Genomic DNA, 57,671 nt, shown 5'->3' with positions numbered 1-57,671 from the left:
TCGGCGCAGAAGCAGAAGCAGTACAACACCGACGTGGCCAATGCCAACGCGCGCCTCTCCGCCCAGCTGCAGTACATCTTCGCCACCTCGCGGATCGCCCATTACATGAAGGCGATCATGCGCGACAAGGTGGGCAGCTTCGCCTCGCGGACCAGCGTGGAGCGCTACCTCAACGACTGGCTCTCCCAGTACGTGCTGCTCGACGACAACGCCAGCCAGGAGGCCAAGGCCCAGTTCCCGCTGCGCGAGGCCCGGGTGGAGGTGGCCGAGGTGCCCGGTAAGCCCGGCGTCTACAAGGCGGTCACCTTCCTGCGGCCGCACTACCAGCTCGACGAGCTGACCGCCTCCCTGCGCCTGGTGGCCGAGCTGCCCCAGTCGACCCGGAGCTGATCTGCCGATCGAGGTGAACCGTGCAAGGCAAGGCCGCAAGGATGATCGTGCCGGCACTCTGGACCCGCCTGCTCGATGACGAGCCGCAGCGGGACGTGGAAGCCGATGACCGGCAGTGGAGCACCCTCGAGGAGTACAAGGCGACGATCGTTCGCGACCTGGAGACCCTGGTCAACACGCGCCAGGAGCTGCTCGCGTCGCGCCTGGCGGCCTACCCGACGCTGCGCGGCTCGCTGCTGGAGTACGGCCTGCCCGACTTCCTCGGGCGCGGCCTGCACAGCAGCGAGGACCGCCAGCTCATCCAGCGTCAGCTGGAGCGGACCATCGAGGGCAACGACGGCCGTTTTCGCAACGTGCGCGTCCGCCTGTTCGACCAGGACCGGCCGGATCGCCTGCTGCGCTTTCGCGTCGATGCCCTGCTGGTGCTGGCCGATGCCGCCCAGCCGGTGGCCTTCGATGCGGTGCTGCAGGCCGAAACCCAGCGCTACAAGGTACAGAACCTGACCTGATGCTCGACGAACTGCTGCCCTACTACGAGAAGGAACTGTCGCACCTGCGCTTTCTGGGCCGGGAGTTCGCCCGTGAGTACCCGAAAGTCGCCGCGCGCCTGCAGCTCGAGGAGGACGGCTGTGCCGATCCCCATACCGAGCGCCTGATCGAGGCCTCCGCCTTCCTGTCGGCGCGGGTCCACAAGAAGCTCGACGACGACCTGCCGGAGATCGTCGAGGCCTTCCTGGAGGTGCTCTACCCCCACTACCTGCGGCCCACCCCGTCGCTGTCGATCGTCCAGTTCGACCCCGGTGAGCGCGCCACCCTGGATTCGCGCTACCGGGTGCCGCGCCACAGCGAGCTCTTCTCCCGCCCGGTGGGCGGCACCGCCTGCCGCTTCCGAACCTGCTATGACGTCACGGTGTGGCCGCTGCGCGTCCAGCAGGCGAGCTTCTCGCTGCTGGAGCGCTCCGCCTTCAACGGCCGCGATCGTGACGGCGTCGCCCGCCTCGACCTCGAGCTGGAGACCCTGGCCGACCAGGCCATCGGTCCCCTGGGCATCGACGGTCTGCGCCTCTTCCTGGACGGCGAAGGGGCGCTGATGCACCCCCTCTACGAGCTGCTCTTCAACAACTTGGCGCGGCTCAGCCTCAGCTTCGAGGAGGGCGGGCGCCGGCGGGAGCTCAACCTGCCCCTGGATGCCCTGCGCCCGGTGGGCTTCGCGCCGGAGGAGGGGCTGGTCGACTACGACGAGCGCTCCTTCCTGGGCTACCGCCTGCTGCACGAGTATTTCGTCTTCCCCGAGAAGTTCATGTTCTTCGACCTCGAGGGACTCGCGCGGCGCCTGGCCGGGGTGACGGGCCGCCGCTTCCGGCTGCACTTCCTGTTCGCCGACTACGCCCAGGGCGAGCGGCTGTCGCGGCTGGCCCAGAACCTGGGGCGCCACCACTTCCGCCTGGGCTGCACCCCGGTGATCAACCTGTTCCGCCAGCAGGCCGAGCCCATCCGGCTGACCCATACCCAGCACGAGTACCCGGTGGTGGCCGACGTGCGCCATCCCCACGGGGTCGAGATCCTCTCCATCGACCGGGTGACGCGGGTCCGCAAGGGCGCGGAGCGCGACGAGGTGACCCTCTGCCACCCCTTCTTCGCCCCCCGCCGCCGGGAGGGAGGCGAGGCGCCCGACTACTGGACCGCCCGCCGCCTGCCCTCCGAGCGGCGCCGCGACCGGGGCACCGAGATGCGGCTGCGCCTGGTGGACCGCGAGCTGACCCGGGTCGAGGCCGAGAGCGACGTGCTGAGCCTCAAGCTCACCTGCAGCAACCGCGACCTGCCCCAGCAGCTGAGCTTCGGCCACCCCCAGGGGGACTTCACCCTGCCCCGGGAGCAGGTCGTCAAGGCGATCCGCTGCCTGCGCAAGCCGACCCCCGCGCTGCGTCCCCCACTCGGCAAGGGGGCGATCTGGCGGCTGGTCTCGCACCTGTCGCTGAACCACCTGTCGCTGGTCGCCCGCGGTCGCGAGGCGCTGCTGGAGATGCTGACGCTCTACAACTACCGCGATACCGAGGCGACGCGCCGCCAGATCCACGGCATCACCGCCATCGACAGCGCCCCGACCATGACCCGCATCGGCCACCCCCGGCCGGCCTTCGTGCGCGGGCTGGGGATCACCCTGGAGCTCGACGAGCAGCAGTTCACCGGCAGCGGCATCTACCTGTTCGGCACTGTGCTGGACCATTTCTTCGGCCAGTACTGCTCGATCAACAGCTTCACCCAGCTGACATTGCGCAGCCGTCAACGCGAGAAGGAGGTGGTGACATGGCCGCCCAGAACCGGCTCTCAGCCCCTGGTCTGATCGACCGCGCCCGGGCCGAGCCCTACCGGTTCGGCTTCTTCCAGCTGGTGCGCCTGCTGAGGCTCCACTACAGCCACCAGGGGCGCCTCGACCCCGAGTCGCGGCCCCACGAGGACCCGCTGCGCTTCCGCACGCGGCTGTCGCTGGCCTTCCCGGCCAGCGAGGTCGCCGATCTGCGCTTCGAGAGCCCGCGCCGGCTGTCGCCGCTGGAGCAGCCGCTCACCGAGGTCCAGGTCACCTTCATGGGGCTGGTGGGGCCCTCCGGCGTGCTGCCGCGGCCCTATACCGAGACGCTGATCGAGCGCCACATCCAGCTGCGCGATGGCGCCGCCCATGCCTTCCTGGACCTCTTCTCCCATCGCATGACGGCGCTCTTCTACCAGGCCTGGCAGAAGTACCGCTTCTTCATCGAGTACGAGCGCAAGGGCGAGGCGGACCTCGAGCGCCAGCTCCACGCCCTCGTCGGGCTGAGCGAACGCGGCAGCCGGCTGCTGACCCACCGGCCTGCCGAGCAGCAGCCCGAGGCCAGCCTGCCCCGGGAGCTGCTCGGCTACTTCGCCGGCCTGCTGGCCCAGCGCCCGCGCAACGCCCAGAACCTGCAGACGCTGGTGGGCGTCACCTTCGGCGTGCCCTGCACGGTGCGCCCCTTCCGGGGGCGCTGGCTGGCGATCCCGGTGCGGGAGCGCTCGCGGCTGGGCGCCGGCAACGCGCGGCTGGGGGAGTCGGCCGTGGCGGGCAGCCGGGTCTGGGACTACCAGTCCTGCGTCGCCATCGTCCTGGGCCCGCTCTCCCGGGCGGCGTTCGAGCGCTTCCAGCCCGGCCGCCCGGACCATGCCCGGCTGGTCGCGCTGACCCGCTTCTATCTGGGGGCCGAGCTGGACTTCGAGCTCGAACTCGAACTCGAGGCGGCCCAGGTGCCGGCGGCCAGGCTCGGCGGCGACGACGGCGTCTCGCTGGGACGCCAGGGCTGGCTGGGCCGCCGCGCCCACGCCCGCAACGCTCGCGCCACCTTTCGAATTCCCTTCAATGGAGCCACCACGTGAGCCTCAAGACGCTGTTTGCCAAGCTCAATGACGTCAGCCGCAGTGCCATGGAGGAGGCGGCCGGGCTCTGTCTCGCCCAGCGCCAGTACGAGGTCGATATCGAGCACCTGCTGCTCAAGCTGCTCGATGCCGATGACAACGACGTGCTGCGCCTCGCCCGCCACTACGAGCTGGCCCTGGATCGCCTGGCCGACCAGCTCGACCGGGCGCTTCAGACCTTCAGGACCGGCTGCTCCCGCACCCCGGCGCTCTCGCCCCACATCACCCGGCTGATCGAGCGCGCCTGGGTGATCGCCTCCATCGAGCAGCAGGTCACCCGCATCCGCAGCGGCCACCTGCTGCTGGCGCTACTCGGCGACCAGGAGCTGCGCCGTGCGGTGGTGGAGAGCGCCCCGGAGCTCGAGCGGCTGCCGGTGGACGACCTGCGCCTGCACTTCGACGCCCTGCTGGCGGGGAGCCCCGAACAGGCGGGCGGCCAGGGCGAGGCAGCTGCCGCCGACGAGGGCCCGGCGCGGCGGCGCGGCGGCAAGACCCCGGCGCTGGACCAGTACACCCTCGACCTCACCGCCAGCGCTCGGGCGCAGCGCATCGACCCCGTGCTGGGGCGCGACGGCGAGGTGCGCCAGATGATCGACATCCTGACCCGCCGCCGCCAGAACAACCCCATCCTCACCGGCGAGGCCGGGGTCGGGAAGACCGCGGTGGTGGAGGCCCTGGCGCTGAAGATCGCCGCCGGCCAGGTGCCCGAGGCCCTGGCCGGGGTCGAGCTGCGCACCCTCGACCTGGGGCTGCTGCAGGCCGGGGCGGGCGTGAAGGGGGAGTTCGAGCAGCGCCTCAAGAACGTCATCGAGGAGGTCAGGGCCAGCCTGCATCCGATCATCCTGTTCATCGACGAGGCCCACACCCTGATCGGCAGCGGCGGCCAGGCCGGCCAGAGCGACGCCGCCAACCTGCTCAAGCCCGCCCTGGCCCGGGGCGAGCTGCGCACCATCGCCGCCACCACCTGGGCCGAGTACAAGAAGTACTTCGAGAAGGACGCCGCCCTGGCGCGCCGCTTCCAGGTGATCAAGGTCGAGGAGCCCAGCGAGGCGGTCGCCATCGACATGCTGCGCGGCCTGGCCGGGCGCATGCGCGACCACCACGGCGTCGAGGTCCTCGACGACGCCGTGGTGCAGGCGGTGCGCCTCTCCCACCGCTACATCAGCGGGCGCCAGCTGCCGGACAAGGCGGTCAGCGTGCTCGACACCGCCTGTGCCCGGGTCGCCTTGGGCCAGGCGGTGGCCCCGGCCGAGCTGGAGGACGCCCGCCAGCGGGCCCGCGACCTCAAGACCGAGCGGGACGCCCTGCGGCGCGAGCAGGCCCGCGGCGAGAGCGGCCACGAGGCCCGCCTGGCCGAGCTCGACGCCGCGTTGGCGGAGCTGGCCGGGCGCATCGAGCTCCTGGAGGCGGAGTGGCAGCGCCAGCGCGAGGCCCTGGCGGCGATCCGGAACGCCGAACAGGTGCTGGCCGAGGCCAGCGATGACGAGAGCCGCCAGGCCGCCCGCGCGGACCTGGTGGCGGCGCGCCAGGCGCTGCGCGAGCTGGCCGGCGAGCGCCCCCTGGTGCATGCCTGCGTCGACGGCAACGCCATCGGTGCCGTGGTCGCCGCCTGGACCGGCATTCCCCTGGGCAAGATGCAGCGCGACGAGATCGACACCGTGCGCCGCCTGCCGGCGCTGCTCGGCGAGCGGGTGATCGGCCAGGACCACGCCCTGGTCGAGATCGGCAAGCGCATCAGCCTCTCCCGGGCCAGGCTCGAGGACCCCGACAAGCCGGTGGGGGTCTTCCTGCTGCTCGGCCCCAGCGGCGTGGGCAAGACCGAGACCGCCCTGGCCCTGGCCGACACCCTCTACGGCGGCGAGCGCAATCTGGTCACCATCAACATGTCGGAGTACCAGGAGGCGCACACCGTCTCCTCGCTCAAGGGCTCGCCGCCCGGCTACGTCGGCTACGGCGAGGGGGGCGTGCTGACCGAGGCGGTGCGCCGCAAGCCCTACAGCGTGGTGCTGCTCGACGAGGTGGAGAAGGCCCACCCGGACGTGCTGGAGCTCTTCTTCCAGGTCTTCGACAAGGGGGTCCTGGAGGATGGCGAGGGGCGCGAGATCGACTTTCGCCACTGCGTGATCCTGCTCACCTCCAACGTCGGCACCGACTGGATCATGGAGCGCTGCCTGGCGGCCGAGACCGACGAGACGGCCGACGCTGCCCCCCGTCCGGACCCCGAGGCCCTGGTCGAGGAGATGCGCGACGCCCTCAACGCCGTCTTCAAGCCGGCCTTCCTGGGACGCCTCAAGGTGGTGCCCTTCTACCCGGTTCAGGGCGAGGTGCTCGAACGCATCGTCGCGCTCAAGCTGGCGCGCCTGCAGCGGCGCTTCGAGGCCAACCACGGCGCCCGCCTCACCTTCGATGCCCCCCTGGCCGCCCATATCGCCGCGCGCTGCACCCAGACCGACAGTGGCGCCCGCAGCATCGATCACCTGCTCACCGGCGCCCTGATGCCGCAGCTCGCCGAGCGGGTGCTGGCCTGCATGGCCGAGGAGGCGCCCATCGAGAGCATTGCGGTGGGCGTGGATGAGCAGGGCGACTTCACCTATCGCCTGGCCTGACGGACACCCCGAGGAGCGCACATGAACAGACGCAGGGTAGGGAATGCCGGATTTCGGGCCACCGCGCTGGGCGGGCTGGCCCTGCTGCTGGCGGTGGCCAGCCTGCTGGGGGGCTGCGGGGTTGGCGGGCGCCTCGGCAACCAGCTCGACGGCACCGTCGGCGACATCCTCTTCCACCGGGACGAGCGGGTCACCGTGGCGCTGGACGGCGACGAGGTCCTCAACCCGGATCCCGAGGGCAGTCCGCTCTCCGTGGTGGTGCGCATCTACCAGCTCGACTCGCTGACGGCCTTCTCGACCGCGGCGGCGACGGAGCTGTGGCACGACGCCGGGGCGGCCCTGGGCGAGGCGCTGCTCGACGAGCGGGAGGTCATCGTCCTGCCGGGCGCTCAGGCCAGGGACAGCGCACCCATGGTCCGGGGCGCCGCCTATGTGGGTGTGGTGGCCTTCTTCCGCCAGATGCCGGACGAGCGCTGGCGCCTGGTGTTCGACGCCGACGCCATGCGCAAGGACGGCATCCTCACCTCCCCGCGGGGTGTGAGGCTGAGCCTGGTGGAGAACCGCATCGAACCCGAGGGGCGCAGCGCCAGGCTGCTGGCCTCGGCCAACGACGGCTGAGGCCGCGCCGCGCACCCGTCCGGGGCGCCTGGCGAACGACGCGGGCGAACCGCAGTGAACATCAAGGAAGCGAGCCGTGAGCAGACATAACCGCGTGATGTGGTCGCAGGGCATGTTCCTCCAACCGCAGCACTTCCAGTACCAGGACGAATTTCACCAGCACCAGCTCGGTGAGGCCAGCCAGCGTTCCGGCCCCTTCCACTGGGGGGTGCAGGCGCTGGAGGTGGACGAGGACGCCCTGGCCCAGGGGCGGCTGCAGCTGAGCCGCCTCAAGGTGGTCTTTCCCGACGGCACCCTGGTCGATGCGCCCCAGCACGACCCCCTGCCGCCGGCCCGGGACCTCGGCGAGCTGGAGGGACTGGCCGAGTGCAAGATCCACGTCGCCCTGCGCCTGGCCCAGCCCCATGCCGCCAACGTGGTGGACGACGAGCAGCGGCGCGGCCAGCAGCGGCGCTTCCGCCAGCGCTTCGACAGCCTGCCGGACCTGCTCGACGGCGAGACCGAGAACGAGCTCTCGCTGCTCGAGCTGAACGTGCGCCTGCTGGTGGAGGGCGACGACCTGGATGGCTCCAGCCACTGCCCGCTGGTGCGCCTGAAGCGCAACGCCGCCGGGGGCTTCACGGTGGACGGCGACTTCGTGCCGCCCTGCCTGCACCTGAGCGCCAGCCACACCCTGCTGGTGCTGGCCCAGCGCCTGCTGGGCGTGCTGCAGGCCAAGCACGAGGCGCTCTCCAGCCGCCGCCGGGAGCGCGCCGACCAGGTGGCCGAGTTCGGCTCCAGCGACGTGACCCTGTTCTGGCTGCTCTACACGGTCAACCGGGCCTACCCTCACCTGGCCCACCTGCTCCAGCACCCGCGGCTGCATCCCGAGCGCCTGCACGCCTGCCTGGCCGACCTGGTGGGCAGCCTGATGACCTTCTCGATGACCCACCGGCTGGAGGACTTGCCGGAATACCGTCACCAGGACCCGGCCGCCGCCCTGTTCCGGCTCGATGCCATGGCCCGGGAGCTGCTCGACACCGTGGTGCCCAACCAGTACATCCCCATCGCCCTGGAGCAGACCAAGCCCTCCTACTACGTGGGCCGCCTGCACGACCCGCGCCTGGCCAAGGCCGACTTCTACGTCTGCGTGCATGCCGACATGCCCGGTGCCCAGCTGGTCGAGCTGGTGCCCCGGGCCTTCAAGGTCGGCTCCCCCGATGACATCGAGGTGGTGGTCAACAGCGCCATGCCCGGCGGCTCCCTGGTCCACGCCACCCGGCTCCCCGTGGCCATCCCGGTGCGCCTGGACAACCACTACTTCGCCCTCGAGCCCCAGGGGCGCATGTACGAGCGGATGATGGCCGCCGAGGCCATCGCTTTCTACGTCCCCGGCGGCTTCACCAACCTCAAGATCGAACTGATGGCGGTGCTGAAATGAACCAGTACGCGGCGACTCCCCAGCACGACGCGACCCAGGCGGGCCAGGTGCGCCTGCGCACCCTGGCCCAGGACTTCTTCTCTCTGGTGCTGATGATCCGCCGGGGCGGCGAGGCCCGTAGCGTCGACGCCTTTCTCGAGCGGGTCGAGGCCTACTTTCGCGAGCTGGAGGGCCGGGTACTGGCCGCCGGCTACGCCCAGGAGCAGTTCCGCGATGCCCAGTACGCGCTCTGCGCCTTCCTCGACGAGAGCGTGCTGGCCGCCGGGGAGAGCAACATTCGTCGCCATATCGAGCTGCACCCGCTGCAGTACAAGTACTTCGGGGTGCACCTGGCGGGAGAGGGCTTCTTCGAGCGGCTCGAGGTCCTGCGTGGCGACGTCCGGGGCAACCTGGACGTGCTGGAGGTCTATCACCTCTGCCTGGCCCTGGGCTTCGAGGGCAAGTATCGGCTGGAGCACCGCGACCAGCTGCGCTACATCGCCAACACCCTGGGCCAGGACATCGCCCGCCACCGCAAGGCCCCCGACGAGCTGGCCCCCGGCTGGCAGCTGCCGGACCAGGTCGGCCAGCTGCTGCGCCACGAGGTCCCGGTCTGGGTCTACCTGGTGCTGATCGCGTTGCTCTGCGGCCTGGTCTACCTGCTCCTCGATGGGCTGCTGGGCGCTCGGGTCGACGCCCTGGTCGAGCGCCTGTCGTCCCTGTTCGACGCATCCTGAGGGCGGGCGAATCATGAGGCGACTCCTGGGATTCCTGAAGAGCTTCTGGCTGCTCTCCTTCGCGCTCTGGCTGGCCGGCGTGCTGCTCTGTGTCTGGTGGATACCGCGCCTGGGGGGTGGCCCCCAGCGGCTGGCCCTCGCCGTGGCCCTGCTCAGCGCGCTGTGGCTGCTGGCCATCGTGCTGCGCAAGTACCGGCGGGTGCGCGCCGAGCGCGAGCTGGAGAGCCTGGTGCAGCTGGAGGTCGACCGCGAGGCGGCCAGCGCCGCCTCCCGGGCCGGCGACTACGAGGTCCTGCGCGAGCGGCTGAAGTCCGCCCTGGGCATGCTCAAGGCGCGCCGCGGCCGCAGCGGCACCCTGAGCGAGCTGCCCTGGTACCTGGTGCTGGGGCACGCCTCCTCCGGCAAGACCTCGCTGCTGACCCGCTCCGGGCTCAGCACCAGCGTGGCCGGACTGGGGGCGGAGGCCGGCACCCAGTACTGCGACTGGTACTTCGGCGACGAGGCGGTGATGATCGACACCGCCGGGCGCTACGTCGCCGAGGAGCAGCCGGCCCGGGAGTTTGCCGACTTCCTGCGGCTGCTGGCCCGGCGGCGCCGGCGTACGGCCATCAACGGCCTGGTGGTGGTGGTCGACCTGCCCGCGCTGCTCAAGGCGCCCCGGGAGGAGAACCACGCCCTGGCCCGGCAGCTGATCGAGCGCATCGACGCCTACCAGACCGCCCTGGGCGCCACGCCGCCCGTCTACCTCTGCTTCAGCAAGGCCGACCTGGTGCCGGGCTTCGTCGAGGCCTTCGGCGCGCTGGAGGGCGAGCGGCGCCATCGCCCCTGGGGGATCACCTTCCCGGCGGCCGAGGTGCGCGACAGCGGCCTGGGGCGCGCCTTCCGCCAGCGCTTCGCCCCCCTGGTCGAGGCGCTGCGCGCCCACGTGGAGCGCCGGCTGGTCGAGGAGGGGAGCGTCGCCGACCTCGCCCTGCTGCGCTTCCCGGACTACGTGGCCGAGATGGAGGGGCGCCTGGCGGACTTCCTCGAGCCCTTCGACCTGCGCCACCACCCCGACACCGCCCCGCTCGCCCGGGGACTCTACTTCACCAGCGCCCTGCAGCGCGGCGACGGGCTGCCGGCGATCCTCGACGAGCAGGTGCGCGATACCTTCGCCCTTGCCGACACCCCGTCCTCCACCGGGGAAGGCGCCGCGGTGCGCGGCGAGCGCAGCTATTTCATCCAGGGGCTGTTCCGGGACGTGCTGATTCCCGATCGCAACCTGGTCCAGCACCACGCCCGCCATGGCCCGCGCCATGCCCTCAAGCCCTGGCTGGTCACCGCTGCCGGCGTGGCCGGGCTCGGCACCCTGGGCGTGCTGGGCCACGCCTACTGGCACAACCACCAGACCCTGCTCGCCGTCGACCAGCGCCTGACGGCGATGAGCCGGGCCGACGACGGCGAGCGGCTCGCGCTGCTGCAGGGCGAGGTGGCGCGCCTCAAACGCCAGGGGCGCGACGGCGTGCCCCTCTGGGAGGACGCCGGTCTCGAGGTCGGCCGCGCGCTGCGCCCCGGCCTCGAGGCGACCTGGTTCACCGCGCTGGAGCAGCAGGTGCTGGCGCCCGTGGCGGAGCATCTCGGGGAGCGCCTGGCCGAGGTCGGCGAACTGGCGGCCTCGCTGGGGCTGGAGACCGGCGTCGAGGAGATGGCGGAGGTCGCGGCGAGCGGCGTCGAGCCGCTTGGCTCCTCCCGCCTCGAGGGGGTCGCCGGCCAGGGCCGCGAGCGGCTCTCCGCCAGCGGCGAGCGCCTGCAGGACCGGCTCACCGCGCGGCCGACCCTGGGCAGCGTGCCGCGCTCCCCCGGCGACCTGGCCGGGCGGCTGCGCGGCGAGGCCGACCATCGGGTGGCCGGCAGCGCCCGGGACGCCTACTGGGGCGCGCGCAGTGACGCCCGGGACGCCCTGCGGCAGGGCGCCCGGGATGCCTGGCGCGATGGCCTGGGCGGCGGCGAAGGGGAGAGCGCGGTGCAGGCGAGCATGGCCGCCATCGAGGAGGGCCCGGCCCTCTCCGAGGCCGCCCTCAACCGCCTCGAGCCGAGCCAGGTGGCGGCGCTGATCGAGGCCTACGACGCCTTGAAGCTCTACCTGGTGCTGACCGACCCCGAGGCCCATCCAGAGGCCGCCTTCGTGCGCGAGGCGCTGCCGCGGGCCTGGCGGCAGCTGGCCGAGGCCGACGCCCGGGTGCCCGGCGACGAGGCGCTGATCCGTGACGGCGCCACCCTCTATGCCGACTACCTCGAGGCGGGGCGCGCCCCGGCCCTGCGCCGCGACGAGCGGCGAGTGGCCCAGGCCCGCGCCGACCTCAAGGCCTTCCTGGTGGAGATCACGCCGGCGGATCGCGAGTACCTGCGGCTGCGCCTGGCGGCGGAGGCGCGGTTCCCGGCCCTGACCCTGGCGGACATGCTGCCCGAGGCGAGCCGTTCGCTGATGTATGCCGGCGAGGCGGTGCCCGCCATCTTCACCCGGCGCGTCTGGGAGGAGTTCGTGCTGCCCGAGCTGACCCGGACCCTGGCCTCCGAGCCCCAGGTGGAGCGCGACTGGGTGCTGGAGGGCGAGTCCGAGCTGGACGAGCAGCAGGGCCGCGCGCAGTTCGCCAGGGAGGTGCTGGCCCGCTACAAGCTCGAGTACATCTTCGCCTGGGAGCGCTTCCTGGCCGATGTCGGCGTGCGCCGCTTCGAGGGGCTGGCGGCGTCCCGGGAGCACCTGACCCAGCTCAGCGACTACCAGCGCTCGCCGATCAAGGTGCTGCTGCAGGAGGTCGACGCCAACACCCGCTGGGATCACCCGGAGGCGGACCAGCGCCAGGCCGGGTCAGATGAGCGCGATGCCGCCGAGGCGGACGACGAGCGCGGCTGGTGGCAGCGCACCCGGGCCTGGCTGAGCGGCGGTGCCGGCGAGCAGGCGCTGGCCCTCACCGACCTGCCCCCGATCCATGACGGCATCCTGGCCGACCACTTCGAGCCGGTAGGCCAGCTGTTCGGCGCCGAGCTCGGGGCCGAGGGCGACGCCTCCCAGATGGACCGCTACCTGCTCCTGCTGCGTCAGCTCAAGGTGCGCCTCGACCGCCTGGAGAGCGGCGACGTGGGGCGGCGCACCAAGCAGCTGATGGAAGAGGTCGTGGAGGGGCGCCCCAACGAGATCACCGCGCTGCACAGCTACGTGGCCGCCAACATCGATACCTCCCGGGACGAGCTGGTGCAGTCCCTGCAGCGGCTGTTCCGCGACCCGGTGGAGTTCGCCGTGGCCAGCCTGGACGGCCCCATCGCCGCCCAGCTGGCGGCCGCCTGGGGCGACCAGGTCGCTGTCCCCTGGCAGCGCATGGTGGGCGGGCGCTTCCCGGTCAGTGACTCCAGCAACGAGGCCTCGGTGCGCGACCTGCGCCGCTTCGTCGACCCCGAGACCGGCCTGCTGACCGACTTCGCGCAGCAGGAGGTGGGCAGCCTGGAGGAGGCCAGCAACGGCAGCGGCGAGCCGCTGGTGGACCCGCGCATCACCGCCACCATCGCCCAGGGCACCAGCGTCGGGCGGGTGCTGGAGAGCCTGGCCGACGAGCAGAACGGCTTCGAGATCATGATCGAGCCCTCCTCCCGACTGACCTCGATCCGCCTGGTGCTGGACGGCCAGGAGGAGGTGTATCGCATGGGGCCGCAGTCCTGGCAGCGCTTCGTCTGGCCCGGCGAGGAGCGCCAGGCCGGCGCACGCCTCGACGTGGTCACCCACGGCGGCCAGCGGATCACGGTGTTCGACTATCCCTCTCGCTGGGGGCTGCTGCGCCTGGTGGAGTCCGCCAGCGTCACCGACCTGGACGGCGTGCGCCAGCGCCTCACCTGGCACACCGCGGCCGGGCCGGTCAGCCTCGTGGCGCGCAACTTCGGCGGGGTCAAGCTGACCGACCTCGAGCGGGTGCGGCGCCTGCAGGTCCCCACGGTAGGAGCCCCCTGAGCATGATCGGATATTTCGGCAAGGTGCCGGGGAGCGCCGACTTCGTGGCGCACAACGCGGCCTACCAGGACGTGCGCGAGCTGGATGGCTGGCTGCAGGAGGCCCTGGCCTGGCTGGCCGAGGGCGTCGCCGACTGGCAGGCGCACTTCGACGCCCTGCCGACCTGCTTCTTCCATTTCCGGGCCAGCAACGGCCAGTGGCTGCTGGGTGGCATGCAGAGCTCCCGCGATGCCAGCGGGCGCCGCTACCCGCTGCTGATCTTCCAGCGCCTGGCGGTGGCACCGGGCGCCGAGGGGCGCGTCGGGGTGCACACCCTGAGCGAGACCTTCGCCGGCCAGCTGCGCGGCCTGCTGCAGCGCACCGTGCACGGTGAGGCCAGCGTGGCGGAGATGCACGGCGCCATCGAGGCGCTGCGCGGGCTGGACGAGGCGGATCTGCGGCTGCACCAGCGCCTTCAGGGCCGTTTCCTGGCGGACGTGCGCTACCTGGACCTGGCCCGGGCGCTGGCGCCGGGCTTTCCCGAGTTCGTCGCCAGCGCCTTCGCCCTGCGCATGCAGGCCCTGCGCCAGCGGCTGCAGGGGGGCGAGGCCCTGTCGGCGGTGATGCCGCTGCCCGCCGAGCGGGCCCTCAAGCGCCCGGCGGCGGACCTCTGGCTCCACTGGCTGGAGTGCGGCGGACGGGTGCCCGCCAAGGCCAGCCTGCTGGCGGATGACTTCATGCGGCCCCGGCTGTGGCGCTTCGCCCGCGCCGACCGGGAGGCCTTCCGCCTGCTGGCGGGGCTGGCGCCGGCCGAGGCGCGCTGCGACGTGCTGGAGGCCTTCCCGCAGTTCGAGCCCCGCTGGGCCGAGGTGACGCCCCCCGCGGCCGAGCTCGACATGGCGACCTATATCACCCGCTTTCCCGACGCAGTGAACGGTGAAGAGCGCGCGACCGAGAGGCAAGGACACCCGTGGTGATGAACCGACTGAGATACGCCTTCGCGAAGTACCGCCCCTACGCGATGGCCCTCGCCTTCTTCCTGCTGATCTTCGTGATCTGGGGGCTCGGCGTGCGCTGGGGCTTCTCCGCCCTGGACAGCCTGCTGGTGGGCATCCTGGTCTTCCTGGTGGCCTCGGCGCTCTACCTGCTGCTGCTCTACCGCGGCGCGGGGGAGAAGCGCGACGTCGAGTCGCTCCTGGTCCAGCACGCCGACGAGGCGGTGCTGGGGGCCGCCCCCGAGGACCGCGAGGAGGTCAGCCTGCTGCGCGAGCGGCTGCTCCAGGCCCTGGAACGCATGAAGAAGACGCCGGGGGGCAAGGGACGCCGGCGCGACCTGCTCTATCGCCTGCCCTGGTACCTGGTGATCGGCCAGCCCGCGGCGGGCAAGAGCACCCTGGTCTACCGCTCGGGGCTCGACTTTCCCTTCGCCGACCGCGAGGGGGCCCGGGTGGCTGGGGTCGGCGGCACCCGCCACTGCGACTGGTTCTTCAGCAGCGAAGCGGTGCTGCTGGACACCGCCGGGCGCTACGTCAGCGACCAGCAGGAGGTGGGCAAGTGGCGCGCCTTCCTGGAGCTGCTGCAGCGCCATCGCCCGCGCCGGCCGCTCAACGGCCTGGTGGTGGTGGTGAGCGTCGATGAGCTGATCGGCAGCGAGGCCGAGGCCCACGAGGCCCTGGCCCGCCGCCTGCGCGAGCGCATACAGGAGACCCACGAGCTGCTCGGCACGGTGCTGCCGATCTACCTGGTCTTCACCAAGAGCGACCTGATCCCCGGTTTCCGGCAGTTCCACGCCCAGCTGGACCCGGCCCGGCATGACGACGTGCTGGGCATGACCTTCCCGCACCAGGACTTCGCCGAGGCCGACTGGGGGGCGCGCTTCGCGGGGGCCATGTCGCGGCTGGTGGCGCGCTGCCGGGCCATCGGCGAGCGGCGTCTGATGGAAGCGGACGTGGCGCGCACCCGGGAGGCGCCCGCGGCACTCGAGTTCCCGCTGGAGCTCGAGGCCCTGTCGTCGCGGCTGTCGCGCTTCGTTGCGGCGCTGCTGCAGGCCAACCCCTACCAGTCGGCCCCGCTGCTGCGCGGCTTCTATTTCACCAGCGCCCTGGCGGATGGCCAGCCCGCCCGGGGCGCCCATGCCCAGCGGATCGAGCAGCGCTTCGGGCTCGCCGGCGGCCGCGGCCTCGAGGCTCGCCAGGACGGCAAGAGCCTCTTCGTGGCGGGGCTCTTCTCCCGGGTGATCCTGCCCGACCAGCACCTGGTGGGGCTCTATGGCGGGCCCAACGCCGCTCGCCGGCGCCAGCTGCGCTGGTGCTGGGGGGCGCTGGCGCTGGCCGCGCTGCTGGTGACCGCCTGGGGGGGCTCCTTCTATCACAACGCCCAGGAGCTCGATGACATCGAGGCGCAGCTGGCCAGGGCCCAGCAGACCGACGCGCGTGCCGCCACCGGGTATACCCGCTGGGAGACCCTGGACACCCTGCGCGAGGTGGCGCAGCGCTACGCCGAGCGCCACCGGGAGGGCGTGCCGCGGGCGATGGGATTCGGCCTCTACCAGGGCCGGGCGCTGGAGCCGGCGCTGCGCGACACCTACTTCACCCGGCTGGGGCACGACATGCTCACGCCGGTGGCCGACAACCTCAACCAGGCGCTGTTCGTGCTGCCGACGATCCCGGTCTATCGGCCGGGAGAGGGCGGGCGCCTCACCGGCATCGACATCGAGAGCGTCGAGCCCCAGGCCCGCCCCCGGGACAACTCGCCCCAGGCCCTGGCGGACTTCGGCACCGCGACGCTCGCCACCTACCTCGAGCTGACGCGGACCCCGCGTGAGCGGGTCGATGGCGAGCTGCTGCGCGAGCGGCTGCCGGACTACTGGTACCCGGCCATCGCCGAGGCCCGGGAGGGGGCGCGTGACCCCCGCGAGTTCGGCTATGCCAGCCGCCAGATCGACTTCTATGCCGACCAGATCCACGCCGCGGACGTGCCGCGCCCCGACGACAACGCCTTCCTGGTGTCGTCGAGCCGCAACTACATCGACGGCCTGCAGAACCGCTCCTTCCGGACCATGGAGACCATCACCCTGGAGGCCGACGCCCTGTTCGCCTTCGGCCGGGGGGACCTGGAGGGCCTGCAGGGCGCGGGCCAGCACCAGCTCAACCGGATCGCCGAGCGGCTGGCCAATACCGCCGACGTGGGGCGTGTCACCGTCACCGGCCACGCCGACCGGATCGGCTCGGCCGCGGCCAACCGCCGGCTCTCGCTGGAGCGGGCGGAGACGGTGCGGACCTACCTGGTGGGCCGGGGCATGGCGCCGGAGCTGGTCGAGGCCGAGGGCGCCGGCAGCGAGCGCCCGCTGGTGACGTGTGACGACGGCCTGAGCCGCGCCGAGCTGATTCGCTGCCTGGCGCCGAATCGACGGGTGGAGATTGAGGTCCGCGCGCTGAACTAGCGCGTGGGCAGGCGCCACGGGCGCCACAGGGAGGTGGTCGGTCGCTTCACGCAAGGGGCCGACGCCACAGGCAGGACCACTGGGGGCCCGTGAGGCCTCCTGGCGGTAGCGTGCCTGAAAAAGGGCCCCGGCGAGCAGTGGGAGTGGAATCGCCTTCTCGCCCGGGCCAAGTGCATCAACCGTTACACGCTGTTGATGTTAAACCATCGCAAGCAAAGGGAAGTTCTAATCATGGCATTCGATGCATATCTCAAGATCGACGGCATCCCCGGTGAGAGCCTGGACGCCAACCACACCGACTGGATCGAGCTGCTGAGCTTCGAGTTCGGCGCCAGCCAGGCGACCTCCGCTACCGCCAGCTCCGCCGGTGGCGCCTCGGCCGAGCGCGTCAACCTCAGCGAGTTCGCCGTCAAGAAGTTCATCGACAAGGCGTCGCCGAAGCTGTTCGAGGCTTGCTGCCGCGGCCAGCACATCAAGGAGATCACCCTGCAGGTCCACCGCGCCGGTGGCGAGCAGGTGCGCTACCTCGAGGTGAAGATGGAAGAGGTCATCGTCTCCTCCACCGAGATGGAAGGCATGGCGAGCTTCTCCCAGAACGGTGGCGGTGGCAGCACGGACTCCGTGCATGACTCGCGCCACGACCTGCCCTCCGAGGAGGTCAAGTTCAACTACGCGCGCATCAAGGTGACCTACACCCAGCAGAAGCGTCAGGACGGCCAGGGCGGCGGCAACATCGCCGGCGGCTGGGACCGTACGCGCAACCGCGTCTACTCCTGAGCCTGAACGGTTCGGGTGTGCGGCCATGGGGGAAACCCCATGGCCGTTTCCCACGCCGTGCTCCGGCCAATGCCGGGGAGAGGGGGGGCTGCGGCGCTCCTCTCCCGGACGTTGCCCAGGGTGGCATGACCCGCACTCACGCTGTTATCGAGAGGAATCCAGATGGTCGAGGACTGGGATCGCGATGCCCTGCTCGCGCCGATCGGCGAACACGGCACCGGGGAGGACCTGAGCTTTTCGCTGCTCATGGACCAGATCAAGGAGGCGCGCCGCGCCGACCCCACCTACCTCAGCCAGGGGGAGTGGCAGGCCGACCTCAAGAAGGCCGACTGGAACGAGGTGATCGCCCTGTCGGCCCAGGGGCTGGCCGAGCAGAGCAAGGACCTGACGCTGGCCGGCTGGCTGTGCGAGGGGCTGGCCCACCGCCATGACTTTGCCGGCATGCGCTACGGCCTGGAGCTGGTCACGGCGCTCTGCCAGCGCTACTGGGAGGCGCTTCACCCGACCCTGGAGGAGGGCGAGGAGGAGCGCCTGGCGCGGCTGGTGTGGCTGGACGACACCCTGGCCGCCATGGTCGCGGGCATTCCCCTGCTGGCGGGCCAGGGTGACGCCCCGGGCCATGGCCTCGCCCGCTACGAGGAGTCCCGCCAGGTGGAGAACCTGGCCCGCCACGACAGGGAGGCCATGGAGGCCGCCCTGGCCGACGGCAAGATCAACGCGGAGATCTTCCAGCGTGCGGTGGTGCTGACCGACACCGAGACCTTCACCCGGCGCCATGAGGAGATCGCCGCCTGCCAGGCGGCCCTCGAGGCGCTGGACCAGGCCCTGACCGAGCGCCTGGGCGACCAGGCGCCGCCCTTCACCCGGCTCAGGGGGGCGCTGGGCGACTGCCTGGCGCTGATCGAGCGGCTGCTGGCCGAGCGCGGGGTCGACCTGCATCCGGCACCGGAGGCCGCGGCCGAGGCGGACGCCGCCGCCGAGCCCGCGATCGAGGCGCCCGCCCCCGCTACGGCAGCGGTGCCCGGCGCCGCGCCGGCGGCGCTGCGCACCACGCCCCAGAGCCGCGAGGAGGCCTTCGAGATGCTCCAGGGGGTGGCCCAGTTCTTCAAGGGCAGCGAACCCCACAGCCCCGTGCCCTACCTGGTGGAGCGCGCCGTGCGCTGGGGCCGCATGCCGCTGGAGGAGTGGCTGCGCGACGTGATCCGCGAGGAGCACGTCATCGACGGCATTCGCGAGACCCTGGGCACCCAGCGCCGGGACGAGGGGTAGGCGATGTCCAGGGCATCGATCTTCGATCGACTCTCCGAGCGCCCCGAGCCGGCCAGCGCTGCGCAGGCCCCCGCTGCCCGGCGCCATGACTTTCGCACCGATCGGCTGCGCCTGGTCGACGGCCTGGCGCTGACCCCTGCCGGCCTGGTGGCGGCGGGCGAGGTGCCGGCCCCGGCGCGGCTGGCGCAGTCCCGGGAGCTGCACGGCCCGGACGGCTTTCGCCTGCTCGTCCAGGCGGTGCCCGAAGTGGTGCCGGAGCCGGCGCCCGGCCTCGATGCCAAGGCGCAGCGGCTGCAGGCGCTGCTCCAGGGCGTGCTCGTCGATGCCTTGATGTTGCTGGACGCGCTGCCCGAGGGCGAGGGGTTCGACATCGTGCTGAGTGCGCCGCTGCGCACCGCGGCGGCCGAGGTCGTCACCGATGGCCTGCGCCGCGCGGTGGCGGCCACCGAGCTTGCCCGGGGGCTGGGCGAGCTCCGCCACCTGGCCGCCGGCCAGGACCCCCACGCCGCCCTGGCAGCGCCCGACGGCCAGGGCCATGTGCTGTGGCTGGTCGTGGATTCGTTGCTCAACCTCGAGGACATCGCCGCCCTGCACCGCCGCGACCGGCTGGCGCTGCCCACCCGCCAGGCCGGGCTCTACCCGGGCGAGGCGGCGGTGGCGCTGCTGATGCAGCGGGTTCCCGAGGGCGGGGAGGGTGGGGAGGACGAGCCGGGTGCGCCGGCCCCGGGCTGGTGGCTCGATGCGGCCATCCGGCGCGAGCACACGGGGCGGGCCACCCTGGGCGCGGCGGCCCGCCAGCGCCTGGTCGCCGAGCTGCTGGCCCAGGCCTGGTCCGCCGGCGAAGGCGGCGAGGATGACCCGCCGGCCTTTCTGGTGGTGGATTCGCTGGGGCTGCCGGGGCGGACCCAGGAGCTCGTCGGCCCGCTGCTGGAGCGCTGGCCGGCCCTGGACATCATCGATCAGGGCCTCGGCGTGGATACCTGGGGCGGCTGGCCGGGCGAGGCCCTCACGGCGCTGCAGCTGGCCCTGGCGCGGGCCGCGCTGGCCCCCGGCGAGAGCGCCCTGCTGCTCGGCCTGGCCGAGGAGGACGGCACCCGCGCCCTGACCCTCCGGGCCTGTGATGAGGCCACCACCGACGACCACCCGGCGACGCCGCCGGCCGACCGCAGAAGGAGCTGAACATGGCGGAAACACGCTTGCTGGATGACATCCTGGCATCCTTCGATGTAACGCTGACCCAGCACGAACGGCTGCTGACCCTGCGCCTGGGCGGCACCGACTTCGTGCCCCACCGCCTGGTGGGCGAGGAGCGCCTCTCGCGCCCCTTCACCTACACCCTGGACTGCGTCTCCCAGCGCGGCGACCTCGAGCTCAAGACCCTGATCGCCCAGCCCGCCGACCTGGCCATCCGCCAGGCCGACGGCACCTATCGGCCGCTCTCGGGGCTGGTGGAGTCCGCCGCCCTGCTCGGCGAGGATGGCGGCGTCTTCTACTACCAGCTCACCCTGGTGCCCTGGCTGGCCCTGCTCGAGCTCGGCCGCGACAGCCGGATCTTCCAGGACAGGAGCGTGGTCGAGATCCTCGAGGCGGTGTTCGCGGCCCACGCCGCCACCCTGGGGGAGGGGGTGGTGCGCTGGCGCTTCGACCTGCGCCGGGAGGTGCCGCCGCGCAGCTACTGCGTGCAGTACCGCGAGAGCGACTACCACTTCGTGCAGCGGCTGATGGAGCAGGAGGGGCTCTGGTGCTACTTCGAGCACGCCGGCGAGGAGGATGACGCCAGCGGCCACTGCCTGGTGATCACCGACGACGCCGACACCTGCGCCCCGGTGGCGCCCCAGGCTATCCGCTTCCACCGCCAGGCCGCCACCGAGCGCACGGACACCCTGACCCAGTGGGGCGGGCGCCGCCGCCAGCAGCCCACCCGGGTCAGCCTGGCCACCTTCGACTACAAGCAGCCGGCCCTCGATAAGCGCACCGGGCTCGACACCGTCGGCGACCAGGGCAACCTGCCGCCCCTCGAGGCCTACGACTATCCCGGCGAGTATTACTACCTCGACCACGGCCGCGGCGAGCGCCTCACCCTCAACCGCTTGGAGGCCCTGGAGTCCCGGGCCAAGCGCTTCCACGGCGCCGGCGGCGCCCGTCAGCTCCAGGTCGGCCGCTGGTTCGAGCTGACCCAGCACCCCCGCCATGACCATGGAGACAGCAGCGAGCGCCAGTTCCTGGTGCTCGGCCTGACCGTGCACGCCGAGAACGCCCTGCCGGTCTCGGCCCACCTCAAGGCCCTGCCCGGCAGCCTGCAGCCCCAGCTCGACGCCGCCCGCCGCGCCCATGGCCTCGACCACGCCGAACGCGACGACTACCGCCAGGCCGGCACCGGCCACTACCTGGTCGAGCTCGAGGCCCAGCGCCTGCATCAGCCCTATCGCAGCCCCCTCGACCACCCGCGCCCGGTGGTCGGCGGCCCCCAGACCGCCATCGTGGTCGGCCCCCCCGGCGAGGAGATCCACACCGACCCCCTCAACCGGGTCAAGGTGCAGTTCCACTGGGACCGCCACGCCCATGACGAGGGGCAGGGCAACGCCAACGCCAGCGCCTGGCTGCGCGTCGCCCAGCCCAACGCCGGCGCCGGCTGGGGCGGGGTCTTCGTGCCGCGCATCGGCCAGGAGGTGATCGTCGACTTCCTCGAGGGCGACCCCGACCGGCCGCTGATCACCGGGCGGGTCTACAACGGCGACCAGACCCCCGAGTGGCACAGCCACGGCCTGCTCTCCGGCTTCAAGACCAAGACCTACCGCGGCCACGGCTACAACGAGCTGGTGTTCGACGACGCCACCGACCAGGAGCGCATCAGGCTCAACTCCGAGCACGCCAGGAGCCAGCTCAACCTCGGCTACCTGATCCACCAGCAGGGCAACCGCCGCGGCGCCTTCCGCGGCACCGGCTTCGAGCTGCGCTCCGACGCCTACGGCGCCATCCGCGCCAACGAGGGGCTCTACCTCACCAGCTGGGGCCAGCTCGGCGCCGGCGGCGACCAGCTCGACCTCAGCCCCGCCACCCAGCAGCTCGCGAGCGCCTGGCGCCTGGCCGAGAGCCTGAGCGACAGCGCCGTCGAGCACCGCGCCGAGCCCCTCGAGGCCCGCGAGCACCTCAAGCAGGCCGGCGACGACACCCGGGAGACCTACGGCCAGGCCGGCGACGCCGACCCCGACCACGCCACCGCCCAGGGCGCCAGCCAGGGCGGGCGCGGCGAAGCCGCACGCCTCAGCGCCCCCTGGCTGCACCTCGCCTCGCCGGCGGGCATTGCCCTGAGCACTCCCGAATCCAGCCACCTGGCCCAGGGCCGCTCGCTGAGCGTGACCAGCGGCGAGGACATCAACCTGGCCGCCGGGCGCAGCCTGATCGCCTCGCTCTCCGAGACGCTCTCGCTGTTCGTGCAGCGCGCCGGCATCAAGCTGTTCGCCGCTCGGGGCAAGGTCGAACTCCAGGCCCAGAGCGACAACCTGGAGCTGACCGCCGAGAAGGATGTGAAGATCACCTCTACCGAGGGCAAGGTGCGCATCGAGGCCGCCGACGAGATCCTGCTCACCAGCGGTGGCGGCTATGTGCGCATCAAGGGCGGCGACATCGAGATCCACGGCCCCGGCAGGGTCGACGTGAAGGGTGCCCAGCACAGCTTCGGCGGCCCGACGAGCATGGGCAGCGACCTGCCCGACCTGCCGAAGGGGGAGCTCGAGGCGTGCCCCAGCCGTGCCATGAGCGCGGCCGGTGACGGCCAGGGCATCCGCAAGGCCTAGGAGGAGGAAGCTCCCATGCGTCACTACCTCCTGCTGGACCCCCAGCGGCACGACCCGGCCCTGGCGGACGAGCCCAGGCGCCGCCATGCCCTGGAGGCGCTGGCGAAGGCCTCTCCGCCCGGGGTCTATCTGCTGGGTGGCGCCGCGGACGAGCGCCCACCCGAGGCGCGGGTGCGGCTCTACGCGGTGGAGAAGGGCGACGCGCTCTGGCAGGCGAGCCAGCGCTGGGCCGCGACCGAGAAGGGACGTCTGAGCGTCTGCGGCTGGCTGGAGAGCCCGCTCGCCCTGAGCCCGCTGGGGCGCCACCTCGACCGCCTGATGATCCAGTCCCATCCCGAGCAGGGGCGCGTCCACTTCCGCTTCTTCGACCCGCGCACCCTGCACCACCTGGCGCTGATCCTGACGCCCCACCAGCGGGCGTCGCTCCTGGGGCCGGTGACGCGCTGGGAGTACGTGGATATCAACGGCGAGCGCCAGGTGCTGGAGCACCACGGCGCGCTGACGACCCGCTTCCGGCTGGAGGCAGACCAGTGGGGCTCGATCGAGCGCCTGGCCAGGATCAACCTCTGCCTGAGGGGGTGGCAGCACAACGTGGCCCCGGCCCCGCTGCCCCGGGACGCCTCGCGGCGGGTCGAGCACTTCGTGCGGATGGCCGAGGGCTACGGGCTGGATGAGGAGGCCGAGCTGATCGCCTTCGTGCTGCACGGGCTGGCCACCCGGGCGCGGTTCGATCGCCATCCCCTGATGGCGGAGGTGCTGAGGCAGTGCCGCACCCGCGGCATGAACTACCTGACGCTCACCGATGGGTTCTCCGAGAGCGAGTGGGCGAGGATCACGCAGGAGAGCATGGAAGAGGACATGAAGGGATGACGACACTGAATCCAGCGACCGCCAACGCCTCGGCCAGGAGCCAGGGCTGTGCCGGCGTGGGGCCCGATGACTGCCGCTACTGCATGCGCCAGGGGCTGCCGATCCTGCCCGTACGCTATGCCATCTGCCAGGTGGACGAGAACCCCGATGTGCCGGCACTGCCGGAGGAGCGCATCGGCGAGCTCTACCCCCGGGATGCCGAGGGCAACCCTGTGGCCGTCGATCTCGACACCCTGATCGACGAGGAAGGCCAAGCGGTATCGGGACAGGAGCGGAAGAACCGCTATATCCTGAGAAAGCTGCGCGGGGGCTTCCTCTACGTCTATGACGAAGGCAACGACCGCTGGTACGCCTACCAGGTCACCGACACCGCCGAACTGCTGCAGTTTCGCCCCGGCGAACCGCCGGAGGAGATCACTCCCCCGACCTTTGCCTGCCACGAGAAGGCCCATCGGGCGAGCGCTTCCCTGATCACCCTGCCCGATGCCGCCACCACCGGCACGGCCTGGCTGGCCTTCGTCGAGAGCCCCTGGTCGGAAGCGTTCTGGGAGCAGGTGGCCGCGGACGCCGAGTGGCGGGAGCGCCATATGCAGCGCTTCGACGTGGAGGCCTGGCTCAACGCCGGCCAGGCCGAGTACGCCTTTCCCCAGGCGGAGATCGCCACCCTGGTGCCGGAATACCTGTCGGCCGGGCCGGGCGCCGACCCCTTGAGCTGCAGTGCGGCGCGGAGCCAGCTGAATGGCCACTGCCTCGCCCCTCGCCTTGAGGCCACGGGCAGCGAGTTTGACGACCTGCAGGCGGCCATGAACGCCCGCATCGCGGACAATCGCGACCTGGAGGGCAGGGCGGGCCAGGGCGTCATGCTGGCCATCAAGGATGAGGTGGGCATTCTCGAGGAGCTCAATGACTACCGCCACCGGCCGATCGAGGCGCTGCGGGTCCACCAGGCCGCCGACGAGAAGCGCCCCAGGGAGGCCCAGTGGCTGGCCTCCGTCACCAAGCTGAGGGAGGCCCTGGAAAAAGAGGCGGAGAAGGAGATCAAGGAGCTCGATAGCCGCCTGACGGCGGAGATCGAGCAGTTACAAGTGACCCCAGGGGGGCCTGCCGGGCATTACCGCCAAATAGAGCTTCGTCATCAGCGGCCGCGCCGTATCGCGTCGGAAAAGAGGCGTTGGGAAAAAGTCCTGAAAGAGGAGCTTCCCAAGTATTACGACGAGAGCAAACAAAAGGACATAGAGAAGAGGCTGCAGCCGCTACAGAACGCCGTCGACGCCATCGTGCCACGCATGGATGCCGACTACGCCCAGTGGTTGATGCATGGCCTGCGCGATGCGCTGGACCGCTACGACCACCTCTCCCCCCGCTATGGCGAGCGCGTGACCGAGATCGTCGGCAATGCCCTGAGGGGGGGCGTTCTCTCCGCCAGTAGCGCATGGGCCTGGGAGCATCTGCTGACGCAGCTGAATGACGCCGAAAATCCCATCGTGCGCGCCTACTTCCACAACCATCGTGAAACCGCGGAAGCCTTCGTGGCCGATGCCCTGGCGCTGGGGGAGGGCACCGCCTTCTTTGGCGAAGTGAAGCTCAAGGACTGGTTCAACCAGCTGAAAGGCCTGCGCGATGTGGCCAACAGTGGCCGGAACCTGGCGGAATTCGAGGCCAGCCGCCGGGCGCTCTCTGATCTCGGCACCACCATCCTCGGCGCCGCAGGCGCCCTGCTGGGCCAGGAAGCGGCGGACCAGGCCGCCGGTGGCCGGCCCGTCGCTCCGCGCAGCGGGATCATGGTGCAGTATGCGCGGCTGTTGCAGGTCGATGGCCTGGTCACCACGCCGGATGCCAGCTTCGCTTCCGGCGCCAGCTATGTGGTCGAGATGGAGGTCACCATGGGCGACTATCGTCGCCTCGTCAGCTACCTGGCCAACCCGGACGGCTCGGCCCGCCGAGGCCCCGACGGGGAGCCGCGCTACGTCGACCCGCTGGAGAACGGCGCGCGTACCGGCGGCAACCTGCCCGGCCCCGACGTGGCGGACGCCACCCGCGTCAAGGTGCTGTGGCAGATCCGGGATAGCGATCTCGCGCGCGTCGCCGGCTATGTGGAGGGCATCGACGAAAACGCGCTGACCGCAGGAGGCAAGCCGGTCACCCTTCCCCTGGTGGAGCGCCAGCGCATCATCGACGAACAGCGGCGCCTGTGGGGGCGCCTGAGGGTCGGTGACAAGGCCGTCCAGCTACCCGTGACCGCCCTGGCGCTGCTCAGCTTCTTTGAAGCGGGCAAGTCCCTCGCCGACAAGCCGCGCAGCCTCGAGCACTGGTGGGGCCTGCTCGGCGCCATGGGGGCTCTCACCCAGCTCGCCTTCGAGAGGGCCGCCGGCAACGCGGTACGCCGCGGCCTGGCCACCAGCGGCACGCTGGCCGATGCGCGCATTCTCAGGGGCGCCCAGTACGGTAGCGTGGCCCGGCACCTGGGCCGGGGGGTGGGCGCCATCGGCCTTATCGATGGCTTCCGGGCGCTGGGCGAGGCCGGCGCCATGGCCCGGCGCGGCGAGCTGCGCGAGCGGGTGCGCCACAAGCGGTATCTGGGGGGCGTCACCATCGGCGGCGGCATCCTCGCCATCGCTGCCAGCTCCCTGGTGCTGGTTCCGCTGGTGATCGGTGTCATCAGCCTGGTGCTGGTGTATCGGCTGGCCCGCCTGGTGCCGTGGCATATCGAGACCTGGCTACGCCGCAGCCTCTACGGCGTGCAATCAGAGCGGCTACGGTTTCAGCCGTTTGCCAACGGCCTGGAGGAGCAGGACTCGCTGACGATGGTGTTCAGCGGCATCGAGTTCGATATGGAAGCGCTGCGCGCCAACTTCTCGATGCAAGACGCTCGTGCAGCGGCTGAACTCCACCGCCAGGCGCACGCCGACCGCCGTGAGCTGACCGCCGAGGAAAGGGAGTTCTTGCAAGGTGATAGCACCATGAACCTGACGGCCACGGCGAGCTTCCCGAAGGATCTGGCGGGATCGTTGACAGTTTTGGTGAATTACCAAAATGAAGCGGGGGATGAACAATATTTGGGCGGGGCAAGATATGCCGATGGTGACATATTGCCGGTGGATCAGCATGGTCGGGCAACCTCTTCAGGTGCGCCAGATGTTGTGGGTGGTGCTACGCCGTCCATTGAGACAGGTAATGCATTTATTTTGGAGCCGGCCGGTGACAAAAAGACCATCCTGCTTGAAACGGATCTTGACGCAGCAGGAGGACGGCTCGAGGCTAGGTTGTTGTATACTTCGAACTTTGGTCAAATCCATCCTGTTCGTTATTATATGGAGCTTTCAGAATGGTAAAGTTTATTTTTTTTACAGCCTTGCTGGTGCTTTCCTCGCTCGCTCAGGCGGGAATGATATTTGATGAGAGTGAAAAAGTCGTAGAGATTTTCCAAAGTCAGGACTTCGACGTTAATCTGGCCAAGGCGGAGGAGGGTGACGTTCGGGCTCAGTATTTAGTGGGGGCGGCATACCTGTATGGTCTCGAGGAGCAAGAGGTTGAGGTAGACTACGAAAAAGGTCTGCACTGGTTGAAGGTAGCCGCCAAGCAGGAGGCAGCAGAAGCCTATTCTGAATTAGCGAGGATATATCGAGACGGAATGGGGGTAGAAAAAAACATCGGAAAGTTTGAGAAGTATCTTGCCGAAGCGGGCGAGCGGGGGCTGCTCTCAGCAAGATCTTATCTTCTGGACCTCCATCGAGATGGAGATTCCGAGCTTGGTATCGAGCCGAATGAGGAAAAATACCTCTACTGGCTTGAGGTAACCGCAGAAGGTGGGCTGACAATGTCTATGCGAAACCTGGCTCGTAGATATCAGCAGGGACGTGGCTTTGAAGTGGATTATGAAAAGGCTTTTGAATGGGTTATGCGGGCAGTAGAGCTTGATGACATTGGCGCACAATATATGGCGGGTGAATACTACGAGAAGGGCATGGTGGTAGAGAAGGACCTGGTCAAGGCCTACATGATGTATGACCTGTCAGGCACCGTCCCCAGCACAAGAAGAGACGAACTGGAGGAGCGAATGACTGAGGAGCAGATCGAGGAGGCCATCGCTCGCTCCTGGCAGTGGCAGCTGGAGCATAACAGCTACCGCCCCAGCTCCAACGGCAACCGCTATCGGCCCGATGTGAGCGACTTGGAGCCGCTGTCCCTTACGCCGGAATCGGATCAATAAAGCCAGTGCCTTCAGGGAGGATCGATGATGTTCAACCCCGGTGACGGTGTGATTCTGCTGGGTGATGCCACTACCCACGGCGGGCGGGTGATCAGCGGCCAGGCCCGCTATCAGGTGAATGGCAAGCCGGTGGCGGTGGTGGGCGACAAGGTAAGCTGCCCGAAGAAGGGCCACGGGGTGTGCAGCATCGTCGAGGGCCACCCCACCATCACCCTGGATGGCATCCCGGTGGCCTTCCATGGTTGCCACACCTCATGCGGTGCCAAGCTGATCTCGGCCTCGGGGGGCCGGCACGGGCTGGGGTGAGACCTGCCGCCCACTTCAATCGTGTTGATGACAGTCACAGCCATTCAGCGCAGCACGGGCCCTTCATTGACGGGCCCGTTTCTTCTTTATGAGCCAGTGGTGCCAGCTTTCTGGTGATGACATGGAGTGTCTTACGTGATCAGGTTGACTTTAATTGCTATCTTGCTGGTGCTTTCCCCGCTTGCCCAGGCGGGATTGATATTTGATGAAAGTGAAAAACTAGAGGAGATTTTCCAAAGTCAGAACTTCGACGTTAACCTGGTCAAGGCAGAGGGTGGCGACGTAAGGGCTCAGTATCTGGTGGGGGCGGCCTATCTGTACGGTCTCGAAGAGCAAGAGGTCGAGGTAGATCACGAGAAAGGCCTGTATTGGTTGAAGGTAGCCGCCAGGCAGGGGGCGGCCGAAGCCTTTGATGACCTCGCCATCGCCTATCGTGACGGGATAGGAGTGAAAAAAGATGCAGGCAAGTATGAGGCCTACCTTGCCGAATCTGCCGAGCGAGGAATGTCGGCTGCACGTCTGGAGATCATGAACCTTTACCGCTACGGCGATCCCGAGATTGGGGTCGAAAAGGATGAAGAAAAATATCTCTACTGGCTTGAATATAATGCAGAGGCTGGTTATCCATTTTTCATGATTAATTTGTCTCTTAGGTATCGAGACGGGCGTGGCTTAGAAGTGGATTATAAAAAGGCTTTTGAATGGATCATGCGGGCAGTTGAGCTGGATGATCTTACTGCTCAAAGAATGGCGGGTGAGTACTTCGAGAAGGGCATGGTGGTAGAAAAGGATCTGGTCAAGGCCTACATGATGTATGACCTCTCAGGTACTGTCCCCAGCACAAGAAGAGATGAACTGGAGGAGCGAATGACTGAGGAGCAGATCGAGGAGGCCATCGCTCGCTCCTGGCAGTGGCAGCTGGAGCGTAACAGCTACCGCCCCAGCTCCAACGGTAACCGCTATCGGCCCGACGTGAGCGACCTGGAGCCGCTGTCCCTCACGCCGGAATTGGATCAATAAAGGCAGTACCTTCAGGGAGGATTGATGATGTTCCACCCCACCCTCATCCTCGATGGTATCCCGGTGGCCTTCCATGGCTGCTACACGTCATGCGGTGCCAAGCTGATCTCGGCCTCGGGTGGCCGCCGGCGTTCTGGCGATGACATGGAGTGTCTTACATGATCAGGGTATTTGTCGTTGCGATCCTGATGGTGCTTTCCCCGCTTGCCCAGGCGGAGCGGGTGTTTGATGAAAGTGAAAAGGTGGTGGAGATTTTCCAAAGTCAGAATTTCGACGCCAACGTGGCCAAAGCAGAGGAGGGTGACGTTCGGTCTCAGTATTTAGTAGGGGCGGCGTACCTGTATGGTCTCGAGGTGCAAGAGGTTGAGGTAGACCACGAAAAAGGCCTGCACTGGTTGAAAGCAGCTGCCAGGCAGGGGGCTGCCGAAGCCTTTGATGAACTCGCCATTGCCTATCGTGACGGTATAGGGGTGAAGAAAGATGCAAGCAAGTATGAGGCCTACCTTGCCGAGTCTGCCGAGCGAGGAATGTCGTCTGCACGGTTGGAGATCATGAACCTATATCGTTACGGCGATCCGGAGCTTGGGGTCGAAAAGAACGAAGAAAAATATCTCCGCTGGGTTATGAACAACGCAGAAGCTGGCTATACATCCTCCATGATTACTTTGTCTCTTAGGTATCGAGAGGGGCGTGGTGTGGAAAAAGACCTTGATAAAGATTTTGAGTGGATCACGCGGGCGGTAGTGCTAGATGCGCCTTTTTCACATAGAGATGCAGCCGAACATTTCAAAAATGGGTGGGGGACGGAGCAGGACCTGGTCAGGGCTTATATGCTCTATGACCTAGCGAGCCCAGGGTCTAGTAATGATAGGGATGAAGTGGCAGAACGCATGACTGAAGAGGAAGTCGCAGAAGCCATCGCCCGCTCCTGGCAGTGGCAGCTGGAGCGTAATAGTTTCGCCCCCAGCTCCAACGGCAACCGCTATCGGCCCGATGTGAGCGACCTGGAGCCGCTGTCCCTCACGCCGGAATCGGATCAATAAAGCCAGTGCCTTCAGGGAGGATCGATGATGTTCAACCCCGGTGACGGTGTGATTCTGCTGGGCGATGCCACCACACACGGCGGGCGGGTGATCAGCGGCCAGGCCCGCTATCAGGTGAACGGCAAGCCGGTGGCGGTGGTGGGCGACAAGGTGAGCTGCCCGAAGAAGGGCCACGGGGTGTGCAGCATCGTCGAGGGCCACCCCACCATCACCCTGGATGGCATCCCGGTGGCCTTCCATGGCTGCCACACCTCATGCGGTGCCAAGCTGATCTCGGCCTCGGGGGGCCGGCATGGGCTGGGGTGAGACCTGCCGCCCACTGCAATCGTGTTGATGACAGTCACAGCCATTCAGCGCAGCACGGGCCCTTCATTGACGGGCCCGTTTCTTCTTTATGAGCCAGTGGTGCCAGCTTTCTGGCGATGACATGGAGTGTCTTACGTGATCAGGTTGACTTTAATTGCTATCTTGCTGGTGCTTTCCCCGCTTGCCAAAGCGGGATTGATATTTGATGAAAGTGAAAAGGTGGTGGAGATTTTCCAAGGTCAGGATTTTGACGCCAATCTGGCCAAGGCAGAGGAGGGCGACGTTCGGGCTCAGTATCTGGTAGGCCCTATGCGTCAACGTAGTTGTCACCCAAACGGATTGAGAGGTGATCAACGTGCGTTACCCCGCAGAACGTAAGGAAGCCATCCTCAAGAAGATGGCACCGCCCATGAGCATGACCATCCCGGAACTGGCCGAGCAGGAAGGCATCACCGCGACAACCCTCTACAATTGGCGGAAACAGGCCAGAGCACGAGGACAGGTTTTGCCATCACGTTCTACCCAGCCAGATCAGTGGACTAGCCAGGAGAAGTTCCAGATCGTCCTGGAGACAGCTCCGATGAACGAGGCTGAAGTCAGCGCCTACTGCCGCGAGCGCGGGCTCTATCCCGAGCAGGTGGAGGCCTGGCGGGATGCCTGCATGAACGCCAACGACGATGCGGCAGCGCAGGCCAAGCAGCTTCGCCAGGCGCGTAAGGCGGAGCAGAAGCGGCTCCGTAAGCTGGAGCGCGAGCTACACCGCAAGGACAAGGCCCTGGCCGAGACGGCGGCGCTGTTGGCCCTGTCAAAAAAGGCCGAGGCGATCTGGGGCACGACCAACGACGAGGACGACTGACCAGCCTCCCGGATCGCCAGCGTATCGTGACTCTGGTGCAAGACGCCCAGCGTGACGGTGCTCGGCTGGCCAAGGCCTGTCAGGTGATGGGCATCAATGTGCGAACCTATTACCGCTGGGTCGCGGAAGGCGAAGTGACGGCGGATCGCCGCCCCGACGCCGACCGCCCAGAACCGGCCAACAAGCTGTCGCCCGAGGAACGAGAGGCGATTGTGGTGCTGTGCAACGCCCCGGAGTATCGGAGCCGCCCGCCGGCCTTCATCGTGGCCGACCAGGCGGACAAGGGCCGCTACCTGGCTTCTGAGTCGACGATGTACCGAGTGCTTCATGAATATGACCAGCAACACCACCGGGGCCGACAGCAGGCCCCACAGCGCAAGCGACCGCCGACCACGCACCAGGCCACGGCACCAAACCGGCTTTGGTGCTGGGATATCAGCTGGTTACCGGGCCCTGCACGCGGTACCTGGTGGTACCTGTACCTGATCATGGACGTCTTCAGCCGCAAGATCGTTGGGCACGAGGTCTATGAAGCCGAGACCGGCGAGCTGGCCGCCGAGCTGATCCAGAAGGCCTGCTGGCGCGAGCACCTCACCGATCGTCACAAGCCTTTGATTCTGCACTCAGATAACGGCAGCCCGATGAAGGCGGCGACCTTCCTGGAGAAGCTCTACGACCTGGGCATCACCCCGTCGTACAGCCGACCAAGGGTCAGCAACGACAACGCCTTCGCCGAGTCGGCCTTCAAGACGCTGAAGTACCGGCCGGGCTTCCCCATCGACGGGTTCGCCACCCTGACTGAGGCTCAGGAGTGGGTCCAGCAATTCACCGAGTGGTATAACCACGAGCATCGGCACAGCGCCCTTCGCTACATCACGCCGAGCCAGCGTCATAACGGCGAGGCCAAAGGCATCCTGGCGCAGCGCCGGGAGGTCTTCGAGGCGGCGAAGCAACGTCACCCGGAGCGCTGGTCGGGTGACATCCGGAAACTCAGCCTGCCAGAGATAGTGCACCTGAATCCCGAGCGGGATCCGGTGCCACAGGCAGCAGGGCTTTAAAGAGCCAGAACCATTTTATATGCCAACTATGTTGACAGACTCCGTAGGGGCTGCCTACCTCTATGGCCTCGAAGCGCAAGAGGTCGATGTAGATGAAGAAAAAGGTCTGCACTGGTTGAAGGCAGCCGCCAAGCAGGAGGCAGCTGAAGCCTATTCTGAATTGGCGAGAATATACCGCGACGGAATGGGCGTGGAAAAGAACATCGGAAAATTCGAGAAGTATCTTGCCGAAGCGGGCGAGCGGGGACTGCTCTCAGCAAGATCGTATCTTCTGGATCTCTATCGAGATGGTGACCCCGAACTCGGTATCGAACCGGATGAGGAGAAATATATTTACTGGCTTGAAATTACCGCGGAAGATGGTTTGACCATATCTATGGAAAATCTAGCAGCTAGATATCGGCAGGGCCGCGGCGTTGAAAGGGACATTGATAAGTCATTCGCCTGGATCATGCGGGCAGTAGAAATGGGCGATCCTATTTCTTATAGAAGGGCGGCTGAATATTTTGAGAATGGCTGGGGGACGGAGCATGACCTAGTCAAGGCCTATATGTTCTACGATCAGGCAAGTCCAGCAGCCAATGCAGATAAGGCGAGAGTGGCAGAACAAATGACAGAGGAACAGGTCAAGGAAGCCATTGCCCGCTCATGGCAACTGCAAAGGGAAAATGAAGTGGTCAGGCCTGCTTCCGACGGCTACCGCTACCAGCCCGATGTGAGCGACCTGGAGCCGCTGTCCCTCACGCCGGAATCGGATCAATAAAGGCAGTACCTTCAGGGAGGATCGATGATGTTCAACCCCGGTGACGGTGTGATTCTGCTGGGTGATGCCACCACCCACGGCGGGCGGGTGATCAGCGGCCAGGCCCGCTACCAGGTGAACGGCAAGCCGGTGGCGGTGGTGGGCGACAAGGTGAGCTGCCCGAAGAAGGGCCACGGGGTGTGCAGCATCGTGGAGGGCCACCCCACCATCACCCTGGATGGCATCCCGGTGGCCTTCCATGGCTGCCACACGTCATGCGGTGCCAAGCTGATCTCGGCCTCGGGGGGCCGGCACGGGCTGGGGTGAGAACGCTCAGCCCTTGCGTTCGATATCCACGTCACTGGCCTGGGTGAAGTCGCCCAGCGCCATCATGTGGCCGAGCTTGCCGGCCTTGGTGGAGAGGTACTGCTCGTTGTGGGGGTTGAGGCCTGTGGTCAGCGGGACGCGTTCCGCGATGTGCACGCCGGCGCCGGCTGGGGCGGGGTCTTCGTCCCCCGCATCGGCCAGGAGGTGATCGTCGACTTCCTCGAGGGCGACCCCGACCACACCACCGCCCAGGGCGCCAGCCAGGGCGGGCGCGGCGAAGCCGCACGCCTCAGCGCCCCCTGGCTGCACCTCGCCTCGCCGGCGGGCATCGCCCTGAGCACCCCCGAATCCAGCCACCTGGCCCAGGGCCGCTCGCTGAGCGTGACCAGCGGCGAGGACATCAACCTGGCCGCCGGGCGCAGCCTGATCGCCTCGCTCTCCGAGAAACTCTCGCTGTTCGTGCAGCGCGCCGGCATCAAGCTGTTCGCCGCCCGGGGCAAGGTCGAGCTCCAGGCCCAGAGCGACAACCTGGAGCTGACCGCCGAGAAGGACGTGAAGATCACCTCCACCGAGTGCAAGGTGCGCATCGAGGCCGCCGACGAGATCCTGCTCACTAGCGGCGGCGGCTATGTGCGCATCAAGGGCGGCGACACCGAGATCCACGGCCCCGGCAGGGTCGACGTGAAGGGCGCCCAGCACAGCTTCGGCGGCCCGACGAGCATGGGCCGTGAGCTGATGACACTACCAGAGTCCCAGGGGCTGTATTCCGAGTTCTTCACTCTCCGGGATGAGCAGACCCAGGAGCCTCTCAAGTATGCCAAGTACCGAATCGAGACGGCAGAAGGCGAGGTGTTCGAAGGGCGCAGTGGCAGGGATGGGCGAACTGAAAAAGTCTTCACCAAGAAGCCACAGCAATTGAAAGTCACGGTGCTGGATCGCTTGGACGATGAGGGAGAGCTCCTTTCATGACAACCGGAACGAGTGGCCGAGCAGACGGTACGGCACAAACCAACCTTGCCTCCCGAGGACAGGACGCTCGTGTCGGGCGATCACCGTTGCTGTTCTATGCCGTGGGCAGGGAACAACTGATAGCCGTGCCTGGAGAGCAGGCGGCGGCATTCATGGAAGAAGCTCGCCTGATGGAGGCAACGGTTGAAGATTACCTGGAGTCAATAAAGGAATTGGATGCCCATCAGAGTAACTATGCTGCACTGATGTCGTCAGAGCAGGGCATGAGCTCAAACTATCTCAGCGATAAGCAACGTCTGGAAGAGCTCATCAGGCAGGCGCAACTCAAGGTGGACGAGAAAAACCAGGCGCTGAAAGAGGTGATCCAGCCACTGACGGATTTCAGCAGCGAGACCAACAAGGTGATGGAGTTGGTTCCCATCGTCCGGCAAGGGTCGCGGACAGAGTACTTTCGTCTGGCCTATGCGCGTTCCCACATCGTACAAGCGATATCTGAGGAAATCCCTCTTCCTGGCGGAAGCAACGTCAATGGTACCGACGGCAGTGTGCTGACCGAAGGTAAAGTGGATTGGGACAAGCTGGCCCAGCAGATGACCGCTGTCAGGAGCGCAGCAAAGATCAAGCTGGACTTCCCCTGGTTCGATGACTGGCTGAAGCTGGAAAAAGAGACAGTGGAGCTGTTCAAGTGGTCGGAAGAGATCAACAAGAACCTGGAAGCCAGGTACCCACGGGTCGAGGGTGGACGGCACGGCGACGAAGGCCATCAGGTCGATCTCGGTGCCGAAGCACAGCTGATGCGCTGGACATATGGGGCCAGCGGGCTGAGCGGTGAAATCAATCCCTTGGCAGGAAAGGTGACGGTCAAAGCAGGGGGCAATGCAGAGCTGGTGCTGGCCGAAGCCAAGTGTACGCTTGGCTACTATAGCCCGCCAGGCGGACTGATGCTGGCATGTGAAGTGCCCAACAATGATCCCCTGGATCTGGGCATGATCCGAACCCATACGTTCGTGAGCGTTGCCGGAGGCGTCGGGGCGAGCGTGGCTGCGGAAGTGGGGCTCAACGTCGAGATGCGTGCGGGTAAATTGCGTGCCAACGGCATAGAAAGCCACATGGTGGAATTCGGGCTGCCCGGAGAGCAGCGTGCCGTCATCCCGCGGGAGAGCAGCCATGATGCGGACACCGAGGCAAGGAACACCTTGGCCGCCTTTGCTGGTGGCCAGGCGGAAGCCACGGTTGGGGCGCAACTGGAATGGAAAAGCCCGGAAGAGGGCCATCGGTTCAAGCCCTTTGCCAAGACGGCTCCGGGAGTTGCCGCACTGGCGGGCGCTGGCGGCATGGCAGATTTTTTTATTCGCTACGAAAACGGCAAGTTTAGGCTCTCAGCCAAGGCTGGCTTTTGTCTGGGTGTGGGTGCCAGGGGAAAGCTGGACTTCGAGGTGGATGGCAGCCTGGTGCTGGAATTTGCCAAGTGGGTCTATCATCAGTTGAAAAACATTAACTATAGAAGGCTGTTCTTTATTGACGATGACGCCTTCCATGCTCTTTCAAATATAATATTAATGTCAGTTGCCTTTGGTAATGAATTAAAGGATAACATGCTGGCGAGGGCTGATGATATTGCTGAGGATGTTGGTAATTTCTTTGTTTCCATCTCTGAACAGAGCGCGGCGGCTGAGCAGCGAGGCCGTCTGGCAAAATCTATCAATAGAAATCCTGATGTTCTTCGCTATTCCACACCGGATGCCAAGGGAGCCATTGTCTATCGGCTGATGGAAGTTAATGCCTTCGACCGCTACCACCCCAGCAATAGAGACCTGCAAGGCTGGTTGGAAAATCCTAGCCTGTTCGGCGACATGACGGATCGCAAGGAAGCCATCATGAGTATTTTCAGAAACGTGCAGTCCGTCAGTGAGTATGAAAATGTAATGCAGCGAATTAAAGAAAGGATTGATGACAATAAGATCAATTGGCGAGATGGAGAGGGAAAGGTGTTAGAGTTTTTGGCTTTGGGAGAAAGAAGGCTTCCAACGCCTTTTTCTACTCACTATGATCGGGAGCTTATTTTCCTCTACGAGAGGCTGAGAGAGGTGGCGTCCATCGGGACGGAGGTGGTGGTTAACGATAGCCGGGCCTACAGTGGTCAGAGAGCGACTGCCTGGGAATTCCGTAAACCATGCATGAATGCTACGCAATGTCTGTTTGATGGTTATTCAAGTTACGCCTGACGATGAAATAGCAAGGGTGCCGCCTGATGGAGGCACCCTATTAAATCCAACGTTATAGTGGGTCAGGAAGGTTTACGGCGCAGCGAACTGTGTTGATACGAAAAACCGAATGTGTACGAAGTCCTCGGGGGTCATCAATGCTGAGGTCGGGGTTGGATTTGCTTCTTCTGATGACCAACAGAGACCTATCTGATTCTGAAGTTGAGGCTCCTCTTTGGACTTTCATATCACCCGACTCAGGCCCCTTGGGGTTATGCCCTGGAGAGATGCTGTAATAATTTTCATCATACCAGTCGTGGACCCATTCGTATCCATTAAGCCCCATTTGATAGAGGCCTAGTGGATTGGGTGGGTATAGCCCTATGGTATAGAGAGACAAGGCGTGATTGGCAGGAGTGCTGTCTCGGATCTCGTCTCTTGTTGGGAAGTTCTTTCCCCTCTCTGCGAAACGGCCATCGAAGGTGGAAAACGGATGAAACTCACCCCGTGAACGGGCGGCATATTCCCACTGTGCTTCCGTTGGCAGGGCAAAGGGCAGGCCCGTTTGATCACCCAGCCATTGGCAATAGTCACGGGCCTGGTACCAGTCGACGCCGGCGGGTACGTCCGGCGCGCGGTAGTCTACTTCCAGGCCCTCGGTATTGATCATCTCCTGGCCCGTCGCCTCGGTATAGACATCATAGTCGGCATAAGAGACCTGATAGGCCGAAATCGAGAAGCTATCGAGGGTGACCTCATGCAGGGGCTTGTTGTCCATGTCGGCACTGTAGGGCAGGCCCTCGGCCTTGGGATCGATGGGGCCGAAGTCGCCCATCTGGAAGCTCCCTCCTTCGACAAAGACCAGGTTGTCCATGGTCCTTTCGATCAGTGCCTTGACGGCTTGATCATTCTCGGGAGTGGCCTGGTGGTCCTCCTGGCTGTTGGCACTGCCGTCGCCACAGGCGGCCAGAACCAGTGTCATCAGAGCGACGGTGGGTACGTACCTACGGGAATACATCGATGCACATCCTTTGCTGACGTCGATAGGTAGAACAAACCTTATCATAGGTCGAATTCTGTGCGCTGTTGATCGGGGAATATCCTGACAAGTGACATCTAGCATCAGGCAAACAGCGCCATCCAGTTGCCCGTGGCCACCGCTGCCTGGCCACCAGCGGCACGCTGGCCGATGCGCGTATCCTCAGGGGCGCCCAGTACGACAGCGTGGCCCGGCACCTGGGCCGGGGGGTTGGCGCCATCGGCCTTATCGATGGCTTTCGGGCGCTGGGCGAGGCCGGCGCCATGGCCCGGCGCGGCGAGCTGCGCGAGCGGGTGCGCCACAAGCGGTATCTGGGGGGCGTCACCATCGGCGGCGGCATCCTCGCCATCGCCGCCAGCTCCCTGGTGCTGATTCCGCTGGTGATCGGCGTCATCAGCCTGGTACTGGTGTATCGGCTGGCCCGCCTGGTGCCGTGGCATATCGAGACCTGGCTACGCCGCAGCCTCTACGGCGTGCAATCGGAGCGGCTACGGTTTCAGCCGTTTGCCAACGGCCTGGAGGAGCAGGACTCGCTGACGATGGTGTTCAGCGGCATCGAGTTCGATATGGAAGCGCTGCGCACCAACTTCTCGATGCAAGACGCTCGTGCAGCGGCTGAACTCCACCGCCAGGCGCACGCCGACCGCCGTGAGCTGACCGCCGAGGAAAGGGAGTTCTTGCAAGGTGATAGCACCATGAACCTGACGGCCACGGCGAGCTTCCCGGAGGATCTGGCGGGGGAGTTAACGGTGTTAGTGAATCACCTGCCAGAAGAAGGGGGGAGTCAGTATCTGGGTGGGGCGCGCTATGTGGCTGGTGACATTGTGCCGGTGAACAGGAGAGGGCAGCAGCTAGATACATCCTATATGCCTCAACCGGAAAGTATTGGAGACGCTCAAGATGCCGCCCCTGATAGTAATCGGTTTGTATTGGGGAAAGAGGGCGAAAACAATGCCATGTTACTTGAAGCTGAGCTTGAAGTCGTAGGAGGGTGGCTGGAGGCTAGAGTTCTGTATCACACAGCAGGGAGTGAGGTAAAAAGAAGTGACTACGTTATGGAGTTGTCAAGATGATCAGGTTTTTTGTTTTTGCAATATTGTTGGTGGTTTTTTCATTCGCACAGGCAGAACGGGTGTTTGAAGGTGAAAAGCTGGTGGAAGTTTTTCAAAGCCAGGATTTTGATGCCAACCTGGCCAAGGCGGAGGAGGGCGATGTTCGGGCTCAGTATCTGGTGGGGGCCGCCTACCTTTATGGCCTCGAAGCGCAAGAGGTCGAGGTGGATCATGAGCAGGGGCGCTATTGGCTTGAGAAGGCAGCTGGCCAGGGAGCTGCTGAAGCCTATTCCGAATTAGCCAGGATATATCGCAACGGAATGGGGGTTAAACAAGATGCAAGAAAATATGAGAAGTATCTTGCCGAAGCCGCTGAGCGAGGAATGTCGTCCGCACGGCTGGATATCAAGGACCTTTACCGATATGGCGACCCCGAGGTGGGGGTCGAAAAGAACAATGATAAATACATTTACTGGCTTAGAAAGGAGGCCGAGGACAATCATCCATATGCGATGAGAAACTTGGCTATTACATATCGTCAAGGCCTCGGAGTGGAAGTGGATTTTGGGAAGTCCTTTGAATGGATAATGAAGGCGGTAGCGCTTGATGCACCTTTTACACATAGAGACGCGGCCCAGCATTTCGAAAATGGCTGGGGTACGGAGCAGGACCTGGTCAAGGCCTATATGCTCTATGACCTAGCGAGCCCAGGGTCTAGTAATGATAGGGATGAAGTGGCAGAACGCATGACCGAAGAGGAAGTCGCAGAAGCCATTGCCCGCTCCTGGCAGTGGCAGCTGGAGCGTAATAGCTTCGCCCCCAGCTCCAACGGCTACCGCTACCAGCCCGATGTGAGCGACCTGGAGCCGCTGTCCCTTACGCCGGAATCGGATCAATAAAGCCAATGCCTTCAAAGAGGATCGATGATGTTCAACCCCGGTGACGGTGTGATTCTGCTGGGTGATGCCACCACCCACGGCGGGCGGGTGATCAGCGGCCAGGCCCGCTATCAGGTGAATGGCAAGCCGGTGGCGGTGGTGGGCGACAAGGTAAGCTGCCCGAAGAAGGGCCACGGGGTGTGCAGCATCGTCGAGGGCCACCCCACCATCACCCTGGATGGCATCCCGGTGGCCTTCCATGGTTGCCACACCTCATGCGGTGCCAAGCTGATCTCGGCCTCGGGGGGCCGGCACGGGCTGGGGTGATCAACACGCTCTTCTGCAGCGCTGATGCGACTACGCCCAGTGGTTGATGCATGGCCTGCGCGATGCGCTGGACCGCTACGACCACCTTAACCCCCGCTATGGCGAGCGCGTGACCGAGATCGTCGGCAATGCCCTGAGGGGTGGCGTGCTCTCCGCCAGTAGCGCATGGGCCTGGGAGCATCTGCTGACGCAGCTGAATGACGCCGAAAATCCCATCGTGCGCGCCTACTTCCACAACCATCGTGAAACTGCGGAAGCCTTCGTGGCCGATGCCCTGGCGCTGGGGGAGGGCACCGCCTTCTTTGGCGAAGTGAAGCTCAAGGACTGGTTCAACCTGCTGAAAGGCCTGCGCGATGTAGCCAACAGCGGCCGGAGCCTGGCGGAATTCGAGGCCAGCCGCCGGGCGCTCTCTGATCTCGGCACCACCATCCTCGGCGCCGCAGGCGCCCTGCTGGGCCAGGAAGCGGCGGACCAGGCCGCCGGTGGCCGGCCTGTCGCTCCGCGCAGCGGGATCATGGTGCAGTATGCGCGGTTGTTGCAGGTCGATGGTTTGGTCACCACGCCGGATGCCAGCTTCGCTTCCGGTGCCAGCTATGTGGTCGAGATGGAGGTCACCATGGGCGACTATCGTCGCCTCGTCAGCTACCTGGCCAACCCGGACGGCTCGGCCCGCCGAGGCCCCGACGGGGAGCCGCGCTACGTCGACCCGCTGGAGAACGGCGCGCGTACCGGCGGCAACCTGCCCGGCCCCGACGTGGCGGACGCCACCCGCGTCAAGGTGCTGTGGCAGATCCGGGATAGCGATCTCGCGCGCGTCGCCGGCTATGTGGAGGGCATCGACGAAAACGCGCTGACCGCAGGAGGCAAGCCGGTCACCCTTCCCCTGGTGGAGCGCCAGCGCATCATCGACGAACAGCGGCGCCTGTGGGGGCGCCTGAGGGTCGGTGACAAGGCCGTCCAGCTACCCGTGACCGCCCTGGCGCTGCTCAGCTTCTTTGAAGCGGGCAAGTCCCTCGCCGACAAGCCGCGCAGCCTCGAGCACTGGTGGGGCCTGCTCGGTGCCATGGGGGCTCTCACCCAGCTCGCCTTCGAGAGGGCCGCCGGCAACGCGGTACGCCGCGGCCTGGCCACCAGCGGCACGCTGGCCGATGCGCGCATTCTCAGGGGCGCCCAGTACGGTAGCGTGGCCCGGCACCTGGGCCGGGGGGTGGGCGCCATCGGCCTTATCGATGGCTTCCGGGCGCTGGGCGAGGCCGGCGCCATGGCCCGGCGCGGCGAGCTGCGCGAGCGGGTGCGCCACAAGCGGTATCTGGGGGGCGTCACCATCGGCGGCGGCATCCTCGCCATCGCTGCCAGCTCCCTGGTGCTGGTTCCGCTGGTGATCGGTGTCATCAGCCTGGTGCTGGTGTATCGGCTGGCCCGCCTGGTGCCGTGGCATATCGAGACCTGGCTACGCCGCAGCCTCTACGGCGTGCAATCAGAGCGGCTACGGTTTCAGCCGTTTGCCAACGGCCTGGAGGAGCAGGACTCGCTGACGATGGTGTTCAGCGGCATCGAGTTTGATATGGAAGCGCTGCGCGCCAACTTCTCGATGCAAGACGCTCGTGCAGCGGCTGAACTCCACCGCCAGGCGCACGCCGACCGCCGTGAGCTGACCGCCGAAGAAAGGGAGTTCTTGCAAGGTGATAGCACCATGAACCTGACGGCCACGGCGAGCTTCCCGGAGGGTCTGGCGGGGGAGTTGACGGTCACGATCAACTATCACTCCGAGCAGGGGAATGAACAGAATTTAGGCGGGGCACGCTATGCGGCGGGTAACATTGTGCCGGTGGATCGGTATGGGCAAGAGTTTAGAGGGGATGACCCTTTATCTTCCCCATCGGGTATCGGGGTGTTTGAGTTGGAGCAAGAGGGTGAAAGAAAGACAATGCTGTTTGAAGCGGACCTTGACGCTGAGGGCGGAAGGCTAGTAGCAACTGTTCGATACGTTCCGATAGTGGGTGTGTTTCCGCAAGAGGACTATGTTATGGAGCTGTCAAGATGATCAAGGTGGTGTTGGTTGCAGTCTTACTGGTGCTTTCTCCTCTCGCACAGGCTGAGATTCTCTTTCAAGATGAAGACGTCTGGGATGCCTTTGTTGGTCAAGACTTTGATGCCAACCTTGTCAAGGCTGAAGAGGGCGATGCTAGAGCCCAGTACTTGATTGGGAGAGCGTATTTGTTTGGTCTGGAAGAGCAAGGTGTAAACGTAGACCAGGAAAAAGGCCTGTGCTGGATGAAGGCGGCGGCCGATCAAGGGGCTGCGGAGGCCTACTATGCACTAGGCGTTCTGTATCGCAGAGGGATCGGAGTCGACAAGGATGCTGGAAAATGGGAAGAATATATGATGGAGGCGGGCGAACAGTGGCTGCGTCCGGCGATGACAGATCTCCTAGACACTTATCGCGATGGTGACCCTCAAGTCGGGATAGATCAAGATGAAGAAAAATACCTCTACTGGCTTGAGAAAACCGCAGAAGATGGATTGCCGATATCCATGCGAAATATGGCCCGTCGATATCGAGAGGGGCGTGGCTTCGAAGTGGACTATGAAAAGGCATTCGAATGGATCATTCGAGCCGTGGAGCAGGATGATTCACTGGCGCAAGCATATGCAGGTGAATTTTTCGAACAAGGCCTCGGTACGGAGCAGGACTTTGTCAAAGCCTACATGATGTATGACCTGAGTACTGGTATAGGGCGAGAAGCTAAATATGAGCTGGCCGATAAAATGACGGAGGAGCAGGTCGAGGAAGCCATCGCCCGCTCCTGGCAGTGGCAGCTGAAACATGGTGTGGTTCGCCCATCCTCCGATGGCTACCGCTACCAGCCCGATGTGAGCGACCTGGAGCCCCCGAGTTCGACACTTCCAGCTCGATTTTGGCCTGAAATCGGCACTCATGGCATGGGAATTCAGAGACTTAGCCATTTCTGGCCGAATTCTTTGTAGTGACACGTTTTTCTCTTGGCACCTTGCCAGGCATGGATTGACCGGTCTATCGTGGTGACATGTTCGTCAAAGTCACCAAATCCGGCCCTCGCCGCTATGTGAAGCTCGTCGAGTCCTATCGCGACGAGGCCGGCAAGCCGCGCCAACGCGTGATCGCGACGCTGGGACGTCTTGAGGCCGTCACGGCCGGGGAATCCAGCGCGCTGATCAACGGCCTGCTGCGCGTCACCGGCCAGCCAACACTCGAGGAAGGCACCGGCGAGACCGACTTCGCGCCGGCGCGCTCCGTGGGTGATACTTGGCTGCTGACGTCACTCTGGAAAGAGCTCGGCCTGGATGACGCCTTCCGGCGTGTCTTGCGTAGCAAGCGCCAGTTCGATGCCGAGCGGCTGCTGCGGGTCATGGTGTTCAATCGGCTATGTGATCCGGAATCCAAGCTCGGGGTGCTGCGCTGGCTGGAAGATGTACTGGTGCCCGACGTCGACACGGCCTCGATCAGTCACCAGCATCTGCTGCGCACCATGGATACCCTGTCGGACTGTAGCGAAGCCCTCAATGACGTTCTGGCACAGCAGCTCAAGCCACTGATCGACCAGGAACTCTCGATCGTCTTCTACGACCTCACCACAATTCGGGCAGAAGGCAGTACCTCACTCGACGGTGATGTCCGTCAATACGGTCCCTCGAAGGAGGGCGGCATCGCCCGCCAGTTCATGCTCGGTGTCGTGCAGACGGCGGAAGGCTTACCCATTCACCACGAAGTCTTCGATGGCAATGTCGCGGAAACCCGCACGTTGCTGCCGACCATCGAGACGGTGGTCAAGCGCTTCAATGTGCGGCGAGTCGTACTGGTCGCCGACCGTGGCCTGCTCTCGCTGGACAATCTGGCTGCTCTGTCCGCCGTGCGTATCGAGGATCGCCCTCTGGAATTCATTCTGGCGGTGCCGGGCCGCCGTTATGGCGAATTCGATGCGCTGCTGAAGGCGTTTCATCAAGCGCACTGCCAGGATGTCGACGCCGAACACGAAGCCTACGGCGAGATGACATGGCAGGATCATCGGCTGATCGTGGCGCACCGGCCGGAGGTCGCCAAGGCGCAGACGGCGGCACGTGATCAGAAGATCGAGGCGCTGCAGGCCGATGCACGCCAGTGGTTCGAGAAGCTGGACAACCAAGATGCTGGGCGTCGCTACCGCGGCAGAAAGCTCTCCGATGCCGGCGTCACCGCCAGGTTCTACAAGGCCGTCACCGACGCTCACCTCGGGCATATCCTAAAGGTCGATCTGACCGCCGAGACGTTCAACTATGTCCTGGATCAGCGCGCGCTCGATCGCGCCAGGGTGATGGACGGCAAGCTGCTGTTGGTCACCAACATGGCCGACCACGACCCGAAGGAGATCGTGGAGCGCTACCGGGCGCTGGCAGACATCGAGCGCGGCTTCCGGGTGCTGAAGAGCGACATCGAGATCGCGCCGGTCTATCACCGGCTGCCGGATCGCATCCGTGCCCATGCGCTGATCTGCTTCCTCGCCCTGGTGCTTTACCGGGTGCTCCGGATACGGTTGAAGGCCAGCGATCACTCACTGTCGCCGACGCGGGCACTGGAGATTGCCCGCAAGATCCAATTCCACCAGGTCCTGCTTCACCGTCGCGAGACGGCGAGCGGCCTGACCAAACTGAAGCCTGAACAACGCGATCTCTTCGAGGCCATTGGACTACCGGCGCCGACTGCATCTCGCTTGTAGTGCCAATTTTGAAAACGCGTTTCCAGGCTAATCAGTGGCTTACGCTTCTATCTGTCGAACTCGGGGGAGCCGCTGTCCCTCACGCCGGAATCGGATCAATAAAGGCAGTGCTTTCAGGGAGGGTCAACGATGTTCAACCCCACCCTCATCCTCGATGGCATCCCGGTGACCTTCCATGGCTGCCACACCTCATGCGGTGCCAAGCTGATCTCGGCCTCGGGTGGCCGGCACGGGCTGGCGTGATCAACACGCTCTTCTGCAGCGCTGATGCGACTACGCCCAGCCGCTGATGCATGGCCTGCGCGATATGGCCAACAGTGGCCGGAGCCTGGCGGAATTCGAGGCCAGCCGCCGGGCGCTCTCTGATCTCGGCACCACCATCCTCGGCGCCGCAGGCGCCCTGCTGGGCCAGGAAGCGGCGGACCAGGCCGCCGGTGGCCGGCCCGTCGCTCCGCGCAGCGGGATCATGGTGCAGTATGCGCGGCTGTTGCAGGTCGATGGTTTGGTCACCACGTCGGATGCCAGCTTCGCTTCCGGCGCCAGCTATGTGGTCGAGATGGAGGTCACCATGGGCGACTATCGTCGCCTCGTCAGCTACCTGGCCAACCCGGACGGCTCGGCCCGCCGAGGCCCCGACGGGGAGCCGCGCTACGTCGACCCGCTGGAGAACGGCACGCGCACCGGCGGCAACCTGCCCGGCCCCGACGTGGCGGACACCACCCGCGTCAAGGTGCTGTGGCAGATCCGGGATAGCGATCTCGCGCGCGTCGCCGGCTATGTGGAGGGCATCGACGAAAACGCGCTGACCGCAGGAGGCAAGCCGGTCACCCTTCCCCTGGTGGAGCGCCAGCGCATCATCGACGAACAGCGGCGCCTGTGGGGGCGCCTGAGGGTCGGTGACAAGGCCGTCCAGCTACCCGTGACCGCCCTGGCGCTGCTCAGCTTCTTTGAAGCGGGCAAGTCCCTCGCCGACAAGCCGCGCAGCCTCGAGCACTGGTGGGGCCTGCTCGGTGCCATGGGGGCTCTCACCCAGCTGGCCTTCGAGAGGGCCGCCGGCAACGCGGTACGCCGCGGCCTGGCCACCAGCGGCACGCTGGCCGATGCGCGCATCCTCAGGGGCGCCCAGTACGGTAGCGTGGCCCGGCACCTGGGCCGGGGGGTTGGCGCCATCGGCCTTATCGATGGCTTTCGGGCGCTGGGCGAGGCCGGCGCCATGGCCCGGCGCGGCGAGCTGCGCGAGCGGGTGCGCCACAAGCGGTATCTGGGGGGCGTCACCATCGGCGGCGGCATCCTCGCCATCGCCGCCAGCTCCCTGGTGCTGATTCCGCTGGTGATCGGCGTCATCAGCCTGGTCCTGTTACGTCGGCTGGTACAGCTGGTTCCGCTGAATGTACGCACCTGGCTACGCCGTAGCCTCTATGGCAGTCAACAGGCGGGCTACCGCTTCCAGCCATTCGCCAACGGCCGGGAAGAGCAGGAGTCCCTGATGATGGTGTTCAGCGGTATCGAGTTTGATATGGAAGCGGTGCGCTTGACCGAAACCTTTGGCGGGGCAATGCTGGCCTCATCAATTCACCAGGGGGCGATGTTCCCCCGAGTTCGACACTTCCAGCTCGATTTTGGCCTGAAATCGGCACTCATGGCATGGGAATTCAGAGACTTAGCCATTTCTGGCCGAATTCTTTGTAGTGACACGTTTTTCTCTTGGCACCTTGCCAGGCATGGATTGACCGGTCTATCGTGGTGACATGTTCGTCAAAGTCACCAAATCCGGCCCTCGCCGCTATGTGAAGCTCGTCGAGTCCTATCGCGACGAGGCCGGCAAGCCGCGCCAACGCGTGATCGCGACGCTGGGACGTCTTGAGGCCGTCACGGCCGGGGAATCCAGCGCGCTGATCAACGGCCTGCTGCGCGTCACCGGCCAGCCAACACTCGAGGAAGGCACCGGCGAGACCGACTTCGCGCCGGCGCGCTCCGTGGGTGATACTTGGCTGCTGACGTCACTCTGGAAAGAGCTCGGCCTGGATGACGCCTTCCGGCGTGTCTTGCGTAGCAAGCGCCAGTTCGATGCCGAGCGGCTGCTGCGGGTCATGGTGTTCAATCGGCTATGTGATCCGGAATCCAAGCTCGGGGTGCTGCGCTGGCTGGAAGATGTACTGGTGCCCGACGTCGACACGGCCTCGATCAGTCACCAGCATCTGCTGCGCACCATGGATACCCTGTCGGACTGTAGCGAAGCCCTCAATGACGTTCTGGCACAGCAGCTCAAGCCACTGATCGACCAGGAACTCTCGATCGTCTTCTACGACCTCACCACAATTCGGGCAGAAGGCAGTACCTCACTCGACGGTGATGTCCGTCAATACGGTCCCTCGAAGGAGGGCGGCATCGCCCGCCAGTTCATGCTCGGTGTCGTGCAGACGGCGGAAGGCTTACCCATTCACCACGAAGTCTTCGATGGCAATGTCGCGGAAACCCGCACGTTGCTGCCGACCATCGAGACGGTGGTCAAGCGCTTCAATGTGCGGCGAGTCGTACTGGTCGCCGACCGTGGCCTGCTCTCGCTGGACAATCTGGCTGCTCTGTCCGCCGTGCGTATCGAGGATCGCCCTCTGGAATTCATTCTGGCGGTGCCGGGCCGCCGTTATGGCGAATTCGATGCGCTGCTGAAGGCGTTTCATCAAGCGCACTGCCAGGATGTCGACGCCGAACACGAAGCCTACGGCGAGATGACATGGCAGGATCATCGGCTGATCGTGGCGCACCGGCCGGAGGTCGCCAAGGCGCAGACGGCGGCACGTGATCAGAAGATCGAGGCGCTGCAGGCCGATGCACGCCAGTGGTTCGAGAAGCTGGACAACCAAGATGCTGGGCGTCGCTACCGCGGCAGAAAGCTCTCCGATGCCGGCGTCACCGCCAGGTTCTACAAGGCCGTCACCGACGCTCACCTCGGGCATATCCTAAAGGTCGATCTGACCGCCGAGACGTTCAACTATGTCCTGGATCAGCGCGCGCTCGATCGCGCCAGGGTGATGGACGGCAAGCTGCTGTTGGTCACCAACATGGCCGACCACGACCCGAAGGAGATCGTGGAGCGCTACCGGGCGCTGGCAGACATCGAGCGCGGCTTCCGGGTGCTGAAGAGCGACATCGAGATCGCGCCGGTCTATCACCGGCTGCCGGATCGCATCCGTGCCCATGCGCTGATCTGCTTCCTCGCCCTGGTGCTTTACCGGGTGCTCCGGATACGGTTGAAGGCCAGCGATCACTCACTGTCGCCGACGCGGGCACTGGAGATTGCCCGCAAGATCCAATTCCACCAGGTCCTGCTTCACCGTCGCGAGACGGCGAGCGGCCTGACCAAACTGAAGCCTGAACAACGCGATCTCTTCGAGGCCATTGGACTACCGGCGCCGACTGCATCTCGCTTGTAGTGCCAATTTTGAAAACGCGTTTCCAGGCTAATCAGTGGCTTACGCTTCTATCTGTCGAACTCGGGTGTTCCGCCCGCTGAATGAGACGGAAACGCAGCTCCTGCAAACCATCAGCCTGACGGCCACGGCGAGCTTCCCGGAGGATCTGGCGGGAGCGTTGACAGTTTTAGTGAATTACCAAAATGAAGCGGGGGATGAACAATATTTGGGCGGGGCAAGATATGCCGATGGTGACATTGTGCCCGTAAATAGAAATGGTCAAGATCTTACCTCTTCTGATACAAGAGGCGTGGGTAGGGCAAGGGCGTCCATTCCAGAGGGTAGTGTGTTCGAATTGGAACAGGATGGCGAAAAAAAGACAATGCTGCTTGAAGTGGATTTCAATTTCGAGTCAGGATTTCTGGTGGCTGAGGTTGTCTATCTTTCCGAAGTTGGTGAGAGGCAATATCAGCCGTTTAGGATGGAGCTATAGGACATGGCTAGATGGGTTTTTGCTTGTGTTGTTTTTTTTATTTTTCCGCTCGCCCAAGCGGGGTTGGTGTTTGATGAAAGTGAAAAGGTGGTGGAGATTTTTCATAGCCAGGATTTTGACGCCAACTTGGTCAAGGCAGAGGGAGGCGATGTTCGGGCTCAGTATCTAGTGGGGACGGCCTACCTCTACGGACTCGAAGAGCAAGAGATCGAGGTAGACCACGAGAAAGGCCTGCACTGGTTGAAGGTGGCCGCCAAACAGGGGGCGGCAGAAGCCTATGATGAACTCGCCATCGCCTATCGTGACGGGATAGGGGTGAAAAAAGACGCCAGTAAGTATGAGGCCTACCTTGCCGAATCTGCCGAGCGAGGAATGTCGGCTGCACGTCTGGATATCATGGATCTCTATCGAGAAGGTGATCCTGAGCTTGGTATCGAACCTGATGAGGAAAAATACCTCTACTGGCTTGAGAAAACAGCAGAGGATGGGGTGCCGATTTCCATGAGAAATATGGCCCGTCGATATCGGCAGGGACGTGGCTTTGAAGTGAATTATGAAAAGGCTTTTGAATGGATCATTCGAGCCGTGGAGCAGGATGATTCACTGGCGCAGGCATATGCGGGTGAATTTTTCGAACAAGGCCTTGGCACGGAGCAGGACTTGGTCACGGCCTACATGATGTATGATCTTGCAGGGTGGGCAGACAATGAAGAAAGAGATGAGGTAGCGAAGAAAATGACGGAAGAGCAGATCGGAGAAGCTATCGCCCGTTCCTGGCAGTGGCAGCTGGAGCGGAACAGCTACCGCCCCAGCTCCAACGGCTACCGCTACCAGCCCGACGTGAGCGACCTGGAGCCGCTGTCCCTCACGCCGGAATCGGATCAATAAAGCCAATGCCTTCAGGGAGGATCGATGATGTTCAACCCCACCCTCATCCTCGATGGCATCCCGGTGGCCCTCCATGGCTGCCACACGTCATGCGGTGCCAAGCTGATCTCGGCCTCGGGGGGCCGGCACGGGCTTGAGTGAGGCCTGCCGCCCACTGCAATCGTGTTGATGACAGTCACAGCCATTCAGCGCAGCACGGGCCCTTCATTGACGGGCCCGTTTCTTCTTCATGAGCCAGTGGTGCCAGCTTTCTGGTGATGACATGGAGTGTCTTACGTGATCAGGTTGACTTTAATTGCTATCTTGCTGGTGCTTTCCCCGCTCGCCCAGGCGGAGCGGGTATTTGAAGGCGAAAAGGTGGTGGAGCTTTTTCAAAGCCAGGATTTTGACGCCAACCTGATCAAGGCAGAAGAGGGCGACGTTCGGGCTCAGCATCTGGTGGGGGCCGCGTACCTGTATGGTCTCGAAGTGCAACAGGTCGAGGTGGACCATGAGCAAGGGCGCTATTGGCTTGAGAAGGCAGCTGGTCAAGGAGCCGCTGAAGCCTATTCCGAATTAGCCAGGATATATCGCAAGGGCATGGGGGTGGAAAAAGACGCCAGCAAGTATGAGGAGTATCTTGCTGAATCCGGTGAGCGAGGCATGCGCTCGAGAAGGCTAGAGCTTTTGGATCTCTATCGAGATGGTGACCCCGAGCTCAATATCGAGCCGGATGAGGATAAGTATATTTATTGGCTTCAAGTCACCGCGGAAGATGGTTTGACCATATCCATGGAAAATCTAGCAGTGAGATATCGGCAGGGTAGAGGCGTTGAAAGAGATCTTGAAAAAGCCTTCGAATGGATCATTCGAGCCGTGGAGCAGGATGATTCACTGGCGCAGGCATATGCAGGCGAATTTTTCGAACAAGGCCTCGGTACAGAGCAGGACTTTGTCAAAGCCTACATGATGTATGACCTGAGCACTGGTATTGGGCGAGAAGCTAAATATGAGCTGGCCGATAAAATGACGGAAGAGCAAATCGAGGAAGCTATCGCGCGCTCCTGGCAGTGGCAGATGAAACATGGTGTGGTTCGCCCATCCTCTGATGGCTACCGCTACCAGCCCGATGTGAGCGACCTGGAGCCGCTGTCCCTCACGCCGGAATCGGATCAATAAAGGCAGTACCTTCAGGGAGGATCGATGATGTTCAACCCCGGTGACGGTGTGATTCTGCTGGGCGATGCCACCACCCACGGCGGGCGGGTGATCAGCGGCCAGGCCCGCTATCAGGTGAACGGCAAGCCGGTGGCGGTGGTGGGCGACAAGGTAAGCTGCCCGAAGAAGGGCCACGGGGTGTGCAGCATCGTCGAGGGCCACCCCACCATCACCCTGGATGGCATCCCGGTGGCCTTCCATGGCTGCCACACCTCATGCGGTGCCAAGCTGATCTCGGCCTCGGGGGGCCGGCACGGGCTTGAGTGAGGCCTGCCGCCCACTTCAATCGTGTTGATGACAGTCACAGCCATTCAGCGCAGCACGGGCCCTTCATTGACGGGCCCGTTTCTTCTTTATGAGCCAGTGGTGCCAGCGTTCTGGTGATGACATGGAGTGTCTTGCGTGATCAGGGTATTTGTCGTTGCGATCCTGATGGTACTTTCCCCGCTCGCCCAGGCGGAGCGGGTGTTTGAGGGCGAGAAAGTGGTAGAGCTTTTTCAAAGCCAGGATTTCGACGCCAACCTGATCAAGGCAAAAGAGGGCGACGTTCGTGCTCAGTATCTGGTGGGGGCGGCCTACCTGTACGGCCTTGAAGCGCAAGAGGTCGAGGTGGATCATGAGCAGGGACGCTATTGGCTCGAGAAGGCAGCTGACCAAGGCGCCGCTGAAGCCTATTCTGAATTAGCCAGGATATATCGCAAGGGCATGGGGGTGGAAAAAGACGCTAGCAAGTATGAGGAGTATCTTGCCGAAGCCGCAGAGCGAGGAATGTCATCCGCACGGTTGGATATCAAGGACCTTTACCGGTACGGTGACCCCGAAATGGGGATCGAGCAGGATGAAAAAAAATATATTTATTGGCTTATAAGGGAGGCCGAGGATGATCATCCATATGCTATGAGAAACTTGGCAATTTCCTATCGCCAAGGCCTTGGTGTAGAAGTGGATATGAAAAAATCTTTTGAATGGTTAATCAGGGCGGTTGAGCGGGATGATTCAATTTCGCAAGCATATGCGGGTGAGTTTTTCGAACAAGGCCTCGGTACGGAGCAGGACTTTGTCAAAGCCTACATGATGTATGACCTGAGTACTGGTATAGGGCGAGAAGCTAAATATGAGCTGGCCGATAAAATGACGGAGGAGCAGATCGAGGAAGCTATCGCCCGCTCCTGGCAGTGGCAACAGGAGCATGAAGTGGTCAGACCAGCTTCCGATGGCTACCGCTACCAGCCCGATGTGAGCGACCTGGAGCCGCTGTCCCTCACGCCGGAATTGGATCAATAAAGGCAGTACCTTCAGGGAGGATTGATGATGTTCCACACCGCCCTCATCCTCGATGTCGACGGCATCCCGGTGGCCCTCCATGGCTGCCACACCTCATGCGGTGCCAAGCTGATCTCGGCCTCGGGTGGCCGCCAGCGTTCTGGCGGTGACATGGAGTGTCTTACGTGATCAGGTTGACTTTAATTGCTATCTTGCTGGTGCTTTCCCCGCTCGCCCAGGCGGAGCGGGTGTTTGAGGGCGAGAAAGTGGTAGAGATTTTTCAAAGCCAGGATTTTGACGCCAACCTGGCCAAGGCGGAGGAGGGCGATGTTCGGGCTCAGTATCTGGTAGGGGCCGCCTACCTGTACGGTCTCGAGGCGCAAGAGGTCGATGTAGACCACGCGAAAGGCCTGCACTGGTTGAAAGCAGCTGCCAGGCAGGGGGCTGCCGAAGCCTTTGATGAACTCGCCATTGCCTATCGTGACGGTATAGGGGTGAAGAAAGATGCAAGCAAGTATGAGGCCTACCTTGCCGAGTCTGCCGAGCGAGGAATGTCGTCTGCACGGTTGGAGATCATGAACCTATATCGTTACGGAGATCCGGAGCTTGGGGTCGAAAAGAACGAAGAAAAATATCTCCGCTGGGTTATTAACAACGCAGAAGCTGGCTATACATCCTCCATGATTACTTTGTCTCTTAGGTATCGAGAGGGGCGTGGTGTGGAAAAAGACCTTGATAAAGCTTTTGAGTGGATCACGCGGGCGGTAGTGCTAGATGCGCCTTTTTCACATAGAGATGCAGCCGAACATTTCAAAAATGGGTGGGGGGCGGAGCAGGACCTGGTCAGGGCTTATATGCTCTATGACCTAGCGAGCCCAGGGTCTAGTAATGATAGGGATGAAGTGGCAGAGCGCATGACCGAAGAGGAAGTCGCAGAAGCCATTGCCCGCTCCTGGCAGTGGCAGCTGGAGCGTAATAGCTTCGCCCCCAGCTCCAACGGCTACCGCTACCAGCCCGATGTGAGCGACCTGGAGCCGCTGTCCCTCACGCCGGAACCGGATCAATAAAGCCAATGCCTTCAGGGGGGGCGATGATGTTCCACACCGCCCTCATCCTCGATGTCGACGGCATCCCGGTGGCCCTCCATGGCTGCCACACGTCATGCGGTGCCAAGCTGATCTCGGCCTGGGGGGGCCGGCACGGGCTGGGGTGATCAACACGCTCTTCTGCAGCGCTGATGCGACTACGCCCAGTGGCTGATGCATGGCCTGCGCAATGCGCTGGACCGCTACGACCACCTCTCCCCCCGCTATGGCGAGCGCGTGACCGAGATCGTCGGCAATGCCCTGAGGGGTGGCGTGCTCTCCGCCAGTAGCGCATGGGCCTGGGAGCAGCTGCTGACGCGGCTGAATGACGCCGAAAATCCCATCGTGCGCGCCTACTTCCACAACCATCGTGAAACTGCGGAAGCCTTCGTGGCCGATGCCCTGGCGCTGGGGGAGGGCACCGCCTTCTTTGGCGAAGTGAAGCTCAAGGACTGGTTCAACCTGCTGAAAGGCCTGCGCGATGTGGCCAACAGTGGCCGGAGCCTGGCGGAATTCGAGGCCAGCCGCCGGGCGCTCTCTGATCTCGGCACCACCATCCTCGGCGCCGCAGGCGCCCTGCTGGGCCAGGAAACGGCGGACCAGGCCGCCGGTGGCCGGCCTGTCGCTCCGCGCAGCGGGATCATGGTGCAGTATGCGCGGCTGTTGCAGGTCGATGGTTTGGTCACCACGCCGGATGCCAGCTTCGCTTCCGGTGCCAGCTATGTGGTCGAGATGGAGGTCACCATGGGCGACTATCGTCGCCTCGTCAGCTACCTGGCCAACCCGGACGGCTCGGCCCGCCGAGGCCCCGACGGGGAGCCGCGCTACGTCGACCCGCTGGAGAACGGCGCGCGTACCGGCGGCAACCTGCCCGGCCCCGACGTGGCGGACGCCACCCGCGTCAAGGTGCTGTGGCAGATCCGGGATAGCGATCTCGCGCGCGTCGCCGGCTATGTGGAGGGCATCGACGAAAACGCGCTGACCGCAGGAGGCAAGCCGGTCACCCTTCCCCTGGTGGAGCGCCAGCGCATCATCGACGAACAGCGGCGCCTGTGGGGGCGCCTGAGGGTCGGTGACAAGGCCGTCCAGCTACCCGTGACCGCCCTGGCGCTGCTCAGCTTCTTTGAAGCGGGCAAGTCCCTCGCCGACAAGCCGCGCAGCCTCGAGCACTGGTGGGGCCTGCTCGGTGCCATGGGGGCTCTCACCCAGCTCGCCTTCGAGAGGGCCGCCGGCAACGCGGTGCGCCGCGGCCTGGCCACCAGCGGCACGCTGGCCGATGCGCGCATCCTCAGGGGCGCCCAGTACGACAGCGTGGCCCGGCACCTGGGCCGGGGGGTTGGCGCCATCGGCCTTGTCGATGGTTTTCGGGCGCTGGGCGAGGCCGGCGCCATGGCCCGGCGCGGCGAGCTGCGCGAGCGGGTGCGCCACAAGCGGTATCTGGGGGGCGTCACCATCGGCGGGGGCATCCTCGCCATCGCCGCCAGCTCCCTGGTCCTGGTTCCGCTGGTGATCGGCGTCATCAGCCTGGTGCTGGTGTATCGGCTGGCCCGCCTGGTGCCGTGGCATATTGAGACCTGGCTACGCCGCAGCCTCTACGGCGTGCAATCGGAGCGGCTGCGGTTTCAGCCGTTTGCCAACGGCATGGAGGAGCAGGACTCGCTGACGATGGTGTTCAGCGGCATCGAGTTCGATATGGAAGCGCTGCGCGCCACCGTCTCGTCCGGTGAAATTGGGCCAGCCACTACCCGGCCAGCCACTGAACGGCAGACGTGGGCTGCAGAGCTGGCCGAAGAGGGCAGGCGTATCGTGCCGGACCACTACACCCTCAACCTGTCGGCCAAGGCGAGCTTCCCGGAGGATCTGGCGGGTGAGTTGACGGTGTTGGTGAATTACCTGCCAGAAGAAGGGCAGAGTCAGTATTTAGGCGGGGCGCTCTATGCGGCTGGTGACATTGTGCCAGTGAACAGGAGAGGGCAGCAGATAGATACATCCTATATCCCTCAGCCGGAAAGTATTGGAGATGCTCAAGACGCCGCCCCTGATAGTAATCGGTTTATATTGAAGAAGGAGAGCGAAAAAATAATGATGCTGCTTGAGGTGGACCTCCATGCCGAGGGCGGAAGGCTGGTGGCAACTGTCCGATACGTTCCGGAAGTGGGTGTGTTTCCGCAAGAGGACTATATTATGGAGCTGTCAAGATGATTAGGGTGATTTTGGTTGCGACCTTTATGATGCTTTCCCCGCTCGCCCAGGCGGAGCGGGTGTTTGAGGGCGAGAAAGTGGTAGAGATTTTTCAAAGCCAGGATTTTTACGCCAACCTGGCCAAGGCGGAGGAGGGCGATGTTCGGGCTCAATATCTGGTGGGGGCCGCCTACCTGTATGGCCTAGAGGCTCACGAGGTCGAGGTGGATTATGAGCAGGGGCGCTATTGGCTCGAGAAAGCAGCTGACCAAGGAGCCGCTGAAGCCTACTCCGAATTAGCCAGGATATATCGCAAGGGCATGGGGGTGGAAAAAGACGCCAGCAAGTATGAGGAGTATCTTGCCGAAGCCGCAGAGCGAGGAATGTCATCCGCACGGTTGGATATCAAGGACCTTTACCGGTACGGTGACCCCGAAATGGGGATCGAGCACGATGAAAAAAAATATATTTATTGGCTTATAAGGGAGGCCGAGGATGATCATCCATATGCTATGAGAAACTTGGCAATTTCCTATCGACAAGGCCTTGGCGTAGAAGTGGATATGAAAAAATCTTTTGAATGGTTAATCAGGGCGGTTGAGCGGGATGATTCAATTTCGCAAGCATATGCGGGTGAGTTTTTCGAACAAGGCCTCGGTACGGAGCAGGACTTTGTCAAAGCCTACATGATGTATGACCTGAGTACTGGTATAGGGCGAGAAGCTAAATATGAGCTGGCCGATAAAATGACGGAGGAGCAGGTCGAGGAAGCTATCGCCCGCTCCTGGCAGTGGCAGATGAAACATGGTGTGGTTCGCCCATCCTCCGATGGCTACCGCTACCAGCCCGACGTGAGCGACCTGGAGCCGCTGTCCCTCACACCGGAATCGGATCAATAAATCCAATGCCTTCAGGAAGGTTCGATGATGTTCCACCCCACCCTAATTTTCGACAGCATCCCGGTGGCCCTCCATGGCTTCCAAACCTCTGGCGATGACATGGAGTGTCTTACGTGATCAGGTTGACTTTAATTGCTATCTTGCTGGTGCTTTCCCCGCTTGCTCAGGCGGGATTGATATTTGATGAATGTGAAAAGGTGGTAGAGATTTTCCAAAGTCAGGATTTTGATGCCAACCTGGCCAAGGCGGAGGAGGGCGATGTTCGGGCTCAGTATCTGGTGGGGGCCGCCTACCTTTATGGCCTCGAAGCGCAAGAGGTCGAGGTGGATCATGAGCAGGGGCACTATTGGCTTGAGAAGGCAGCTGGCCAGGGAGCTGCTGAAGCCTATTCCGAATTAGCCAGGATATATCGCAACGGAATGGGGGTTAAACAAGATGCAAGAAAATATGAGAAGTATCTTGCCGAAGCCGCTGAGCGAGGAATGTCGTCCGCACGGCTGGATATCAAGGACCTTTACCGATATGGCGACCCCGAGGTGGGGGTCGAAAAGAACAATGATAAATACATTTACTGGCTTAGAAAGGAGGCCGAGGACAATCATCCATATGCGATGAGAAACTTGGCTATTACATATCGTCAAGGCCTCGGAGTGGAAGTGGATTTTGGGAAGTCCTTTGAATGGATAATGAAGGCGGTAGCGCTTGATGCACCTTTTACACATAGAGACGCGGCCCAGCATTTCGAAAATGGCTGGGGTACGGAGCAGGACCTGGTCAAGGCCTATATGCTCTATGACCTAGCGAGCCCAGGGTCTAGTAATGATAGGGATGAAGTGGCAGAACGCATGACCGAAGAGGAAGTCGCAGAAGCCATTGCCCGCTCCTGGCAGTGGCAGCTGGAGCGTAATAGCTTCGCCCCCAGCTCCAACGGCTACCGCTACCAGCCCGATGTGAGCGACCTGGAACCGCTGTCCCTCACGCCGGAATCGGATCAATAAAGCCAATGCCTTCAGGGAGGATCGATGATGTTCAACCCCGGTGACGGTGTGATTCTGCTGGGCGATGCCACCACCCACGGCGGGCGGGTGATCAGCGGCCAGGCCCGCTATCAGGTGAATGGCAAGCCGGTGGCGGTGGTGGGCGACAAGGTAAGCTGCCCGAAGAAGGGCCACGGGGTGTGCAGCATCGTCGAGGGCCACCCCACCATCACCCTGGATGGCATCCCGGTGGCCTTCCATGGCTGCCACACCTCATGCGGTGCCAAGCTGATCTCGGCCTCGGGGGGCCGGCACGGGCTGGGGTGAGAGCGCTCAGCCCTTGCGTTCGATATCCACGTCGCTGGCCTGGGTGAAGTCGCCCAGGGCCATCATGTGGCCGAGCTTGCCGGCCTTGGTGGAGAGGTACTGCTCGTTGTGGGGGTTGAGGCCGGTGGTCAGGGGCACCCGCTCGACGACCTTGACCCCGGCGCCGGTCAGGGCATCGACCTTGCGCGGGTTGTTGGTCATCAGCCTGAGCGAGGCGATGCCCAGATGCTCGAGCATCGGCACGCAGAGGTCGTAGCGGCGCAGGTCGGCGCCGAAGCCGAGCTGCTCATTGGCCTCGACGGTGTCGGCGCCCTGGTCCTGCAGGTGGTAGGCGCGGATCTTGTTGAGCAGGCCGATGCCGCGACCCTCCTGGCGCAGGTAGAGCAGTACTCCGCGCCCCTCGGAGGCGATGCGCTTGAGCGCCTCCTGCAGCTGATAGCCGCAGTCGCAGCGCATGGAGAAGAGCGCGTCGCCGGTCAGGCACTCGGAGTGAACCCGCCCCAGCACCGGCTCTCCGTCGGCCACGTCGCCGAGGGTCAGGGCAATATGGTCCTTGCCGGTAGCCTCGTCCTCGAAGCCGTGCATGGTG

The 57,671-nt window shown here is 64.7% G+C and carries 52 protein-coding genes and 1 pseudogene (2 of these 53 running past the window's edge); 50 read left to right on the top strand and 3 right to left on the bottom strand.

Annotated elements, in window-relative coordinates; genetic code table 11:
• The 27 genes from tssC to ACRYRV_RS07775 form a co-directional block, all read left to right on the top strand.
• Window positions 1–390, top strand: partial view of a type VI secretion system contractile sheath large subunit gene (gene tssC, locus ACRYRV_RS07905; protein ID WP_309637186.1) — the 3' end only. 1,113 nt of this gene lie to the left of the window's left edge; only the last 390 of its 1,503 coding nucleotides appear in the window; its start codon lies off the left edge, out of view; it ends in the stop codon at window positions 388–390.
• Window positions 391–410: 20 nt separating this feature from the next.
• On the top strand, window positions 411–899 hold the full coding sequence (tssE, locus tag ACRYRV_RS07900) for a type VI secretion system baseplate subunit TssE (RefSeq protein WP_309637185.1): 489 nt from the start codon (window positions 411–413) through the stop codon (window positions 897–899).
• A complete protein-coding gene (gene tssF, locus ACRYRV_RS07895; protein WP_444985466.1) occupies window positions 899–2,734 on the top strand; it encodes a type VI secretion system baseplate subunit TssF in 1,836 nt (611 codons plus the stop codon). Before tssE ends, tssF begins: the two co-directional genes overlap by 1 nt.
• The gene (gene tssG / locus ACRYRV_RS07890; RefSeq protein WP_444985467.1) at window positions 2,698–3,777 is read left to right on the top strand and encodes a type VI secretion system baseplate subunit TssG; all 1,080 of its coding nucleotides are present in this window, start codon (window positions 2,698–2,700) and stop codon (window positions 3,775–3,777) included. The genes tssF and tssG overlap by 37 nt, the downstream gene beginning before the upstream one ends.
• A complete protein-coding gene (tssH, locus tag ACRYRV_RS07885; protein ID WP_444985468.1) occupies window positions 3,774–6,422 on the top strand; it encodes a type VI secretion system ATPase TssH in 2,649 nt (882 codons plus the stop codon). The genes tssG and tssH overlap by 4 nt, the downstream gene beginning before the upstream one ends.
• A 21-nt stretch (window positions 6,423–6,443) precedes the next feature.
• Window positions 6,444–7,040, top strand: coding sequence for a type VI secretion system lipoprotein TssJ (tssJ, locus tag ACRYRV_RS07880; protein WP_302140175.1), 597 nt, complete (start codon window positions 6,444–6,446; stop codon window positions 7,038–7,040).
• 76 nt (window positions 7,041–7,116) lie between these two features.
• Window positions 7,117–8,460: a type VI secretion system baseplate subunit TssK gene (gene tssK / locus ACRYRV_RS07875; RefSeq protein WP_444985469.1), complete on the top strand. Its 1,344-nt coding sequence runs from the start codon at window positions 7,117–7,119 to the stop codon at window positions 8,458–8,460.
• Entirely contained in the window at window positions 8,457–9,176 is a 720-nt protein-coding gene (icmH, locus tag ACRYRV_RS07870) for a type IVB secretion system protein IcmH/DotU (RefSeq protein ID WP_444985470.1), read from the top strand. Before tssK ends, icmH begins: the two co-directional genes overlap by 4 nt.
• A 13-nt stretch (window positions 9,177–9,189) precedes the next feature.
• Window positions 9,190–13,155 carry a type VI secretion protein IcmF/TssM N-terminal domain-containing protein gene (locus tag ACRYRV_RS07865; protein WP_444985471.1) on the top strand — a complete coding sequence of 1,322 codons (3,966 nt, stop codon included), beginning with the start codon at window positions 9,190–9,192 and terminating at the stop codon, window positions 13,153–13,155.
• 2 nt (window positions 13,156–13,157) lie between these two features.
• A complete protein-coding gene (gene tagF / locus ACRYRV_RS07860; RefSeq protein ID WP_444985472.1) occupies window positions 13,158–14,111 on the top strand; it encodes a type VI secretion system-associated protein TagF in 954 nt (317 codons plus the stop codon).
• Window positions 14,111–16,576, top strand: a complete 2,466-nt coding sequence (gene tssM / locus ACRYRV_RS07855; protein ID WP_444985473.1) for a type VI secretion system membrane subunit TssM — start codon at window positions 14,111–14,113, stop codon at window positions 16,574–16,576. The genes tagF and tssM overlap by 1 nt, the downstream gene beginning before the upstream one ends.
• A 231-nt stretch (window positions 16,577–16,807) precedes the next feature.
• Entirely contained in the window at window positions 16,808–17,353 is a 546-nt protein-coding gene (locus ACRYRV_RS07850; protein WP_302140187.1) for an Hcp family type VI secretion system effector, read from the top strand.
• A gap of 162 nt (window positions 17,354–17,515) precedes the next feature.
• On the top strand, window positions 17,516–18,622 hold the full coding sequence (tssA, locus tag ACRYRV_RS07845) for a type VI secretion system protein TssA (RefSeq protein WP_444985474.1): 1,107 nt from the start codon (window positions 17,516–17,518) through the stop codon (window positions 18,620–18,622).
• 3 nt (window positions 18,623–18,625) lie between these two features.
• Window positions 18,626–19,801 (top strand): hypothetical protein, encoded by a 1,176-nt coding sequence (locus ACRYRV_RS07840; RefSeq protein WP_444985475.1) that lies wholly within the window; start codon window positions 18,626–18,628, stop codon window positions 19,799–19,801.
• Window positions 19,802–19,803: 2 nt separating this feature from the next.
• The gene (locus ACRYRV_RS07835) at window positions 19,804–22,419 is read left to right on the top strand and encodes a type VI secretion system Vgr family protein (RefSeq protein WP_444985476.1); all 2,616 of its coding nucleotides are present in this window, start codon (window positions 19,804–19,806) and stop codon (window positions 22,417–22,419) included.
• Between the two features lie 15 nt (window positions 22,420–22,434).
• On the top strand, window positions 22,435–23,289 hold the full coding sequence (locus ACRYRV_RS07830) for a DUF4123 domain-containing protein (protein WP_444985477.1): 855 nt from the start codon (window positions 22,435–22,437) through the stop codon (window positions 23,287–23,289).
• Window positions 23,286–26,621, top strand: a complete 3,336-nt coding sequence (locus ACRYRV_RS07825; protein ID WP_444985478.1) for a T6SS effector BTH_I2691 family protein — start codon at window positions 23,286–23,288, stop codon at window positions 26,619–26,621. The genes ACRYRV_RS07830 and ACRYRV_RS07825 overlap by 4 nt, the downstream gene beginning before the upstream one ends.
• Window positions 26,615–27,499 carry a tetratricopeptide repeat protein gene (locus ACRYRV_RS07820; RefSeq protein ID WP_444985479.1) on the top strand — a complete coding sequence of 295 codons (885 nt, stop codon included), beginning with the start codon at window positions 26,615–26,617 and terminating at the stop codon, window positions 27,497–27,499. The genes ACRYRV_RS07825 and ACRYRV_RS07820 overlap by 7 nt, the downstream gene beginning before the upstream one ends.
• Before the next feature lie 24 nt (window positions 27,500–27,523).
• On the top strand, window positions 27,524–27,805 hold the full coding sequence (locus ACRYRV_RS07815) for a PAAR domain-containing protein (RefSeq protein WP_309637413.1): 282 nt from the start codon (window positions 27,524–27,526) through the stop codon (window positions 27,803–27,805).
• A 135-nt stretch (window positions 27,806–27,940) separates the two neighbouring features.
• Window positions 27,941–28,825, top strand: coding sequence for a tetratricopeptide repeat protein (locus tag ACRYRV_RS07810; RefSeq protein ID WP_444985480.1), 885 nt, complete (start codon window positions 27,941–27,943; stop codon window positions 28,823–28,825).
• A 24-nt stretch (window positions 28,826–28,849) separates the two neighbouring features.
• The gene (locus tag ACRYRV_RS07805) at window positions 28,850–28,987 is read left to right on the top strand and encodes a hypothetical protein (protein ID WP_444985481.1); all 138 of its coding nucleotides are present in this window, start codon (window positions 28,850–28,852) and stop codon (window positions 28,985–28,987) included.
• Window positions 28,984–29,868 carry a tetratricopeptide repeat protein gene (locus ACRYRV_RS07800; protein WP_444985482.1) on the top strand — a complete coding sequence of 295 codons (885 nt, stop codon included), beginning with the start codon at window positions 28,984–28,986 and terminating at the stop codon, window positions 29,866–29,868. Before ACRYRV_RS07805 ends, ACRYRV_RS07800 begins: the two co-directional genes overlap by 4 nt.
• A 24-nt stretch (window positions 29,869–29,892) precedes the next feature.
• The gene (locus ACRYRV_RS07795) at window positions 29,893–30,174 is read left to right on the top strand and encodes a PAAR domain-containing protein (RefSeq protein WP_309637413.1); all 282 of its coding nucleotides are present in this window, start codon (window positions 29,893–29,895) and stop codon (window positions 30,172–30,174) included.
• Between the two features lie 135 nt (window positions 30,175–30,309).
• Complete coding sequence (locus ACRYRV_RS07790) at window positions 30,310–30,552, top strand: hypothetical protein (protein ID WP_444985483.1); 243 nt, start codon at window positions 30,310–30,312, stop codon at window positions 30,550–30,552.
• Between the two features lie 19 nt (window positions 30,553–30,571).
• Window positions 30,572–32,088 (top strand): IS3 family transposase gene (locus ACRYRV_RS07785; RefSeq protein ID WP_444986193.1). Its coding sequence is split into 2 segments (ribosomal slippage): window positions 30,572–31,006 and window positions 31,009–32,088, totalling 1,515 coding nucleotides; the frame shifts between segments, so codons are not numbered across the junction.
• A 19-nt stretch (window positions 32,089–32,107) separates the two neighbouring features.
• Window positions 32,108–32,851, top strand: a complete 744-nt coding sequence (locus ACRYRV_RS07780) for a tetratricopeptide repeat protein (RefSeq protein ID WP_444985484.1) — start codon at window positions 32,108–32,110, stop codon at window positions 32,849–32,851.
• Between the two features lie 24 nt (window positions 32,852–32,875).
• Window positions 32,876–33,157 (top strand): PAAR domain-containing protein, encoded by a 282-nt coding sequence (locus ACRYRV_RS07775; protein WP_309637413.1) that lies wholly within the window; start codon window positions 32,876–32,878, stop codon window positions 33,155–33,157.
• Between the two features lie 6 nt (window positions 33,158–33,163).
• Here the strand turns inward: ACRYRV_RS07775 and ACRYRV_RS07770 are convergent.
• Window positions 33,164–33,316, bottom strand: a pseudogene (locus ACRYRV_RS07770) (GTP cyclohydrolase II); the annotation flags it as partial.
• Between ACRYRV_RS07770 and ACRYRV_RS07765 the strand changes: the two are divergent.
• Together ACRYRV_RS07765 and ACRYRV_RS07760 are read left to right on the top strand one after the other, a co-directional pair.
• The gene (locus ACRYRV_RS07765) at window positions 33,266–34,126 is read left to right on the top strand and encodes a DUF2345 domain-containing protein (RefSeq protein ID WP_444989330.1); all 861 of its coding nucleotides are present in this window, start codon (window positions 33,266–33,268) and stop codon (window positions 34,124–34,126) included. The pseudogene ACRYRV_RS07770 and the gene ACRYRV_RS07765 sit on opposite strands and share 51 nt — an antisense overlap.
• Window positions 34,123–36,351: a hypothetical protein gene (locus tag ACRYRV_RS07760; RefSeq protein ID WP_444989328.1), complete on the top strand. Its 2,229-nt coding sequence runs from the start codon at window positions 34,123–34,125 to the stop codon at window positions 36,349–36,351. The genes ACRYRV_RS07765 and ACRYRV_RS07760 overlap by 4 nt, the downstream gene beginning before the upstream one ends.
• Window positions 36,352–36,403: 52 nt before the next feature.
• Here ACRYRV_RS07760 and ACRYRV_RS07755 read toward each other — a convergent pair whose 3' ends face one another.
• Window positions 36,404–37,312 carry a formylglycine-generating enzyme family protein gene (locus ACRYRV_RS07755; RefSeq protein ID WP_444985488.1) on the bottom strand — a complete coding sequence of 303 codons (909 nt, stop codon included), beginning with the start codon at window positions 37,310–37,312 and terminating at the stop codon, window positions 36,404–36,406.
• Window positions 37,313–37,554: 242 nt separating this feature from the next.
• On the opposite strand from ACRYRV_RS07755, the gene ACRYRV_RS07750 reads away from it, so the two are divergent.
• The 21 genes from ACRYRV_RS07750 to ACRYRV_RS07650 all read left to right on the top strand — a co-directional run bounded on the left by ACRYRV_RS07750 (window position 37,555) and on the right by ACRYRV_RS07650 (window position 57,082).
• On the top strand, window positions 37,555–38,442 hold the full coding sequence (locus tag ACRYRV_RS07750; RefSeq protein WP_444985489.1) for a hypothetical protein: 888 nt from the start codon (window positions 37,555–37,557) through the stop codon (window positions 38,440–38,442).
• The gene (locus tag ACRYRV_RS07745) at window positions 38,439–39,320 is read left to right on the top strand and encodes a tetratricopeptide repeat protein (RefSeq protein ID WP_444985490.1); all 882 of its coding nucleotides are present in this window, start codon (window positions 38,439–38,441) and stop codon (window positions 39,318–39,320) included. Before ACRYRV_RS07750 ends, ACRYRV_RS07745 begins: the two co-directional genes overlap by 4 nt.
• Window positions 39,321–39,344: 24 nt before the next feature.
• On the top strand, window positions 39,345–39,626 hold the full coding sequence (locus tag ACRYRV_RS07740; protein ID WP_309637413.1) for a PAAR domain-containing protein: 282 nt from the start codon (window positions 39,345–39,347) through the stop codon (window positions 39,624–39,626).
• Window positions 39,627–39,672: 46 nt separating this feature from the next.
• Window positions 39,673–41,670 carry a hypothetical protein gene (locus ACRYRV_RS07735; protein ID WP_444985491.1) on the top strand — a complete coding sequence of 666 codons (1,998 nt, stop codon included), beginning with the start codon at window positions 39,673–39,675 and terminating at the stop codon, window positions 41,668–41,670.
• Window positions 41,667–42,614, top strand: a complete 948-nt coding sequence (locus tag ACRYRV_RS07730; RefSeq protein ID WP_444985492.1) for a tetratricopeptide repeat protein — start codon at window positions 41,667–41,669, stop codon at window positions 42,612–42,614. The genes ACRYRV_RS07735 and ACRYRV_RS07730 overlap by 4 nt, the downstream gene beginning before the upstream one ends.
• Before the next feature lie 59 nt (window positions 42,615–42,673).
• On the top strand, window positions 42,674–44,359 hold the full coding sequence (locus tag ACRYRV_RS07725) for an IS1634 family transposase (RefSeq protein WP_444984110.1): 1,686 nt from the start codon (window positions 42,674–42,676) through the stop codon (window positions 44,357–44,359).
• 289 nt (window positions 44,360–44,648) lie between these two features.
• On the top strand, window positions 44,649–46,106 hold the full coding sequence (locus ACRYRV_RS07720; protein ID WP_445005984.1) for a hypothetical protein: 1,458 nt from the start codon (window positions 44,649–44,651) through the stop codon (window positions 46,104–46,106).
• 1 nt (window position 46,107) lies between these two features.
• The gene (locus ACRYRV_RS07715; RefSeq protein ID WP_444984110.1) at window positions 46,108–47,793 is read left to right on the top strand and encodes an IS1634 family transposase; all 1,686 of its coding nucleotides are present in this window, start codon (window positions 46,108–46,110) and stop codon (window positions 47,791–47,793) included.
• Window positions 47,794–47,857: 64 nt separating this feature from the next.
• Window positions 47,858–48,265: a hypothetical protein gene (locus ACRYRV_RS07710; protein WP_444985493.1), complete on the top strand. Its 408-nt coding sequence runs from the start codon at window positions 47,858–47,860 to the stop codon at window positions 48,263–48,265.
• Window positions 48,266–48,268: 3 nt separating this feature from the next.
• Window positions 48,269–49,153, top strand: coding sequence for a tetratricopeptide repeat protein (locus tag ACRYRV_RS07705; protein WP_444985494.1), 885 nt, complete (start codon window positions 48,269–48,271; stop codon window positions 49,151–49,153).
• Window positions 49,154–49,177: 24 nt separating this feature from the next.
• The gene (locus tag ACRYRV_RS07700; protein ID WP_444985495.1) at window positions 49,178–49,294 is read left to right on the top strand and encodes a PAAR domain-containing protein; all 117 of its coding nucleotides are present in this window, start codon (window positions 49,178–49,180) and stop codon (window positions 49,292–49,294) included.
• A 135-nt stretch (window positions 49,295–49,429) separates the two neighbouring features.
• Window positions 49,430–50,311, top strand: coding sequence for a tetratricopeptide repeat protein (locus ACRYRV_RS07695; RefSeq protein ID WP_444985496.1), 882 nt, complete (start codon window positions 49,430–49,432; stop codon window positions 50,309–50,311).
• Between the two features lie 24 nt (window positions 50,312–50,335).
• Complete coding sequence (locus tag ACRYRV_RS07690; protein WP_302140201.1) at window positions 50,336–50,617, top strand: PAAR domain-containing protein; 282 nt, start codon at window positions 50,336–50,338, stop codon at window positions 50,615–50,617.
• 135 nt (window positions 50,618–50,752) lie between these two features.
• Window positions 50,753–51,634 (top strand): tetratricopeptide repeat protein, encoded by an 882-nt coding sequence (locus ACRYRV_RS07685; RefSeq protein WP_444985497.1) that lies wholly within the window; start codon window positions 50,753–50,755, stop codon window positions 51,632–51,634.
• Window positions 51,635–51,658: 24 nt separating this feature from the next.
• On the top strand, window positions 51,659–51,802 hold the full coding sequence (locus ACRYRV_RS07680) for a hypothetical protein (protein ID WP_444985498.1): 144 nt from the start codon (window positions 51,659–51,661) through the stop codon (window positions 51,800–51,802).
• Window positions 51,799–52,680, top strand: coding sequence for a tetratricopeptide repeat protein (locus ACRYRV_RS07675; RefSeq protein WP_444985499.1), 882 nt, complete (start codon window positions 51,799–51,801; stop codon window positions 52,678–52,680). The genes ACRYRV_RS07680 and ACRYRV_RS07675 overlap by 4 nt, the downstream gene beginning before the upstream one ends.
• A gap of 23 nt (window positions 52,681–52,703) precedes the next feature.
• The gene (locus tag ACRYRV_RS07670) at window positions 52,704–52,826 is read left to right on the top strand and encodes a hypothetical protein (RefSeq protein WP_444985500.1); all 123 of its coding nucleotides are present in this window, start codon (window positions 52,704–52,706) and stop codon (window positions 52,824–52,826) included.
• A 46-nt stretch (window positions 52,827–52,872) separates the two neighbouring features.
• Entirely contained in the window at window positions 52,873–54,900 is a 2,028-nt protein-coding gene (locus tag ACRYRV_RS07665) for a hypothetical protein (protein ID WP_444985501.1), read from the top strand.
• Window positions 54,897–55,778, top strand: coding sequence for a tetratricopeptide repeat protein (locus tag ACRYRV_RS07660; protein WP_444985502.1), 882 nt, complete (start codon window positions 54,897–54,899; stop codon window positions 55,776–55,778). The genes ACRYRV_RS07665 and ACRYRV_RS07660 overlap by 4 nt, the downstream gene beginning before the upstream one ends.
• A 113-nt stretch (window positions 55,779–55,891) precedes the next feature.
• Complete coding sequence (locus tag ACRYRV_RS07655; RefSeq protein WP_444985503.1) at window positions 55,892–56,776, top strand: tetratricopeptide repeat protein; 885 nt, start codon at window positions 55,892–55,894, stop codon at window positions 56,774–56,776.
• A 24-nt stretch (window positions 56,777–56,800) separates the two neighbouring features.
• Window positions 56,801–57,082 (top strand): PAAR domain-containing protein, encoded by a 282-nt coding sequence (locus ACRYRV_RS07650; protein ID WP_309637413.1) that lies wholly within the window; start codon window positions 56,801–56,803, stop codon window positions 57,080–57,082.
• Window positions 57,083–57,088: 6 nt separating this feature from the next.
• On the opposite strand, the gene ribA is transcribed toward ACRYRV_RS07650, so the two are convergent.
• Window positions 57,089–57,671, bottom strand: partial view of a GTP cyclohydrolase II gene (gene ribA / locus ACRYRV_RS07645; protein ID WP_444985504.1) — the 3' portion only. 53 nt of this gene lie beyond the right edge of the window; the window shows 583 of its 636 coding nt (coding positions 54–636); the start codon falls outside the window, past its right edge; it ends in the stop codon at window positions 57,089–57,091.

This window comes from Halomonas mongoliensis, assembly GCF_052496345.1.
The sequence above is the reverse complement of the archived record's forward strand: the minus strand, read 5'-3'. Positions and strand labels throughout refer to the sequence as shown.

Coding starts and splice junctions, on each gene's coding strand:
- tssF (WP_444985466.1), top strand. CDS start 899: ATGCTCGACGAACTGCTGCCCTACTACGAGAAGGAACTGTCGCACCTG.
- tssG (WP_444985467.1), top strand. CDS start 2,698: ATGGCCGCCCAGAACCGGCTCTCAGCCCCTGGTCTGATCGACCGCGCC.
- tssJ (WP_302140175.1), top strand. CDS start 6,444: ATGAACAGACGCAGGGTAGGGAATGCCGGATTTCGGGCCACCGCGCTG.
- icmH (WP_444985470.1), top strand. CDS start 8,457: ATGAACCAGTACGCGGCGACTCCCCAGCACGACGCGACCCAGGCGGGC.
- ACRYRV_RS07865 (WP_444985471.1), top strand. CDS start 9,190: ATGAGGCGACTCCTGGGATTCCTGAAGAGCTTCTGGCTGCTCTCCTTC.
- tagF (WP_444985472.1), top strand. CDS start 13,158: ATGATCGGATATTTCGGCAAGGTGCCGGGGAGCGCCGACTTCGTGGCG.
- tssM (WP_444985473.1), top strand. CDS start 14,111: ATGAACCGACTGAGATACGCCTTCGCGAAGTACCGCCCCTACGCGATG.
- ACRYRV_RS07850 (WP_302140187.1), top strand. CDS start 16,808: ATGGCATTCGATGCATATCTCAAGATCGACGGCATCCCCGGTGAGAGC.
- tssA (WP_444985474.1), top strand. CDS start 17,516: ATGGTCGAGGACTGGGATCGCGATGCCCTGCTCGCGCCGATCGGCGAA.
- ACRYRV_RS07840 (WP_444985475.1), top strand. CDS start 18,626: ATGTCCAGGGCATCGATCTTCGATCGACTCTCCGAGCGCCCCGAGCCG.
- ACRYRV_RS07835 (WP_444985476.1), top strand. CDS start 19,804: ATGGCGGAAACACGCTTGCTGGATGACATCCTGGCATCCTTCGATGTA.
- ACRYRV_RS07830 (WP_444985477.1), top strand. CDS start 22,435: ATGCGTCACTACCTCCTGCTGGACCCCCAGCGGCACGACCCGGCCCTG.
- ACRYRV_RS07825 (WP_444985478.1), top strand. CDS start 23,286: ATGACGACACTGAATCCAGCGACCGCCAACGCCTCGGCCAGGAGCCAG.
- ACRYRV_RS07820 (WP_444985479.1), top strand. CDS start 26,615: ATGGTAAAGTTTATTTTTTTTACAGCCTTGCTGGTGCTTTCCTCGCTC.
- ACRYRV_RS07815 (WP_309637413.1), top strand. CDS start 27,524: ATGATGTTCAACCCCGGTGACGGTGTGATTCTGCTGGGTGATGCCACT.
- ACRYRV_RS07805 (WP_444985481.1), top strand. CDS start 28,850: ATGATGTTCCACCCCACCCTCATCCTCGATGGTATCCCGGTGGCCTTC.
- ACRYRV_RS07800 (WP_444985482.1), top strand. CDS start 28,984: ATGATCAGGGTATTTGTCGTTGCGATCCTGATGGTGCTTTCCCCGCTT.
- ACRYRV_RS07795 (WP_309637413.1), top strand. CDS start 29,893: ATGATGTTCAACCCCGGTGACGGTGTGATTCTGCTGGGCGATGCCACC.
- ACRYRV_RS07780 (WP_444985484.1), top strand. CDS start 32,108: ATGCCAACTATGTTGACAGACTCCGTAGGGGCTGCCTACCTCTATGGC.
- ACRYRV_RS07775 (WP_309637413.1), top strand. CDS start 32,876: ATGATGTTCAACCCCGGTGACGGTGTGATTCTGCTGGGTGATGCCACC.
- ACRYRV_RS07760 (WP_444989328.1), top strand. CDS start 34,123: ATGACAACCGGAACGAGTGGCCGAGCAGACGGTACGGCACAAACCAAC.
- ACRYRV_RS07755 (WP_444985488.1), bottom strand. CDS start 37,312: ATGACACTGGTTCTGGCCGCCTGTGGCGACGGCAGTGCCAACAGCCAG.
- ACRYRV_RS07745 (WP_444985490.1), top strand. CDS start 38,439: ATGATCAGGTTTTTTGTTTTTGCAATATTGTTGGTGGTTTTTTCATTC.
- ACRYRV_RS07740 (WP_309637413.1), top strand. CDS start 39,345: ATGATGTTCAACCCCGGTGACGGTGTGATTCTGCTGGGTGATGCCACC.
- ACRYRV_RS07735 (WP_444985491.1), top strand. CDS start 39,673: ATGCATGGCCTGCGCGATGCGCTGGACCGCTACGACCACCTTAACCCC.
- ACRYRV_RS07730 (WP_444985492.1), top strand. CDS start 41,667: ATGATCAAGGTGGTGTTGGTTGCAGTCTTACTGGTGCTTTCTCCTCTC.
- ACRYRV_RS07725 (WP_444984110.1), top strand. CDS start 42,674: ATGTTCGTCAAAGTCACCAAATCCGGCCCTCGCCGCTATGTGAAGCTC.
- ACRYRV_RS07720 (WP_445005984.1), top strand. CDS start 44,649: ATGCATGGCCTGCGCGATATGGCCAACAGTGGCCGGAGCCTGGCGGAA.
- ACRYRV_RS07715 (WP_444984110.1), top strand. CDS start 46,108: ATGTTCGTCAAAGTCACCAAATCCGGCCCTCGCCGCTATGTGAAGCTC.
- ACRYRV_RS07705 (WP_444985494.1), top strand. CDS start 48,269: ATGGCTAGATGGGTTTTTGCTTGTGTTGTTTTTTTTATTTTTCCGCTC.
- ACRYRV_RS07700 (WP_444985495.1), top strand. CDS start 49,178: ATGATGTTCAACCCCACCCTCATCCTCGATGGCATCCCGGTGGCCCTC.
- ACRYRV_RS07690 (WP_302140201.1), top strand. CDS start 50,336: ATGATGTTCAACCCCGGTGACGGTGTGATTCTGCTGGGCGATGCCACC.
- ACRYRV_RS07680 (WP_444985498.1), top strand. CDS start 51,659: ATGATGTTCCACACCGCCCTCATCCTCGATGTCGACGGCATCCCGGTG.
- ACRYRV_RS07670 (WP_444985500.1), top strand. CDS start 52,704: ATGATGTTCCACACCGCCCTCATCCTCGATGTCGACGGCATCCCGGTG.
- ACRYRV_RS07665 (WP_444985501.1), top strand. CDS start 52,873: ATGCATGGCCTGCGCAATGCGCTGGACCGCTACGACCACCTCTCCCCC.
- ACRYRV_RS07660 (WP_444985502.1), top strand. CDS start 54,897: ATGATTAGGGTGATTTTGGTTGCGACCTTTATGATGCTTTCCCCGCTC.
- ACRYRV_RS07650 (WP_309637413.1), top strand. CDS start 56,801: ATGATGTTCAACCCCGGTGACGGTGTGATTCTGCTGGGCGATGCCACC.